Raw genomic sequence first — 47200 nt, forward strand, 5'->3', positions numbered from 1 at the left:
TAATGCTGATTATTTAAACTCTGTTGAGCTTATTTGCAATACAAAGGTAAAAATAATAATAAATCTATTCTGACAATTATCATTCCCTTATTACTGATGCCCTTATTCAGGACTTGTGTTTTGTTTAAAAAATTCAAAAAGTGAATACCTTACACAAGTCACTTACTACCTTATCCGATTCAGATGCTGGTTTATTTCTTGCAGTTGAAACCTTATACAATTCAGTCAAGAGTTTATCTAAGTCAGTTGACATTTTATCTGAGTCAGTGAAGGATTTATTTCACTCAGCTAATACTTTATTTAACTCAGTTAATACTTTATGGCACGATAAAATCTTAACTAACACCCATTATGCTTTAATTGCCCTGAATAAGACTTTATGGTACAATGGCAAAGAGAAGAAACAGTTTGGAAGTATGTGAATAGTATTGAAACGGATAAACGTAAAAAAAGTGTAGATACGTTTATCTACACTTTTAACACACTCAAATTAGTCGTCGTATTACTAATTTAAAACTCAATAAAAACTACCCCGGAAGACTCAATCAGACCGGGATAGTACCTAGGGGTAGGATTTGTGGTTGTTATTTATGGTAATGGCTTACTAAGCCTTTATTAATTTCACGTTTCTATTGGTGTAATACCTTAGTATTATTTAATGTACACCTTCTTGCTTATTACATGTCCTTGCGATATAATTCTCAAAAAATATATACCTGATACGGCATATGTAAGTGATGTATTATTAGTTTCGGCCACTTTATTTCCAGTGATATCGAATAATTCAGCCTTAAATGTATCTAACCCTTCAATGTTAATTATGCCATGTGATGGATTAGGATATACTTTTAATTTATTTTCGATTTCCTCTTGCAACCCTGTTACAGTATCATCATATATGCCTGTAAAAATTAAATTATCCTCTGACCAAAGATTACTTCGATAGTCGTGTTCCATCCAATATGTCATCAATTCTCCTTGATCATTTGTAAACATGGCTGTACAGCCTGAGTAAGACATAAAATTCTCAGTATTTACCAATCCATCGCTACAAATATCACCCTTTGAACATTCCCATGCTTCGCATTTTGTTATTGGTGTATCTTCTATACCGTCATCTCCACAACTTGTATATGAGGCACCAAAAACATGTGACAAGCCCAAATAATGGCCAACTTCATGTGTCAAAATATCATTGTTTGGAGTATAGGAGTGATTAATCATTTTATAATTATATACTATACCAGCCCATTTACCGCCTTGATCGTAACTTGGTAGATAGGACCAGCCACTACCCATATCATCTCCGTTGACATTATAAGTCAACCAAATTTGAAGATATCGTTGTGTACCACCAATGTTACTACCGGTATTAAAATTCTGATAGGACTTCAATGTACTGTTCGAGCCCGGATTATCACCTTTCCAGTCTTTTTTATTATAGGTAATGCCATTAAAGGCATCGCCATATTTATCTTTTTTAGCTAAATGAAATTTGTAGTTACATTGAGCTATAATGGGTTTAAATGTGCCTTGTACATTATCAACGTTACGATGCTGACCAGAAAAGTTTCCATTTAGCAAGTCAATGGCATACTGCGCATCTTGCAATGTAAATTTCGATTGTGGATCACTGGGATCAAACACATGAAAAACAACAGGTATGTGATAAGTACTCTGAGTCGATTTTAATTTTAATCGTTCACTCTTAGGTACAACATGTACATCGTTGCAACTGCAAACTATACGTGGATCAATATTTTGAGCCCTAGTACCCAGTGAAATAACAAATAATAATATTATCAGAAGTTCCCCCTTCATAATTCTTGATAACTAAGTTGTGGATTTGATGAATTAAATTGAGAGGCTAAAGTTTTAGCCTCTCAATTTATATTATTTACTCTACTTGACCAGCTTTTATAGAAAGCCCTTGTGTTTCCATACAATGTTCATAAATATTCATGACCAATCCATCATCAGAAATGCTTACATAGGTCCATGCATTTACATCAACGCCATAAAATTTGATACGAGTAGCTATATAGCCTGATTTACCAAATTGCTCTTCATGTACAATCGGAATAGCATAAGCATCACCATTTGATTCAAACCACTCGAAACTTTTCTCGTTAATAATTTCATCTTCCTCAAGGAAGTTGATATAATTAACGCCATCAATTACTTTATATGCAATCTTTGCAGCTTTTGGATCTAAGGTTAATTTATTATCCGGTCGTAACCAAATACCAGTCCAGAACCTTTGTACAGGCCAATCATCAGTAGCACTATACCAATAAAAATCAAAACCTTGCCATGTTAAATCACCATTAGTCATTGGGTTCAACTTAGCCCAACTACTAGTCGCATCCATCCATCCCCAGAAACCTCCTGTGAAGAAATTAAATATTGGATCAGGACTAAGACGTTCTAGTTTGCAATTAATGAAAGTATTGTTGATTGCTTTATCTATTTCGGTTAAAGTGAGATCAAAAGTATAAGTAACCGTACCAAATGGTATTTTGCTACAATCGATTAATAACAACTCATAATCCTGACTATCATTGCCTTTATTAAGTAGTACATCACCATTAATCTCTACAATAGAACCTTCAGGCAAATTAGAGTTACTAATTTCTGCCTTATATCTCACATCTGCAGGCAAAGAAATTGTTGATTCAAATTTAACCGTGTAATACTGTAATTTATCAAATTCACCAATAATCTGATTAGTAGCATTAGCTTCTGTGCTTACTTCCACATCGGCAAGAGTTATCATCTCATCTTCGGGTAGCTCCATTTCGCATGATACCATTAAAGAGGCAAATGATATCAAGAAAATATATTTAAAGAAATTTCTTTTAGTTATCATATCCTGGATTTTGCTGTAGGTTAGTATTGTTTTTAACATCAGTATCAGGTAAAGGCAAAATCAATCGCGTATTATTGAAATCAATGTTCTTTACTACTGAATTGCTTGATTCGTATCTGCTAAAGTTTTGTCCAAGCCTTAATAGGTCAAGCATTCTAACACCTTCTCCAATAAATTCTAAACGTTTTTCAAGCATTATCTCTTCTAAAGTAACCCCTTCAGGTAAGGCATCATCAAAGTAACGTTGCTTAACCAACGCGTAAGCATCAAAAGCTAAAGATGGTTGATTCGTACGTGCACACGCTTCAGCTTTGATTAAGGCAATCTCAGAGGCTCGCATTATATTAAAATCACCGAAACCGCTCTTGTACTTAATTTCAACATCTGCCGGATTATAAAAGAAATCGCGCAAATTAACATTAAAGTCCTTTGAGGCAAATTTACCATACATCGCCGCTCCAATCATTTCATTACCCTCATCATCAAGGGTAGATTTTGCCAATCGGGTAGCCAGATCATCACCTTCTACACCATTTGCTTTCCATGCTTCAGGATGATAAAAATAGTCTAGTCTTTTATCCGCAATACTAAACTCATTAATTACATCTTCGCTCACACGTAATATGTCACCAGCATCATCATTATTAATATCCCAATGTTTAGCGTGAACATTATGCCCCATATCATCATCCAATGTGATGCTCATTAATATGGTCTCATCCAACTTTCGAGAAATTCCGTACTCTAAATCAATAAAATTATCTACTGGTTGAACCAAGGCCAATACAAAATCACATGATTCAATCGCCTTATTCAAAGCTTCTGCTGCCGTTATAGATACAGTTTCAGATAACTGGTAGGTATTGGAAGAGCCAACTGGTCCCGCTAAATTCATGTAAAAACGAGCTAATAAACCATGAGCGTAGGCTTTAGAAAAAGTCAAACTAACCATTTCCTGCTCTATAACATCATGCTCTATAATCAAATTCTCAGCTGCGAACATTAAATCCTCATATATTTGACGATATACTTCCATTGTTGTTGCTCTGGCAGGACGTAGGTCATAATCATTAACCAAAACCAACGGTACACCGCTATGCTCCGTATCTCTATTCGTTTCATGTACCGGTCGAGAATAGTAACTTAATAAGTCTAAATAGGTTGCTGCCCTTGCAACCCTGGCTTGCGCCTCATAATCTGCTTTTTCAACCTTAGCTGCCTCCGAATTCGGATCTAAGGGATCGTTAAGACCTGTTAATTCATTATTGATAATTAAATTACAAGCATCAATAATACCATAACATGCAATCCATGAATTCCTGGACGCACTATTATCCGCTAAACCTTGATTGTAATCAAAAATCAAATTAAACTCCGAATAACCATCGCGTCTGTAATTCAAAATATCTGCACGTGCTTCTTGCATCGAAACATTATAGTAATTCACTCTATTAAACATAGTTTTTACATAAATAGAGTGTAGAGCAGCCTCACAAGATGGCTTGGTTGCCAGGATATTATCTCTGGACAATACACTTTCCGGATTTCTTTCCAAGAAATCATCAGAACATGCAAATAGTGATATAATCGATAAAAAATATAATATCTTTTTCATAATTCAATATTTAGAAGGTTACATTTACGCCTAATGTCACAGATGTAACTGGTGGGATATCCGACCATGTAGTCTGATTATCTAGATTTAATTCCGGATCATAGCCCTTAAATTTCGTCCAGGTAAATAGGTTTTCACCCATACCGTAAAAGCGTACATTAGATAAACCGATGGATTCTGAAATACGTTTAGGTAAAGTATAACCGATAACTAGATTTTTCAACTTTAAATAGTCTGCGCGCTCCAAGAATCTACTTGATCGCCACCAAGCAAGAGTTGGATCACCAACATTGTACATTGGCACTTCTGATTGCTGTCCTGGAGTATTCCAAGAATTCATATTGTCAACATGCATATTCCAACCGGGCTGTGCTCCATCGTTACTTAACACTCCCATCATGTCGTTATAAGCATAAGAGCCTACGTTGAAATAAAATAACATCGAGAAATCAAAGTTTTTATAGGTTAAGTCATTAACCCATGAACCGTAGAAGGTAGGTTCGGCATCGGCTCCATCTAAATCATTTTTAGCATCAAATTCACTGGCTTTATTCCAATCGTTAGTAACGGTTGTTTTTCCATTCCAGTTACCATTTTCATCTTCAATTTTCTGATACCAAAGCGGACTACCAGTAGTAGGATCTACACCTGCCCATTTACGCATTCTGTAATTAAACATTGAACCTCCGGTATCATAATAGGCTTGCCCATTATAGTTGTTTCCGTACCATTCTTCAATGTTGTTTTTATTGCTTGTCAGAGTAACAGATGTCTCCCATGAGAAATCGCTTCTACCAATAACTTGCGCTCCCAACATAAGCTCGATACCTTTGTTAGATATCTTACCCACATTTTCCATACGAGAAGTAAGACCAGTAGTATATGGTAACTGTCTCCACATTAATAAACGATCACTGGTTCGGTTATATAATTCGACGGTTCCCCAAAAACGGTTTAACATTTTAAACTCAACAGCTATGTTGGAATTGATATTACCTTCCCAACCTAAATTAAGATTTTCAACCTGATCTAATTCTGCACCAGCAGTATTATTATATTTACCATCTAGAGTGTATGTTGACTGCCAGGCATAATTACCAATTGCGTCATTACCACTCACACCATAACTACCTCTTAATTTCAATGAATTAATCCAATCAACGCTTGACATGAATTGTTCTTCGCTCAAACGCCAAGTAGCACCCACAGACCAGAAATTACCATAACGATTGTTGGGCCCAAAGCGACTTGAACCATCACGTCTGAAACTACCACTTACATAGTACTTATCCAATAAGCCATATTCCAATTGACCTAAGGCTGAAACTCTGGCATTTTCGAATTGGCGGGATTTCATATCCTCTTTTATTTTACCATCATCTAAGTTCTGGGCAATTTGCCACATTGGAAATTCCAAAGCCGTAGCATTTAAATCACGACGAACCCATTCTTCAGCTTCATAAACAGCCATGGCTTTAATATCGTGATTACCAAACTTCTTTTCAAAGGTAGCTTGTAAGAAACCAAATAATGTACGTTGGTTATTGCTTTCTCTGACATTCCTACCGTCTTCCAAAACTCCAGAACCGTTAACAGGATTGTAAAAATAATTTTCGTTTTGGCGGAAAAATTTTGCCGATCCCTTTGCTGTTAGTGTTAACTCTTCAATAGGTTTAATTGTAAGGTAAGGAGAAATGAGAAGATTTGTATTATCCGTTTCTTCAACATAAGTTTCTCTTTCAGCCTTCAAATTGCTTTCACTAGATGATGATTTAGTATCCCAATGATATAATTTATTACCATTTTTATCCAATACAAAATCGCCATATTGAGTACCATCAACAACTTCTTCTCCAGTTATTCCATATCGCTTATAGACAGGTACCGTAGGAGCATTAATATACGCTCTAAACATGCTTCTAACCGGGGTATACTTTTGATAACGACCATTTGTATTAATACCTATTTCAACATATTTGTTGATAGAAGTATTCATATTAAGGTTATAATCAATACGGGTATAATCGTTACCAATCTGAATACCTTCTTGATTAAAGAAAGTTAAGGATCCGTATAAATTATAATCGTCACCACCTTTTCCGAAGCTTAGGTGTAAATCATCAATATTCGAGGTTCTATAGGCTTCATCCACCCAATCCGTTGAATACAATTGGTTTACACCAGATCGTAATTTTCCATTATCATCAAACGGTTGCATACTCTGAATACGTTTACCACCTTCCATTTCATAATAAGGATTGTAAAGCATAGTACTCAACAAATTATCATGAGCATATTGCTCCGGTGTGCCTGTAATATCGTTCGGGCCTGACATATACTTGGCCTTGTTTCTTAAACCTTCCCAAACTTTTGACGAATATTGATCAGCGTTCATCAAATCCTGATTGTCACTTGATTTCCACCCCATGGTTCGCTTGTAGCTGAGATTAATCTTTGCTTTTCCTTTACCTTTTTTTGTAGTAATTACAATAACTCCATTGGCTGCACGAGACCCATAAAGTGCAGCGGCAGCGGCATCCTTCAATACAGTAGAAGTTTCAATATCACTAATGGCTGGAATTGGCGCATTAGGTACTCCATCCACCACATACAAAGGTGCAGCTGAAGCATTTGCAGATCCAACACCTCGAATTCTAATTGCAGCTGAAGAACCAGCGGCTCCACTAAATGAAGATACCTGAACACCAGCAACTCGACCTTGAAGTGCTGTTGAGATGTCGGTAGATGTGGTATTAGCCAGTTGTTCTGAACCTACAACCTCGGCACTACCCGTAAAAGTTTCTTTCTTAGCAGTACCATAGGCTACAACCATTACTGTTTCAAGGTTCTGTACATCCTCGGTTAAAGTAACATTCAGTACGTCACGCCCATCGATAGCAATGGTTTGCATTTGAAAACCAATGAATGAAAAAACAAGCTTAGTTGCATCTGAGGGCACATTTAATTCATAGTTACCATTTACATCAGTAATGGTACCTGTTGTTGTTCCTTCGATGAAAACATTTACCCCTGGTAGCGGTAATCCACTGCTATCAGTAATTACACCTTTAATAACCTTTTCCTGCTGAGTAAGTTCTTCACTTGCTACTTTAACTATGTTTTTCGATGGTTTAATAACCACATAGTCATCTACCACTTTAAATTCCATATTGGCATCCTTACAAATGAATTGATACAAGTCTTGTAATTCATTTGTGCCAGCTGGTACTTCAATAGTAGCATTCATATCCATCTCATCGTTACTTAAGATGGTTATAATACCGGTTTGACGTTCTACCTCTTGAAATAAATTTTTGTAGGTAGTTTCTGAAGTTTTGATGTTTACTTTCTGAGCCAGGCTAGTTGCCGCTACTTGAAATAATACACCAAACAATAAGATGAAGCTTATTCTCATAACTAACATCATTTTTCGCGGCGGTTGTTTAAAAAAACAGGAACCACGGCTTTGTCGTAAATTTTCCATAAATTTGTAAATCTTGAGTTTATTAATTACCGGATAACTGTTGCGTGTTACTCCGGTCGAACTTAGTAGTCGGAGGATGCGGGAACATCCTCCGATTTTTTTTTAGTACATTCCTTTAACTAGTATCGTTTTTCCATTCATTTCCACTTCTACTTTTGTTGTTTCTTCAATCATGCGCATAAAGAATTTAAAATCAGTCGATCTGCGCACTCCACCTGTAAAACGTTTTGTTCTTACTTCTTTGTTGGCAAAGAAAAATTCCACATCGTACCAGCGCGATAGTTTATTGGCCATATCATCCAAGGTCATTTCTTCAAATCTGAAAATGCCGTCTTTCCAAGCAGTATATAACTCAACATCCACCTCGTTGACAAACATTTGATTAGACTTTTTATCCAAGCGTGCTTGCTGTCCGGGTTGAATAATGGTTTCCTTACCGTTTCGTATTACAGAAACACTACCTTCTACTAAGGTTGTTTCCTGAAGCATATCATCAGGGTAGCTCATTACGTTAAATTGAGTACCATACACCTTAACTTTGGAATATTCCGTTTTTACAATAAAGGGTTTCGTTTTATTCTGTTTTACATCAAATAATCCCTCTCCTATCAGGTCCACTTGACGTATATCTCCAGTAAAAGCAACTGGGAATCTTAATTCTGATTCTGAGTTCAACCATACCTTGGTACCATCGGAAAGCACCAGTTGATATTCACCACCACGTGGTACCTTTATGGTATTGAACTCAATCTTATCTAAACCAATATTGTTGTGATAACTTAATACATCCAAACTATCAGTTCCAATGATCTTTCCGGTAGAACTCTGAATCATTGTTTTATTATCACCATCCAAAACTAAATACTCTCCACTTCCCGTTTCAAGTATTGCCTTTGAGGCACCAGGTTGTACTGTCAAGTTAGCCAATTCTGTTGCTTGGTCATCTTTTGTATTAAAAATAAATAGTATTACAAATGCTATTACCGCTGCAGCGGCAACTGTAGCCGATGCATAAGCAAACCAAGGTTGAATACTAAGCTTTTTAGAACTGATAGTATTATTAATTCGATGCCAGGCAACATCCTTTTTTATCGATTTATATACACTAATCTCTTTTGTTTTGAGATATAAGGATTTGTAGTGCATATAATTCGCTTTGTTTTGCTCCGAATCATCTAACCAATTCTTAAGCTCCTGATGCTCTGTGTTGCTTAGAGTGCCATTCAGCTCTTTTATTATGTATTGCTCTAAATTTTCCATTATTATGCTTCTTCACAAGGCATAACTCAGGACCTCTTAAAAAGGGTGTCTCTATTTTAAACTTTTTTTAATGTTTTTTCACACAAGAATACTAATGCATTCGACTTAAGTATTTTAAGTACTAATATTTTTATAAGAAAAAGAAGAAAAGAGTCAACAAAGTAATAATATCACCAAATGCAGGTGTTCATCAAGAAGTCGATGAGCACGTTTTAATTGGGACTTGACTGTGTTTATTGATATATCTAATTCGTCTGCTGCTTCCTGATATTTGAGGCCTGAAAGCACAACTAAATTAAACACATCAGCGCATGCAGGTGGGAGTCTATCAATCGCCGCTTGAACCAATTCAATCTTGTTTTTAACCTCTTCATCATCGTCAACCTGAATATATAAATCCTTTTCCCAGGAGAAATCCAAGTCCTCTAAATGTTCCGGTTTATTTTTTCTGATATACGAAAGACAAGCGTTTTTTACAGCCGTAAAAAGGTAAGCTCTTAAATTTTCAAGCACCTTATAATCATCACGATCCCATATTTTAACAAAGAGATCCTGAACAATATCCTCAACAACATCGACCGAATGAATATATTTGGCTCCATAAATACACATTGGCCGATAATAACGGTCAAATAAGGTTTGAAAACCAACCTTTTTGTTCGTGGATAAACTATGTACAATATTCTGATCTGTTATCACCCTCTACGTACTTATGAAATCCAAATATATAACAAAACTTAAAAAACTCAGCCCTGATGCGAATATTCGACACAAATATTCGACTATTGTTCAAGCCGAATTATTACTATCCAGCGTTAATAGCAAGGTTTAAATTATTGAAAGAAACATCGATAATTCCAACTTGCTTTGAGATAAACAAGCTGGTTGATTTAACCTCCTTTTCATCCGACATAACCTGAAAGTTAAATCTACACTCTTGTAAGCCTGTTGCATCATCCAAGGTCATATGTTTAACACATATCTGTTTCCTTTCAAAATACAAGAGTATTTTGGCAACTAAGCCTAATCCTTCTTCTGCTAATACTTCAATTCTGAATTGGTTTTCCATTTGCTTAGGTTTTAATCTTATTATAAAATTGATTACTTATCCATAACTAAAAAGGCCTTTCTCATTGAATGAGAAAGGCCTTTTTTAAAACATTAGCAATTTTCTCATCCCGTATTCGGAATAATGATAATAATGCTAATAATGATATTTAATGTTGTCTTCATAATCTCCATAATAAAAAAAGCCTTCCCGTTTGTGTGGGAAGGCTTTGTTATATTTTTTTATCCAATTAGTTCCCTGTCGACATTAACTAATGTCAATAATAATAGAAATAATAATGGATACAATATTCTTCATTTTGTTCTTTTGTTGACACAAACGTAGGTATAAATATTGCTTTAAACAATAGAATGTAATTATTTCTGATCCCTTTGTTTTTTGAGTAAAAGAAGTGTTACTTTTATGAAAGTAGCCTAAAACAACAATACAAGCTAAGCTGTTGTATCTCTAAAACATTGATATGTATAAATTCTTAATAAGCCTACTGTTCTTATCAGGTACTTTTGCACTTGGTGCTCAGGAATGGCATCACCAGATTGACAAAGTGAAAGAGCTTGCAAAGCAGGAAAACAAACATATTTTACTTGTATTTCAGGGTTCCGATTGGTGCGCCCCATGCATGAAGCTGGAAAGGGATGTGTGGGAAAGCGAAGAATTCAAAATTTTTGCAACAGAAAATTTAGTATTACTAAAAGCGGATTTCCCGAGAAAGAAGAAAAATGCTTTGAGTAAGGAACAGATAACTCATAATGAGCAATTAGCTGAACAATACAATACGCAAGGTTATTTCCCCTTGGTACTTGTATTAAATGACGATGGCAAAGTGCTTGGTTCAACGGCTTATAAAAAACTAAGTACAGAAGACTACATTCAATTATTAACTTCCTTTATCCAATAAGTTTTGCGAAACATCCTGCTACTTCTTTTTATCTTTATTTGCTCCAACTCACTTTTTGCAAAAGAGACTTACAAACGTACGCTTTTATTGATGGGAAGTCGTTTTGATATAACCCTTATTGCTAATGATTCAGTGCAGGCATCAAAATATATTGATATTGCTATAAACGAAATTTCGCGCATTGAATCGTTGATATCTTCATGGGATTCCAATTCTGAGACCTCCCTCATCAATGAAAATGCCGGTATCAAACCTGTGCCTGTTTCAAAGGAACTTATGGATTTAATTGAACGATGTATCACACTTTCACGATTGACAGATGGAGCTTTTGATATAACGTTTGCATCGATGGATAAAATCTGGTATTTCGATGGAAGCATGACTCGTCTGCCATCTCAGAAGGACATAGACGCTGCCATTCAAAAAATTGCTTATCAGGACATGCTTATCAACAAGGAAAACAATACAATTTTCTTAAAGAAGAAAGGTATGAAAATTGGTTTTGGTGGCATAGGCAAAGGGTATGCGGCCGACATGGCCAAAAAGAAATTAATAGATGAAGGTGTAACAGCTGGTATTATTAATGCCTCAGGTGATTTATGTACTTGGGGCAAACAAAAAAATGGTCAAGATTGGAAGGTGGCTATTACCAATCCTTTAAACAAAGCAAAAGCCTTTGCCTTAATACCTGTTGTTAACGGCGCTGTGGTAACATCTGGCTCATATGAGAAATTTGTTCAGTTTAATGGCAAGCGTTATTCACATATTATTGATCCTCGTACAGGTTATCCTTCTCAAGGTATAATTAGTGTCACCGTATTTGCTCCCCAGGCCGAATTAGCTGATGCCCTGGCTACTTCAATATTTGTAATGGGCATTGAAGTAGGCATTAATAGAATTAATCAACTTAAAAAGGTGGAATGTATCATTATTGATGAACTAGGAAAAGTACATACTTCAGATAACATAGATATTTCAAGTTATGAGTAGAAAAATAATCTTTGCATTGGGTATACTGTTTTTATTGAGCTCTTGTGTTGCAGTAAAGGGTTACCAAAAAGTAAGGCTCAGTGATCCTGATATGGCCTTGAGTGATAAAAAAGCCGATCGCAACATATCAAATATTCACGCCTATCGCGAAGGTTCATCCGGAGCTAATGGAGGCAAAACAGGTGGCGGTTGTGGTTGTAACTAATAGAAAATATAATGCATAGATTCATTCTTATTTTAGGTCTTCTCCTACCCTTTTCTGTACTTGCGCAAGAGATGGCAACAGATACAACAAAGGCTTATAAAAAAAGGGTATTGGAATCAACTGAGATTGATCTACTGGGAAGTTACTATGCTCAGGATGGCAACAACGGTGCTGTTACTGGTGGAATTGGAACCGAAGAATTGGAAGATCTGACCGCAGCCATAATAATTGCAATTCCTCTGAATGATGATGATGTTCTTACCATCGACGCTGGCATCTCTGACTATACCTCTGCTTCAACTGCTAATATCGATCCCTTTGTTACAGGAAGCGGCGCCTCTCATGCCGATATTTGGACCAATATTGTAGGTACTTACAGTCATAGTTCTGATAATAGAAACACGGTATGGTCGGCTAACATGAGTGTTTCCAGCGAGTACGATTATTTTTCCTTTGGTTTTGGAGGTAGTTTTACAAAACTAATGCATGAGAAAAACACAGAATTGAGTGTACATACCAATATTTATCTTGATACCTGGACTCTTATATATCCTCGTGAATTAAGGCCTTTTGATGTTGGTGGCAAGGGTTTAGATGATGATTTCTTTAAAGAAAATACCATTACAGGCAACCCTGATTATGCGCCGGTATTTAATGGATTGAATGAGAGAAAGCGAAACTCTTATGCCTTTGGGCTTAATTTATCACAAATATTATCTCCCCGACTTCAGGCCTTACTATCAATAGATGTGATTCAACAGCAAGGCTTATTGTCAACACCATTTCACCGAGTGTATTTCAAGGATGTGGCTCCCTCCTACATCAACAACATACATTTGGCCAATGATGTGGAAAAACTTCCTGATAGTAGAACGAAATTAGCCATTGGTGCACGTTTAAATTATTATATAAATGAGGTATTTATTTTACGAACCTTTTATCGTTATTATACCGATGACTGGGGAATAGCATCGCACACAGCCAGTTTGGAAGCACCCATTAAAATAGCCAATCGATGGACGCTTTATCCTTCCTATCGTTATTATGTGCAAAGTGCTGCTGATTATTTTGCTCCATACAAGGGACATCACTCAAGTGCTCAATTTTACACCTCAGATTTTGATGTCTCAAAATACGATGCCAATCAGTTTGGATTTGGACTAAGCTATACCGACATGTTTACAGATTTTCGAATATCGCGCTTCGGATTAAAAAGCATCGACCTAAAATATGTGAATTATCAACGTAGCACAGGCCTAAAGGCTGGCATTATTACAGGTGGACTTAAGTTTGTAATGGAGTAATACCGATTGTAATTTCAAAGCTTCGAAAAAGCTCACTTTAAAGAATAAATGGTATAAAACTTTGAGTTCACATGACATACAGCATTATTCATTGCTTTTGAATTAATTATCTTGCATTCCTTATTTTCAACAAATATCCATATTATGAAAAAAGCATATTTATTTACACTCACCTTACTACTAACTTGTACCATAAGTTTTGGTCAATATGACCAATATTTCACAGATGCCACCATGCGTCTTGATTTTAATCATGTAGGCAATGCCGATGAGGAACATATTGCCTTTGATCAAATGGTAAATGATGGCATATGGGCAGGTAGCAAAACCATATTAATAGATGAACTGCGTTTGGGAAAGTATTTCTTCGAAGTGAAAGATATAAAAACAGAAGAAGTCATTTATTCAAGAGGTTTTTCAAGCATCTATGGCGAATGGGAAACCACACCCGATGCAAAGAAGAATTGGGGAAGTTTTCACGAATCATTGCGCTTTCCATGGCCTAAGAACAAAGTAAACGTAAGCCTTTATAAACGGAATATTACAAACGGATTTGATCTAATTTGGAATTATGAGGTAGATCCCAAACATCATCGTGCCTTTGTTGCACCAGTCGAAAATCACTATAATAGTTTTGATGTAGTTGTTAATGGTGCACCTGAAAAACAGGTTGACATTGTTGTATTAGGCGAAGGCTATGCCAAAGAAGACATGGCTAAGTTCAAAAAAGATGCACAGCGTTTTGCTGAAGTATTGTTATCAACGGAGCCATTTGCAACACATAAAAACAAATTCTCGATACGTGCCGTTGAAACCCCAGCCCCTCATTCCGGTGTTAATCACCCCCATCAGGATATTCATACACGTTCGGCATTATCGGTTACCTACGGAGCCTTCAACTCGGAGCGTTATGCCTTAGGTTACGATAACAAAACCATTCGTGATGCATCGGCTGCTGTTCCTTATGAGTTTACTGCCATTTTAATGAACGACTCCATTTATGGTGGAGGCGGTATTTATAATTTATACATCACTGCTGCAGTTGATAATGCTTTTCAGGAGTATTTATTCGTACATGAATTTGGACACCACTTTGCCGATTTAGCCGACGAATATTACACATCGGCTTCGGTTTATGAAATGGATGGAAAACATTTGGAACCATGGGAATTGAATGTTACGGCCAATGCCGATGCAGAAACGATTAAATGGAAAGATATTGTTACACCTGATACACCTATTCCAACACCTTGGGAAAAGGAAAAGTACGATGAACACAGCATAGCTACTCAGAAAAAACGAGTAGAAATGCGTAAAGCCAAAGTTGATGAGAAGGTAATGGAAGATTTCTTTATCAAGAAACGAAGCTGGGATGATGAATTACTAGCTAACATGAAATACAGTGGTAAAGTTGGTGCTTTTGAAGGTGCACAATATAAATCTAAGGGTCTATATCGCAGCGCAGCTAACTGCATCATGTTCACCCGACACGATCATTTTTGCCCGGCCTGTCAGCGAGCTATTACATTAATTATTGATCAGTATACAAAGTAAAACATTAGGGATCCGATCTTTATAACAGATTTGCTATTAAAGATCGGATCCCTAAATTTCAAATACTCTAATAGTTATTTAAGTTTCTTCCAGGTAAAATATGATATAGCTAATAACAATAGTGCTACCAGTGCAGGAAATTGCTCTCCATCATTAATCATATAATGGGCAAAGAAGGCCAGTATGAAGTCAAAGAAAAACCCAGCATAGGCCCATTCTTTTAGTGACTTTGACTTATTGGTCCAGATGGCAATCAAACCCAATAATTTTGCGATAGCTAGTGGATAAATAATATAAGTTGGGTATCCTAAAGTAGTAAATACCTTGCTCACTTCGGCATGATTAAAAAAGTACATACCTGTTGACATTAGCATGAATGCAGTTATTATTCCAGTACTTACTAAATAAGCGATATTAAATTTCTTCATCTTTAAAAGTTTATAATAAGTACAAATCAAGAGTTTGCTTTGTTCAAAAATCCATTTGTAATCAAGAAACAGGCACTTAGCCCTCGGTACTATATAATGCGAATCGTTGGTTAAAAACAATATGAACACAGAGTCGCAAAGGCACAGAGTTTATTTCGTATGCATCTTGGAATTGAATTACACGACTAGTAGTACTAATAATCGTCAAATAACAATTTTATATTGCAAAGAGTTTCCAGAGGAAAATAGTTACGGATTTAAAACATTAAAACAAAGTAAAAAATAAATATCTCTGTGCTTCAGTGTCTTTGTGTTTGTTTTTAAACCTTGGCTGACATAAATACTATTAATGTGCTTATTTATAATGTTGTTGAAGACGAGTTAGATCATTGCGAATTATTGTTTTTAATTCAACAGGCATAACTATTTGTACCTTATCAATCATGGATATGACCCATTTGGCAAACAATTCAAGGTTATTATTCGAGAAGGTCATTTCGTGCCAGGTATCTCCCTTGGTTTCCTTCACTAAACCAAACCAATATTTTGAAGCAGAAATAATTCCAACGATATCCTGATGTACTTTAAGTTTTATGGTATGTAAATTATTATCCTGACTCATCTGTTCAAAATACTCTTCCAAAGATAAATGTTGCTTCTCGTCGAATTGTTCGTTTAAAATACTTAAGCTATTAATTCGATCTAATCTGAAATCGCGGTAGTCGTTACGTAATCGGCAATAGGCAATTAAATGCCACTTTTTGTCATAATTGCAAAGACTAATGGGTTCAACTAAACGTTTACTTTGTTGCTTATTGTACTTGGCCGTGTAGTCAATTTCAAGTACCTGTTGATTGGCCAAAGCACTCTGAATATCCAGCAAGAATAGATTGTCGTTTTTTTGCCCCCAGGTATCAGTACTAAAAACACTTACTTTGGCATGCAAATTTTCAAGATGCTCCTGTTCGCTCTCTTTTAATACAGATTTCACCTTAAATAAAGCACCTTCAAAAGCCTTACTTACCTTCTGATCCGACAGTTTAGCCACCAATTTATCGGCCAATAAAAAAGCACTTGCTTCTTCGCGTGTAAACATAACGGGTGGTAAATGAAATTCGGAATTGAGAAAATAACCTATACCCGCTTCTGCTCCTATGGGTATACCTGCTTCCTCCAAAGCACGTATATCGCGATATACAGTGCGTAAGCTAATTTCAAACCTATCTGCTATTTCCTGAGCCTTAACAATCTTCTTACTTTGTAATTGAATAAGAATGGCACTTAAACGATCAATTCTATTCACCTATAATAGTTTATTGATTTTGGATTGATATTTACTCTAAACTACAGTATTTATGAATTATGTCCTAATGCCAATGAAGAATAGATTAGATAGGGAACGGTTCTTTATTCACCTATTGCAAACAGAGAACCGTTCCTTGAATAATTATGACGCCACTTCAATTTGAATCTCGGTCACACACTTACTCTGATCCTCAAAATCGCAATGGTGATACACCTCGCGATTGGTCCATTTTAGTTCATAACCTTCTTTGCTCATTTTACCAAGCAAGTCATCATACACTTGTGCAAATTCACTCCAGGCACCAGTAAAGGTATGGCTTACACAGTTATATTCTTCCAGCTCAACAAACTTCACAAACTCGGTATCAGTTCCTTTTTTAGCAACTGGCACACAAACATTCAACTGAAATTCTGTTTCCATTTTGCCATCACAGCCTATGTAGTTCCATATTTGTGGTCCAACAGGCTCCAGTCCTTGCTTCTGTAATTCATTATAAATTTGCTCAGGCACAACTCCTACTGCTTCACCAATTTTTTCTAATGTTGTTTTAAAACTGTGTGCTGCTACCAATGTCTTTTCAATAATTTTTGTTTCCATATCGATTAAGTTTAAATTAATTTTCAGCAAAGAAAAAGGTAGCAAGTGACAACAGTATGTCAGTAGTAAAACAGAAAAGCATTTTTTATTTCAATAGTTCAGCGAAAAAATAAAACACAGAGACACTGAGGTACAAAGTTCTTTTCTTAAATTATTAACAGCATTCAACTTCAATTATTATATCTACATTTGTAATTGTGATTGCTGTGAACGAAAATACCAGGACTATGCATTTCTGTTTTAAACAATGGAGCAGAAAAGGCTATGCCATTTTTAACTCACTTGGCCGTGTGGTTCATATTAGTGCCCTTTCAACAAGTGTTTCACAAAGTATTGGGCAGCTGGTAGTCATTATTGATTCTATTATTCATCAAATACTGGAAGATGAGGAAGACGATGACATCATGCTTTCAAAGGAAGATTTATTAGTATTACAACCTGTAACTATTGACATAGTAGAATACTTACCTGAATTAATTAAAACGACATACAAACTGCCGTTATTGAGGATTATGCCTTGATAGCGGTTTTTTTTTAGAAAAATTATGGTGGATATATTATTAGATAAAGTTTTAAGCGGGGGACAAATAGGTGAGACAGAAGCCCTGCAGTTACTTAAAACAGAAGACAAGGAAAAACTTTACGAAGCCGCCAATACAATTCGTAAGCATTTCAAAGGAAACGAAATGGAAATGTGCTCCATACTGAATGCCAAGTCGGGAAAATGCACCCAGGATTGTAAATGGTGTTCGCAATCGATGTTTCACAATACCGATGTGGAAGAGTATGAATTAGTCGATTTAAAATTAGCGGAAAAGCAAGCTAGAGAGAATGCCGATCAGGGCGTGTATCGTTTTTCCTTAGTCACCAGTGGGCGCTCCATCTCCAACAGAAACCTAGACGAACTATGTGGTGTGTATAGGAACATTCAGAAAAATACAGACATTCACCTTTGCGCCTCAATGGGATTGCTTAATCGTTCGCAACTCGAAAAGTTAAAAGCATCGGGTGTTGAACACTACCATTGTAATATAGAAACAGCTCCTTCCTACTTTAAATCGGTGGTTACCTCACATACTATTGAGGAAAAATACCGAACCATACGCTTTGCCCAAGAATTGGGTATGGGTGTATGCTCAGGTGGTATCATTGGTATGGGCGAAACAATGAAACAACGCATTGAAATGGCCTTGACCTTACGAGATTTGAAAGTGGTATCGATACCAATCAACATATTAATGCCGGTTGAAGGTACTGGTATGTCAAATTATTCTCCATTAAGCGATGAAGAAGTATTAACGACTTTTGCCCTATTCCGTTTCATTAATCCCATGGCTAATATTCGTTTGGCAGGAGGTCGAAATTTGATTTCGCACATTCAGGATAAAGCGCTTAAATCGGGTGTAAGTGCTGCATTAGTTGGCGATTATTTAACCACCATTGGCACCAATATCCAACAAGACAAAGCCATCTTCGATAAGGCTGGTTTTTCATTGCTTAAGGATGAAAAGTGTTCTGCGGCTTCTCAACAATGACCTTTTTGACTTTCGCCTTAGTATCTAATGATACCAATTGTAAACTTTAAGCAAGATATTAAGCTCAAAAAAGGCTAGCTAATGAATGTAGTCGGCCTTTTTTTAACACGCTTCATCATCAACATTTTATGTACTAACTGATATTAACAAAAATATATTGATTTGGTAATACAACAAGCTGCCAATAACAAGTTTAAACTAATCATCACTTTTACTCAAGCGTAATGATAGATCGTTAGCTCTCAACTCCACCAAAGTTGATGTAAAACGCTTTACTTTCCATCGGTGATTAAAAAGCAATAGCTCCTTTGTACCAAAGGCAAGTGAGAGAAAAAGCTCATCATCATCCTTATCCGAACCAAAATGCACCTCATCAGATTCGTCATCTGCTTCCCAATTACCACTTTTAAGTTCTACCTTGTCGTATACTAAGCTATAGGCTCCTTCACCTTCTACCACATTGTCTGATAATTGACTCTCATGATTGGCCTGTACCTTCCCAAGTTCCGAAAATGTTAACTTTATCTGCGGATGCTCAAGTTCACGTTTGCTTAGCGAATGCTGAAATGCAACTTGCCACGATCCTTTTGCCAAAGCTTCATTTAGCAATTCCTTGTCTGTTATTTTGTCTGAATCTGATGAGCAGGCACCCAAACAGCTCAAACATAAAATAACTACCAATGTTCTTATTCCTTTCCTTTTCATAGCACGAAGTTTTACTTAAATATACTACCCGTACTTTGCCTTAATATTAAGCCTACATTAGCCGTGTATTAAGCATTGCATATACCTATTAAATAACATTCTACTATGATTTTATTAGTTCCGAAGCCAATATCACCAAGGCATCGGAGCATTTTAGTATTTCAAGCTACTTTCTTACCCCTATCGAACCCCTTGATTTTACTTTCCCGCGGAAGTTTTGACCAGCTCTCGCGGGATTTTTTTATTCCCTCGGATAAAATATGAACATTCTCGTGCAAGGTGTGATATCCCTCGTGCTTTTTTTTTGAATTCTCGTGCACTATTGGGCTGTTCTCTTATGATTTTATTTGCTTCTCGTACAATTTTGAGGGGTATTCGTGTAAAATATGGAAGTTCTCGTGGGTTTGGATATGAAAGTGTAATTCGTGCTTTTAATAAGAAGGCTCTGATTACAAATCTGCGCCGGCCTTTGAAGATTAATTTATAAGTGAAAAGCCTTACAATTCTGATAATACAGAATGACAAGGCTTATATTTTTATACAGGCTGGAGGCCTTGTTAAAGGTGACGTAGCCAGAGGCATACGCCGAACGATTTACATTATTTAGTGGCTACGCTTAACGGCGGACATTTCAGGTCGAATTAAGAGTTATTCTTCATAAGGGTAAAACACTTAAAAAAGGAAGGTTACTCCAAGATTTAGTCCCGGCATAGGGTGTTCTCACAAAGATTCTGACCAAACGTCAGGCTCTTTTTTTGCCCAAGCAACTTGGGGTATTAGGTCTACATACCTAGGGCTTATAAGCCCAAACACCATGGAAGCATAAGTACAATTAATCTGGATAGTATAGCCCAAAGTTTTTGGGTTGTGCTACTCAAGACAATTGGGTGTAAAAAAAGCCCCACTCCGAATAATGAGGCCTGATATTGCTGTTTGAATTTTCTACTTGTGCTTTTATAGTAGAGGCACTGATTACACATCAGCACCTGCATGGGCAATACCCCAAGCGCTTATAAACAATGACAATCCAGGCTGTAGGTCTGAAAAATTTATTAGCCCGAGTTAATTAGTTTGCCTTTACCATATCGATAAAAGCCAGAGTTATTTCAGTAGTTTGGTCTTTCCCTCTTTTTTTATATTCTGCCCATGGGCATCCTCCTGAAGTTATTATGTTTCCATCTTTTACTAGTCCATTTCCTGCATAAACACTCCCCGCAAAAGCACTTTTTGCGCTTTGGTCAGAATACAAAGCGTATTTTTTGCCTCTGAGTGCACCGGCTTCAGCAAGTAAATATACCGAAGCAACTTGAGCTGCAATTGGTTTATTGCTTTCAACAGCGATTTTTACAAAAGAAACAATCTCCTCTGTTGTATTATCTACTATCATACATGGAATTATAAATCCATCGTATTCATCAATCTTTACACTACTTAGCTTGAGATCGGGAGTCAGTGAAACAGCACCTTCATGAAGTCTGTCTCCTGAGACTGTTGCAGTATGTACTTCAAAACCTGATTCCTTAAGCATCTTACTCATCTTAAGTGCTTCATTTTCCAACATAAATTCTAGCTGTGAAGACTCTTCTTTTATTAAAATGAGCACCTTTTTGGTAGTTTGAGACAGAGAAATTGAGCTAGTTAAGAGTGTAATAAGTATCAATACAATTTTCATGATAAGTGTTTTAAATGAGAAACAATGGCAAAGATCAGTAACATAACCAATTATGTCATACATTGTTCACAATAAACTTAACTCTTATCAGGGTAGTTCGACTAAGTTGCAAACTTTGCCGAACGGAGAGCGACTCAGCAAACATAAAGGTAAACGAACATATCTTCAAATCAATTCATCTTTAATCACTAATCCATAATCAATCTTTGCTAATTCCATTCCCAAAAACTTATGCTTATCAACTAACCACTACGGACTACTGACTAACATCTCTTGACTTTAAAAAGCCCCATTCCGAAGAATGAGGCCAATCTAAAAAACTCCCCTGATATACAAGCCCATCACTTAGACATGTATCTTTTCATGCTCATCCTGCTATTTGCATCCTATTTTCATGGGATTGGCAAGTTTTACAAACCTGAATATTCCAATGAGGAAAATGCCACTGGGCATATTTGTATGCACCTTCAGATGATGTAAAATCACCTAACAAAAGTTCTTTCTCAATACTCGTTAATTGATCACAACCCAGAACGTGTATGCTACGTTCGCCTAATATGTCCTTTTTTAATTCTAAATAATAGCTCGCCATATTAATTAGTATGAAAGCCCTTGCTGAAGCAAGGGCTTAATAAATAGTAGAAGTTAGTCACACATGATACTACTTATTTAATATTCTTATTTATACTACTGTATTAGCTTTTGAATCATTGCCTCAAAGGCTTTGTCGGATGGCACTGGTGCAAAAGCATCGATAATAAGACCATCATCACTAATAATCATAAAGCGAGGTACGGTCATTAATTCGTATGCCTTCAAGCGTGGACGTGGTGTTATGTATTGCGTTGATGTTTTAGCATGTTCGGCCAGGTACTTCTTCCATGGTTTCTCTGATGAATCAATGCTAAGTGAGATAAATTCCATCTTATCACTTTGGTATTTATCGGCCAAGGCTTCGAAATGAGGTGACTCAGCCTTACAAGGTCCACACCAAGTGGCCCATACATCAATAACTAATATTTTACCTTTTAGATCATCTAAAGTAATCACTTTACCATCTATTGATGTCATTTCAAAGTTCTGAGCTTTCTGACCAGGGATCAGCTTATTGTATTTTCCAAAGGCTTGGTTGAGGATGCCTTTATACTTGTCTGTTCTCAACTGTGGCTCTTGCTCATTTTTTTGACTAAGCACATCCGCTATAGGCCCTTTGCGATTAAGCAGATAAATAAGCTCCTGTACTTTCAAGAAATCCAGTATCTCGGCATCCATTTTATCTTCTCCAAGTTGTTTTATACAAGCACTACTAACACTTAGGTAGGCACCAATATTTAAATAATCTTTATCATGACCACCAGCCAGGTAGCTGGTTATATCACTTTGAAATAGATTTGTAATACTATCGGCATATTGAGCCATCTCTTCCTGAGGTACTTTTTTGGCATAAGCGTCTCGATAACCGAAGGACATTAAAGTATTAGCTCCATCAAAAAGAATGCGACCATGTTCCATTTTTTTAAACTGAGCACTCACATTATTTAAGGCATCTAGTTTTTCCTGTTTGTTTTTAATATGCTTTGCAACACGCTTACCCAATTCAATGGCCGAAGGATCGCCTTCCATAATATCAGTTCCGTATAAGTAAGAACCCGCTTTGGGGAACGGACGCTCTTTTAAATAATCACAAGCTTCGGCACCAGTACCACTAAAAACAGCATCCAAAGGAGCATCCATGTCCAACGATAATTCCAAGTTGTCACCAGGAGAAAGATAAAGGGTATTTCTACCCAAATTAAAGTAGGCCGGCTCATCTAATTCAAAATTGAGCTCAAATTTATTTTGCTCATCAGTTTTAAATTGAATATTCTCTTTCAACAATTGTGCTTCTGGTGTTCCCTTTGACAGACTCACCTCCGATTGAAAGTTTCTTAATTCACCCTTAAGTTGAACTGTTTTGTTTTGTGCCATTGAGTTCACAATACCTAAACACAACAGGGCTATAATTAATGCTTTATTCATAATCTTAGATTTAATCAAGTAGTTCTTTTAGTTTCTTATCCAATGCCGCACCCCTTAAATGCATGGCAATTATTTTCCCGCTGCTATCAACCAAATAATTCGCAGGTACACCTTTAACACCATACATTTGCACTACCGGGCTTTTATAAGCTTTTAAGTCGCTAACATTCACCCATGGAATAGCTTCTTCCGTACTAGCTTTCTGCCACGATTTACGATTGTGATCGAGGGTAAAAGCAACAATTTCAAAGCCTTTGTCATGAAAATGTTTATGCGCTTCTTTCATATGCGGAATCTCTGCACGACAAGGACCACACCACGATGCCCAAAATTCAACCAATACAAACTTGTTCTGCGCTAAAACTTCTTTTAGGTGAAATTCTTTATCGTTTAAATCTTTGGCCGTAAAATCCTTCACCTGGTCCCCTACTGTTATTTCTACTTTATTGGCCTTTGCTTTCTCTGCCGATACAATGGTGTGTTTCAATAAAAGTAACTCATCTATAGCACCTGTTTCTTTCTCTAGCTGCGCCAAATCATTTTCCCAATTATCATAGCTGCGCATTTTTTTATACGCAAACAAACGCGCTACCGGATCGCTGTGCTTTGAATAAATAGCCTGATAAGTATCTTTTTCCAGTTGCTGATACTTATTTGCCAACTCTTTATAGTTTTGCATTTCTGCATCACTTGGATTTTCATCTCCTTCTGATTGAAGCATTGTCATGTAGCTCATTAACTCTGCCTTGGCCGCTTTTAATTCAGGATTAGACTTAACATCATCAATTATGATGGTGTGATATAAGCCACCTTGTAGCACCGCATCTTCTTTTTTATCAGCAAAGGCTATATCAATCGTACTGTCCTCTAAAATCATCTCAAATTTCCAACCTTTATAAATGCCTTCTTTGTCGTAAATTGAAAGATACACCAGACGTGGATTCTCTACATCGCCATTAATAGTGAATGCCCCATTACTTATAAGGGCTTGTTCAGTAAAATGCCCTCTGCCAGATGTTGTATCAGGCATGTATATTTTAATACTGTCTCCATTAAATTTCTCAAGGCCTGTTCCATTTATGGTAAATACTCCCGTATCTTGAAACTGACACGATATGGCGGTGAGGAGAATAGTGAGAAATAATAATTGCTTCATTTTAAAAGATATAATAAACTAAGCCTCTCAATGTTGAGAAGATTAATTGAGATGAATAAATAGTGTTGGAAAACAATTCCACCCCAGACCAATAAAATATCCGGAGTGGAATAATTCTTAGTATGTATTTTGCTTAACCGATCCTTCTGTTAATTTAATAACCTCTTGTGGCAATGGCCGTGCATACTTGCGACTATTAGGTTCCAAGGTATAATTAACAATAGAAGAATAATCAACTGAAGTTTCACCCAATTCATAGAAAGTACGAGTAAGCGTAATCGGGTCTATTAAACCTTCGGCATTTAAACGCTTCAAGTCCGACCAACGCGAAGAAGTAAAAGGTAATTCGCGTCTTCTTTCATCCGCCACCAATTGCACGGCTTCCTTAATGGTAGTGGGTGTTGCAAGTTCAGAATATTCTGCCGCTCTAAAACGATTTATTCGAACCATTTCAACATGCTCCATACAGGCAGCATAGTTGCCATCACGCGCTTCACACTCGGCCAAAATCAAGTACATTTCAGCAGCATCTGTTCCGGTCATTACGTTACCCCCAAATTTTTTATAAAGCTCATTATTTTCAGTCATACCAAACCAGCCACCTAAATAATCCTGAGTATAAAAATACAAGCGCATATCTTCCGGCTCATAAGCTGCCAAAAGATCCTTGCTGGGAACATAAGCCCAATCACCATGATGGAAAATTTTATATTGGCTTTTCCATCCTTCGTAAAAAGCAGGCGCATATGAACGTAGGAATGAAGTTGAAGGCACTTCGTATTCACCAACCGGAATAATTTGCACCTCGGTCTCCATATTCACCATTTCTGAATGCATTGACAAGGCGTCAGCAGCATACTTTTTGGCATTCACAAAATCATGCATGTATAAATAATACCTAGCTGCCAATGCAGCGGCCGATGCTTGACTCTCGCGAATAGTGTTAACTTTTTCTGTCTCAATCTTTAAACCTTCGCTAAGGTCAGCTTCTATTTGTTGAAATGTTTCTGCTAAAGAAGCTCTTACAGTTTGCTCCCCAAAGGCTGTGGAATTTTTAATGGGTAATCCCATCTCTCCAGCGTTTGAAGCATTTGGATACAAACAATATTTGATAGAAAGTGCTAAATACTTATTGGCTTTTATCAAATGAGCTTCAGCCTTCAGGTTATCTTTATCTTCAAGGGAACCTTCCAAATCGTGCACATTTGCAATAATAAAATTACTTTGCCAAATACTGTTAAATGCGTCGTTCCAATTTCTATCTTCAACTGAAGACAATTTATCTTGCCAGGCAAAATCCTGAACTTGCGCATAGCTTATCCATCCGCCAAGCGCATCATACACATTTAAATGGTAATTAAAATCATCAGACAGATAATCACAACGCACATCTTGAATTATTGTGGCATCATAATCCGTATTATTAAGCAGTAGATCAATATCTTTTGTCGTTAATATTTCTTGCTGACTGGCCTTGCTAGGTGGTTCATCCAGAAAATCCTCACACGAAGCAAAAACAAATGCTGATATAAGTAATATTGAAAATATCTTTTTCATAATTGTTTCTTATTAAAATGTTAGACTTAAACCAATTGTATAAGTAGTCTCTGGTCTGAAGTAGGAACTTCCCATTGGGTAATCCGGGTCAATACCTAATTCATTAGCTGTCCACAGCATACCCACATTATTGATATGTGTATAAACCCTGAAATTAGAGCATCCAAACTGCGAGGTGATTCTATGTGGTATGGTATACGATAACATCACTTCTTTGAATCGAATATAAGAAGCATCAGCCACTCTCGACTCCAGATATCTGGCATTGGTACTATACTGACCATAGGCATCAATTCTCTGTTCAGGTAATGGAAATTCACCAGTGGCCTCTTCATTACCAATTATTAGTTCATCCAGGTTTTTATGATAATTCATTGTTTCCAAGCGGTTACTATAACTGAAACCATCGACCAACATATGATGACCAAATTTGCCGGTAATCGTGGCCAGTAAACTAAAACCTTTATAAAAAAATTCATTGGTTAAAGAGCTTACATGAGGAGCTATGCGTGTTCCCTGAAACCAAGCTAAGTCAGTTGCTGTAATGCCTGTATTCGTCAGGTTTACTGTCGCATCATAAACTTCCCCGTTTTTAGCTCTTATGGTTGCAACCCCGTCCTCATTAAGGCCATTATACTTAATGGCCCAGGTAGGTAAGTATTCATATCCTTCAACAAATGATTTGCCTGACAAAAAATTGTATGGAATATATGCTTCTTTAACCTTATTAACCATACTGTTGTTATAAGCATAATTAAGAATTGGTTTCCATAGTACGGTATTAGCAATATTAATATTAGCATTCAGATTCAATTCAAAACCATTGTTTTCCATATCGGCCACATTAAAGGCCTGTAGCGTTGTACCATCAGTAGAAGGCACTGAAACCTCAGCTATTAAGTCTTCACTATTTTTGTCATAGTACTCAACTGAACCAAAGAGCTTATTATTGAACAACGCAAAATCTAAAGCAACATTTAATTGACTTACACGCTCCCATCGTAAGGATGAATTTCCAAGGTCAGTTAGACTAGCATAATCATAACCCGCTCCAGAATATGGGCTTGAACCTGATTTATACGATATAGTTGGCACCATGGAAGAGAACTGATTACTATTACCATTAACACCATAAGTCGAACGTAAGGTCAATCGGTTAAGCCATTCCTGACTTTCCATGAAAGCCTCTTTTGATAGTTGCCAGCTTCCACCCACTGACCAAAATGGCGAATAGCGGTATTTAGCTTCATCAACCACTAAGTTCGAGGCATCTGTTCTAACACTTGCACTAACGGTATATTTATCCTTATACGTGTATCCTAGATTCGAATACAATGAAAAATACCTACCTGCTCTTCCAGTTAAGGCTGGCTCATATATATGATCTCCTCCTGTAATGATATTACCAGTTGAATTCCTATAATAGGCACGTTGCAGGTTATTCATTTTATCAGGAACGGAGCTCATGTAATTCTTATGATTATAACCGAATAACCACTCACGGCTTGTTTCCGTGTCATTTCTATTTGTTTCAGTACCAGCAATGAAATTAAATGCATGGTCACCATAATTCTTGACAATACTTAACTGATTTCTTAACAAATATGAAACCACATTTGTATTACCTAGATAAACGATTTCACCCATAGGTAACTGGTAGTCTGTTTCAGGATTAATGGCATAGGGCAACCTATCGAAAATGGTCTGATAATCCGTTAGTGTAAATAAATTTACCTGATCGCGAGTGTAATAGGAACCTTCGGTATATCTGTTTTTTGTTTTGTAGGATGCATTCTGGTATTGGAAACCCACAGTATATTTTATTCCCTCTGCTATTTTAAAATTTAAGCCCGCATTAATTCGAGTACTTAAAGTTTTAGTTTCAAACTTTTGCGTTCGCATATTCTGAAGCGGATTGTAGGTCATGTCATCATAGGCCCACCCAGATGTGTACGAGTGAAGGTCATTCATTACTTTGGAATTGTATCCCCTATTGTACTCCACATGATTATAATTTCCGTTCTCATCTAGTAATGTTTCGTATGGTGACATAGCTTGAATATCACGCAAACCAACGCCACTACTTTTATCATTTCTGATTTGCTCCATTATTGCAAAATCGAACTCCAACCAATCTTTCACTTGCATAACATTACGAAAGTTAATCAGAACGTTATTATCGCTATCTGATTCTATCACATGTTTATTGTCATTAAACATTACCGACAAAGAATAACGGTTTCTTTCTCCCTGTCCACGCAAGGCTACATTATAATTCTGTGAGAAAGACTTACGCAACATGTGTTCCTTCACCTGTTCCTGATACGATTGATTCATGAGTTTTTGGAAATCCGGCGTATCTATTGTGTACACAGGTTGCCCGATACCTCCATTAGCCAGGTGGTCTTCCCATTGCTTTTCAAATAAATAACCTGCCTTTGTAAACGATTGATTAATATCTTCAAGGTTAATAATGCGTTTTCCCCATCCTTGATTCCAAAGCATCTGTTCATATTCTATTTGCGACTGCGAACTGGCAATTGGATTGGCATAGTTCAAATCCACTTCATCGCTAAATTTAGCGTATGCTTCAACACTTACTTGCATGCCTTTTTTACCACTTCCTTTTTTAGAAGTGATAACAATAACCCCATTGGCTGCACGAGCACCCCAAATTGAAGCTGCAGCAGCATCTTTCAATACAGTAATTTTTTCTACATCATTACGGTTAATCGATTCTAGACCGCCATCGATGGCAAAACCATCCACCACAATAAGCGGTTGACCATCTGCTGTTAAGGAACTCTGTCCACGGATGGTAAACTGAGTATTACCGTCAGCATCAAGAGTTGTCTGAACACCCGCTACCAATGATTCAAGGTTCCCACCAATGGTTTCATTGGGGCTATTGGCTACATTATCACTATTAAGCATAGAAAACGAACCAGTAGCTCTTTCCTTAGAAATAGTTTGATAACCAGTTACAACAACTTCATCCAAACCCATCATATCCGGAATAAGTACAATATTAATAATAGTTCTGCCCTCTACAGGTATTTCTTGCGTCACAAAACCTAAACTCGAAATCTCTAGCACTAATCCTTCTTCATCAGGCGCTTCCAACTCATAAGTGCCATCAACAGCAGAAACACAACCACTAGTAGTGCCTTTAAAGCAGACGGCAGCAAAGGGCAAGGGCTCGCCTTTTTCGTCAACCACAGTTCCTTTGATAAGAATCTTCTTTTCTTCGGGTTGTTGAACTACTACAATTGGCTTCTTTGCCGCTTTCTTTACAACGATATATTCATCAATTACTTCAAAATCCAGACCTTTGTCATTAAGTACAGAAAAATAAATATCAGATAATTCTAATTCATTATTTTCCAATACAACGAGCTCATCCATGTCAATCTGACGATTACTGTAGATGGTAATTAAGCCTGTTTGGATTTCAATTTCCTTAAATAACTCCTTGTAAGTCATCTCTGTCTGTTCAAAAGTTACCTTTTGAGCCAAAGTGACAGCCGACATATTAATGAGCACTGCAAATAAAAAGACAACACTTATTTTCATAATTAATAGTGTTCGTCGTGATAGAATTTGTAGATTACTTCCACGACACATTCGTGTAAATTTCATAGATTTGTATTTAGACGTTAATACTTTCCGGAGGTGCTGCTACACTTTTCCGGTTTGAATTGAACTCGAATCGGAGGATGCTGCTACATCCTTCGATTTTTTTTAATATTTTGCTTTCACCAATACCGTATTGTCGTTAATCGTTATTTCCGACTCGGCTGATTTTTCAATAAGTCCCATAAATAATTTAAAGTCTGTTTCTCTTTTCATGGCGCCTGATATTTTTCGACCCTTCACTTCATTGTTCGAAAAGAAGAAATCAACATCGTACCAGCGCGATAATTTATTGGCCACCTCTTCCAGAGGCATGTTCTCAAAGCGGAAAATACCATCTTTCCAGGCTGTGTATAAATCGGTGTCTACTTCTTTAATTTGCAAGTCGACTTGTCCTTGTGTTAGAATAGCTTGTTGTCCTGGCTGTACCATTACCTCTTCGTTATTATAAAGTACAGCAATACTTCCTTCAACCAAGGTGGTTTGTTCCACCTTTTCATCCTCGTAACTCATTACATTAAACTGTGTACCATATACTTTTATAGCAGAGTTATTAGTTGTTACAATAAAGGCTCGTGTTTCATCTCTTGTTACGTCAAAAAGCGCTTCTCCTACCAGTTTAACTTTTCGTTCCCCACCAACAAAAGCTACCGGATAGCTTAATTTTGTTTCAGCATTTAGCCAAACCCTGGTTCCATCGGCTAGTATCAGGTTGTACTCACCGCCGCGAGGTACCACAATGGTATTGTATTCAACTTCACTTGCCTCTTCTAAATTGTCGTAAACCAGTACATCCAATGAATCGCTCCCAATTATTTCACCCTTGGTATTTTTAATGAACTGTTTACTTTCAGCATCAAGCGATACGAAACTTCCATCGGCCAATTGCAAATGCGCTTTTGTACTTCCGGGTTGAATAACATGAGCTTGTTTAGTTATTTCTGTGTCAGTATTGGTAAATAATAAAACCGACAAACCTATGGCAAGTGGCAATATAATTGCCGCTGCATATTGAAATAGGCGCTTAAGCTTAATTGTTGATTTAGGCTCTAATCTGGTCTGTAAACGTTCCCATTGTCTTAGTATTCTTTCTTCTGACACCTCTATATCAGCCTCTTTGTTTCGTTCAAGGTGTTGATACAATAAACGATGAGACTCGTCGGCCACTAACCAAAGCTCCAATTCTTGAAGCTCTTCTTGGCTAGCAATACCATGGAGGCAGCGCCATAATACGATGTATTCTATATTAATTTTTGCCATTCTTTTTATTTCTTCTTCACATTAATGACGTTCCTTTTTTTATTATTGGTGACAATACTTTAAAAAAGATCGTAAAAAATAATTTTAGAAGAAAAGAATGAATAGAATCAAGTTCTAAAATGGAAGTTTAAGGAGCGGCTCTTTTTTTGTGATTACCAATAAAGAGCCGCTCCATTTATAGCAGCAATTAACGCGATACAATCGCGCAAGAGCGTTAGGAGTTAAGCTTCGCTTTTTTCTAGTTCTGCTATGCGGAACAATTCGTGGTTTCAATTTCTTTTTTTACTGTCTAAAAGTAATTTTCTTGATAACGTACAAACCTAAATGAACCTGATTCACTTTTTAAACTATAGTGCCCAAGCAAGATCCATCCTTTGAAGCATTATAGAGGAAAAAGAAACAGAACCTTAATACCATACTGCAAGAGTTCAGTACGAATTTTATTTTTAGCGCGCTTAAGCTGCGTATTAACCGTATTAATACTGATATCCAAGTCTTCGGCAATATCATTTGCCGTATGTCCAATCACATATTTTCGTTCAAAGATATCACGCATCTTTTCGGGCAAATCAGCCAGACATTTTTTAATACGATTGGTTAATTCTTCATTAATCTCCAATTCTCCTGCACTTTCCATATAGGCTTCAATCAGGAAAACCTCATGCTTGTCTCTTACATCAAAATGGCGTAAGTAACCAAGGCATTTATTCTTAATGGCTGTGTATAAGTAGGCTTTGATTGACTTAATTTCCAGCGCTTCTCTTTTCTCCCAAAGCGTGGCAAATACATCCTGAATTAAATCTTCACAAGCCTCCGCATCATACACATAACGCTGGGCAAACTTAGCTAGCAATGGGTAGTATTGATGAAATAAGGAGCGATATACGTCCTTATTGCTCTTACGCAATTCACTAATGATTATCTTATCATTTATAAAATCCATTCGTAACTATCTCTTGGCTTAGCCATGGTTTAATTTCAGCCTAAAGTAAACGGAAATCTTGGAATCTAAAAAATGATAGTTGTGAAATGGAAAGATCTAGCTGAGTCTTTTATGTAAATATTACGTGCATTACAATCGCTATTTAACAATTTACTTCGGTATAGTTCTAAGTTCTATTAGCTGTCCTTCGAACATCAATTGATACAGATTCGATACATCTTCGAGGCTTGTTCGTACTTGCTTCGGGTGGGCTTCGATCCTATAGAGCCGAACAATACCCGAAGAACACCCGATCAAAGGCCGATTATGCTACGATTATGGTTAAATGAAGACTCAAGGCAGATTCAATAACATATCCTGGTATTATGCTTTAATAAAATCTGACAATTCGAAATTAGCCTGTTTTGAAGCCTAAATTTTATGAAACGTAGATAGGATCGTTTGAAAACTGATCGTTAAAATTCGTTCGATAGTTGTCGAATGAAAATTTGATGTTTAAACATGGCATTAAGCTCGGGAATATACCACCAGTCCAATGCCATTAAATCTATATTATTTCCTCTTCAGTCCAAATAACACACCCACCACTCCTACTCTTCTTATTACCAATTCATAAAAGGCATAACTGCCAATAAAGGTAATGAGTGTAACTAAAAGTAATTTAGCTGAAACAGGGAAGTCCATAGGTAGTATCCACACACATCCCAGGTATAAAAATACCATATGAATAATGTATATTGGATAAGCAGCCTGACTGAGGTATTGTAATGTTTTACCTGGGCGATTCAAATACTTATATCCAAACCCAAATACGCTAAATACCCAAAGATTTGACTCAATTGACAATAAGTAATCGGGCGCTCCCATCAACTCATAAACAACCAAACGCGTCAGGTATAAACTAAATGCCATAACAAAAAATAACCATCGCCATTTACTTACCATTCGCCAGAATCCATCACCACTATAAATAAACAAGTAACCAAAAAGAAATGCCAGTAAACCTAGAAAAAAACCATGCCAGGTCATTGAGTACATTTCAAAATGTTCGGGAGCCATAATTTCAGCTTCCACAACAAAAGGCGACATCACTATTATTACTGTGAAAGGTGAACTAAAAAGCTGATTTAATTTCTGCCTTAGTTTACCATTTTGCTTATGCTTTAAATAATAAAATATGGGCAATAGTATTAGTACATAGGCAAATATATTGGCCAAAAACCATAAATGTGCCCGGTGTGCAAAATAGGATATATCCTGACTGTAATACATTTGTGTAAGCATAATATGAATCGGAACGATTGCCAGCATGCCAAAAACAAGCGGTAAGAGAATACGCCAACTTCGCTCGGCAATTAACTGCTTCCAGGTTCTCTTTTTCATAGCAAAACATACGCCCATACCGGAAACGAAAAACAATATGGGGATACGCCATACATTTAGCATAGCCATTGGAATCCATATACTTTCCATTGATTCACTGCTAGTAATAAAGCCAACAAGCGTGCCCCAGGGCTGAAATACTATGGCCACATGATAAATCAATAACAAAGCGATGGCTATTACTCTAAGCCAATCTATGTCGTATCTTCTTTCTGTTGAGTTCATAAAACTAAAGTTCAGTTTGTTATTTAAAAATTAACTCAATCTACTTCAACATATCAGCTATTATCGGTCGCACCTTTTCCAGACGGTCGTAATCCAACCTTAAACCTAAAGAACCAAGATCCTTATTAAGTTGTTCATAAATCGGCTTCACATCCGAAAATGGCCCAGCTACACTTTGGTACGGTGTAGCTCCGTAATTATTAGTTGCCTGCTTATTGGCTCCTTTATTTATTAGACTACTCACAATCTCTTTTCTGCCAAAAAATGCGGCGGTATGCAAAGCTGTTGATCCATCGGCACTTTTTATGCTCAAATCAGCGCCACCATTTATCAAGACATTGGCAACATCCGTTCTATTAAAAGTAATTGCAATGGATAAAGGCGTTGAACCATATTGATCTTTCACATTTAAATCACTCCCCACTTTAATGTGTTGTTTCATTGAATTAACATCCCCCATAAAGGCAGCGGCATGTATATCAACCTTTGGTTTTTGAATGTTTGTGTTTCCTTTTTGCGAATCACCACTTGTGTTTTTACAACTAGCATTTAACAACACCATAACTAAAGTAAAAATAATGGTGAAAGAGATTTTAGTCTTCATTTTTTGAGTTTTCATTGCTTTTAATTTGTGTTCAATAAATATGTATTTACAGAACAGGTTCATGATATATTTTCAACAATGTAAAGGTGGGTGTAATGCTGATGCACTACCAATCAAGCATAAAGCAAAGAACATAAAACTTGCAGCGACTGTAAAAACTATGACGCAGGTCTATCAACTATGACGCAAATGCGACTAATACCTTATCAAAATGATCATCAAAATAAAAACAAGCACTCCCGATTTTAAATGCAAATATTGTATCTTCAAACACCAGTATTAACAATCTTTTTTTACCTAAGCCTGATGGAAAACGAGTTTTTAAACCAGATTAAAGCACTCATTCTACAAAACATATCGAATGATAAATTTGGCGTAGCTGAATTGGCTTATGCTGCCGGAATGAGTAGATCAAATTTGCTTCGTAAAATTCAAAAGTACACAGGCGATTCGGTGAGTATTTATATACGTAAAATAAGGTTGGATGAGGCATCAAAATTACTAAGACAAGATGCTTATACTGTCTCAGAGGTTTCTTATCGGGTTGGTTTTAGTAGCGCGTCCTATTTTATTAAGTGTTTTCGCGAGCATTATGGTTATCCGCCAGGTGAAATGAATAATAAGGCGAGAGTTGAAAAGGACATACAATATGAACGAAAGTCAAAAGCATATAAAAAGGTAATCATTTTCAGTGCCGCTTTTCTAGTCCCATTAATCATTTGGATACTCGTTTATTCACCTTTTTCAGAACAGAAAAATGAAACTAAAAAATCAATAGCTGTACTGCCGTTTAAAAACGACAGTAATGATTCAACTAACGTTTATATCGTTAATGGCTTGATGGAGTCGATACTTGATAACCTTCAACAATTGGAAGGTTTAAAGGTAATTAGTCGCACTTCGGTTGAGAAATATCGCAACAGTAAGCTCAGTATTCCGGAAATAGCTGAAGAGCTTAATGTGAGTTATTTTATTGAAGGCAGCGGTCAAAAAATTGGTGATAATATTCGCTTAAGTGTTCAGTTAATTGAAGCCAGAGCTGACGATCATATTTGGAGTGAGCAATACAACCGACAGATCAATGATATTTTTGATATTCAAACAGAAGTAGCCAAACAAGTTGCTAATCAAATACAAGTTCACATCAGCCCCGAGGAAGAGGAGCGTATTTCGCAGCTACCAACAGATAACATTGAAGCTTATGAGCTATTTCTGCAAGGTATAGATTTACTGAACGAAGAAAGCAAAGAGGGACTTTATGCTGGTATTCCCTACCTTCATAAAGCCATTGAACTTGATTCTGAATTTGCACGTGCCCACGCAGCATTGGCATTGGCTTATTATTACGTTGATCTGTTTGAGGCAGGAACCGTCTTTTCGGATTCGCTTAATTATTATGCCGATAAAGCACTATTGCATAACCCCAAATTAGCTCAAGGCTTAACCGCCAAAGCACTCTATTACATTGATAATAACGAATACGGCCAGGCTGTTACATATCTGGAAAAAGCTCTGGAATACAATCCGAATTCAGCATTAGTTATCAACACCTTATCTGATTTATATGGAACTCATATACCAAACACTGAACTTTACCTGGAATATGCTCTTAAGGGCGTTAGCTTAGATATTGCATCCAATGACTCCAGTACGGCAAGTTATACCTATCTTCATTTGAGCAATGCCCTCATTCAAACAGGCTTCACCGATGAAGCCATTCGGGCCATCAATAAATCCTTGGCTAATAATCCCAATAATTTATTCTCCGAATATGTAAGGGCTTATATACTTTACGCCAAGCACAAAGATTTGAAACAAACCAAAGAACTTTTAATTGAGGCTCTGGAAAAAGATCCCAGCCGTTTTGACATTATGCAAGAAATTGGCAATGCTTGCTATTACATGCGCGATTGGGAAGAATCCTACTCCTACTTCAAGCAATTTATAGCTATTAAAGAGGCTTTACAGTTGGATGTATACGTACATAAAACAGCTGAAATCGGCCTGGTATATGAAAAAATGGGTTTTAATGATGAAGCCAATCAATTTATGTCTCAATTTAAAAGCTACCTGGAGACAGATGAATCAACTTATACACATCTAAACCTGGCTTTATATTACTCATACCTAAACAAGCCTGACAAAGCCTTTGAACACCTTCGACTATTTAGTAAAGAAGAAAATTTTCAATACTGGATAATACTCTTTATTCCGATGGATCCATTGGTAGATAATATCAAAGATGATCCAGAGTTTGACCAGCTTATGGAACAATTGGAAAACAACTTTTGGCAAAGCCACAATCGTATTAAAAAGCAACTGCTAGCAAAAGACCTATTGGATTTTTAAGCTATTTTTTTTTACAAGAGCCTCGTCAAGAGTGCTAGACATGCATCCATATAATAAGTTGACCTATGACAACTTAACACTATCGCCACATTAGTTCCTAGTTTCGCATAGCGGAACCATTTGTGATAATTATTTCAATTCGTGGGGGCTATCTTATCACTGTTTAAAACAATTTCTCTGATTGCTATGGTGAATTAAAGATACTTAGCTTGCAACTTGATTGGCAATGAATTCAGCGCATAAAAGATTATTACCAATAAAAATCACTTTTGGCATCAACATTTTATCGTTTTATACCTTATAGTATAACGAATATTCAGATTGATAAAAGTGATTAAAAATGATTGATTATAAGAATACCCTGCATATTGTTTACGGTAGTAGAACTGGTAATGCCAAAGCTGTTGCCGATTTAGCCAATAGATATGCCCTTACACTTGGTTTAAACACTGTCTTTATTGATATGCCAACCATTGATTACAATGAGTTGGGTAAAATAAATAATTTACTCGTATGCGTTAGTACGCATGGCGAAGGTGAACCTCCTGTTCAGGCCGAGAGTTTTTACGAGTATGTGCATCAAAGCAAGGATAAACTAAAATGTAACTATTCTGTATTAGGTTTGGGCGATAGCAGTTACCGTTATTACTGTCAAACAGGTGTGGATATTGATAAACGATTAGAAGAATTGGGTGGCCAACGTAAATTAGAGCTTGGCAAGTGTGATATTGATTTTGAAGATGCTGCAAAACAATGGGTAAAAAAGGCTATCGATATTTTTCAGATAGATTTAAAAGCGAGTCAACGACCTTCAGATAAGTTTATTTTTGAATTGGACCTTGAGGATGGAACAGAGAACGCCTACAAGGCCGAGTTGTTGGAGAAAAGAATGCTAACAGGAGCTGACTCCACTAAAAAAGTGCTGCACCTAAGTCTTTCCTTAAAGAATAGTAATATTGATTACGAACCGGGCGATGCCATTGGTGTATTTGGCGCCAACTCCAGATTATTTGTTGATGAGTTGTTGAATGAACTGGGTTTCGACAGAGCCTTTGCCGTAAAACAAAAAGATAATACTCGCCTATTAAAAGAGGTGCTTATTAACGATTATGAGTTAACGCTCCTCACCCCTATTGTTATTCAAAAATATGCCGATATTATTAATAACAATACATTAAACGAGTTAGTTGCGGATAACGCAAAGCTCGACAAATATGCCGAAACCAATGATGTGCTCGACTTGGTTCGCGATTTTAAAGGTGATATTTCAGAACTTCAATTTTTATCGATACTACGTAAATTGGCTCAACGTCTCTATTCGGCTGCATCCAGCAGAAGTAAAAATAACGATACTGTAGATATTACGGTTAAAATTATCGAAAATGAGGATAAGGGCCGAGTGCGCAATGGGGTGTGTTCTTCGTTTCTTTGGCACCGCCTTGATGTGGGCGATAAGGTACCCATTGCCCTTGAGACCATCGATAAATTTCGCTTACCTGAAGATGGTACTAAACCAATAATAATGATTGGTGCCGGAACAGGTATTGCACCATTTCGTAGTTTCTTGCAAACTCGTCAAACTCAAACCGGGAAAAACTGGCTAATTTTTGGAGAACGAAATAAAGCCAGTGATTTCTTGTATCAGAATGATTTAAATAGCTTTATTGAGTCAGGTACTCTGACTAAGCTGAGCACTGCTTTCTCACGCGATCAGGCAGAAAAATTTTACGTTAGTGATGTATTAAAAAAAGAAGGCGAAGAATTACAAAACTGGCTTAAAGCGGGCGCTATCATATACGTTTGCGGAAGCAAGGATAAATTAGCAAAATCTGTTCGTCATACTTTAAAACAAATATTAGCCGAGGGTGGCAATAATAGTTTTAAAGCCCTAAAAATCAATAATCAATATTTGGAAGAAGTTTATTGATATCCTACCCCTAAGTCCCCTTAAGGGGACTTAGGGGGACTTAGGGGTAGAATATTTGACAAGTTCATTTCGTATATTTATCCATTCACCAACTCCACCTTTTCAACCGGTTTTAACTGATCAATCCAGGTGGCTTCTTCATCGTAATGCATCAAAAATGGTTTATACGATTGTTTGTAATCGCGATGACGAATGTATTGTATGTTGAAATATTTTTCACCGTTTAAGGGATTTTCCTGAACACCTAGTATTTGCGCTTTTCCCATAGCTGCCGACATAGATGGCGCTGTAACCGTTTTAGCTAAACTAGAGGTCTTACGAATAGCTTTTGTATAAATATCATAGGCTTTTGCCAATGGCACCTGAAAGTATTGATATGGCCCTGTCTCTCGTTCGATAAACATGTAATATGGTATCATGCCCATACTTACCTGCTTGTCCCACATCTCAGCCCAAATATCGGCCGATGCATTAATGTTGTTGAGCAATGGTGATTGCGTTCGTATCTCCGCCCCTGTTGCTCGTATATTTTTCACCGCTTGTCGTACAGCATCCGTCTCCATTTCCTGATAATGGTTGAAATGTGCCATTATTGACAAGTGTAAACCTCCGTCAACAATTCGCTTGAAGAGATCCAACATCTCCTGTGCTTCGTCATTATACTCTGGTAAAAACACAAAAGGCCACCATGTTAATGATTTGGTACCAAAACGAATGGTTTTTAAGTTCGGAATATCAGCCTCAAATATTTTATCGATGTACTTACTTATTGTACGCGGACTCATAATCATTGGATCGCCACCAGTAAATAGCAACTCGTGCAGGTGCTCATGTTGCTTGAAATAATCGCATACACGATCAATTTCTTTCATCGAAAACTGCAAGTCAAGATCTTTCACAAATTGTGGCCACCTAAAACAAAAAGTACAATTGGCATGACATGTTTGTCCCTGTGTTGGAAAAAACAAAGCTATGTCGCGATATTTGTGTTGTACGCCTGGTAAGGGTTCACCATTAAGCGAAGGAATATTAGACTCTTGCTGTGCAGGATGAGGATTCAAACTCAAACGAATCTTATTCGCTATTTTTGTTATCTCATTTTCAGGCAAACCCGTTTCAACCGCTTCTTTAATCTCATTATAATCTTCCTGCTTAAGCATATGCTTATTCGGAAAAGTTAGTATATAACATGGGTCAGTTTCATAATTGGCCCAATCAATTAAATAATCAATTACATAATTATTGGCTTTAAATGGAAGTACCCTCGAAACAATTTCTATTTCATGCTTCACCTCCTCGGGAAGCATCTTCATATATTCTATCTGTCTAAAGTTCTTTACGTTGTAACTTACTATTTTCATTCTAAAAATTTGTGTTTATTCCCTATACAATAGAAACAGTGGTTTGCTTTATTTGTTGAGTAAGGCTACAATAATTATCTCATTTATACGCCAAATCCAGTCCTTATTAATATCAAGAATGCTCTACTTTTATTTTTACGCATTATTTTTATCATAAGAATAGATACTATTAGACTGAATTTACTGACATTTAGCGATCCTCAAAGTTTTATTTACTAAAACATTGCAAAATTTAGAGTACTATGTTTATTTTACAACATTATATTAATAGGTACTAATTATATACGATATCAAACCTTATTTTAATTAAATTATGAAGAATCAAAAATTCAGTTTACTATTTTTTACAATCGGCCTTTTATTATTTACATTGACCAGCTGCGAAAAGAATGATGAAGCAAATCCTATTACAGCCTCAATTGTAGGCGAGTGGAAGAAAGTTGATATTGACATTCAAACGCATGTAAATGGAATGAATATTATTGATTTCTATACGACTTATGGTGGACTTACCAAAGAAGAAGCCGAAGACGCACTTGAAATTCTATTGGGAACTATGGATTTTCCATTAAATTTAATATTAAGAGAAGACGATACTTATAATGCCTCAATGCAGCTCATAGCGCCGTATGACGGAAGGTATGTATTAGACGTTAATAATCGAACACTTACCTTAGATTCAGGAAAAGAATATGAATCGATTTTTGAGGTATTATTACTAAATGAAACTGATATGATATTAAAGCATGTTGAAACCAGTAATTTAGATGATAGTTTTCCTGAAATGGGGAAAAAGGTAGTTACTATGACTATTGATTTAAAACGTGTGCAGTAATTTCGTTCAAAAAATTAGCATAATAAGATTTAAAAAGCACCATCTTGTTCTGATAAATGGTGCTTTTTCTTTCTGTTCATTTTATCATTCTAAAGAGTTTTTAAAAAAGCCTCCTTACCCGGATAATTGAATTTACGGCGAGCCACAGCAGGAGGAAATAAAAAATAAACTACTTCGGCACTCGAACACAGCTCACCTTTGGAGTTTTTAACTTCCACGTACATAGTAGCCGTCTTTCCATCATTTACTTTCACCTCCGACTCGATTCTAACATCACCATGACTTAAGAATAAGGATTTATGATAATCCACAGTCATCTTTTGAGTTACGCCAGCCGTATCCAATAAAGCATAAACTGTCCAACTGGCAATTTCATCCATTATGGTTGATTGAATACCGCCATGAACCACATTATGATAGCCTTCAAAGGTTTTAGTTGGAGTCCACTCTGCATAAACCTTACTACCGTCGGTATAAAACTCCATTAATAAACCTGCCTTATTATCTGGAGAACAGCCAAAACAATGGTATTCATCTCCTTTTGCTGCGATGAAAGGGTTATTGATTTTTGTGAGATTTTCCATTTAAATGTTTTTGTAGTCTAATTGTTCTCGTCCGAATGCTCGCTGTTCGTGGTACTTGGCAACTCAACCTTCACCACTTTAAATTGATCATATACCAAAGTAGCATAAGGCGGAATAACATCTCCTGCACCTTTTGCACCATAGGCCAATGAATCAGGTAAAACTGCAATAATCTCATCGCCTTGTCGCAAATAAGAAACTACTTCGGTGAAGCCTTTAATTAGGCGTGTTGAATCAGCTGTAAAGGAAAAAAGTGAATCAGGCTCCTCAAAGCTATTCCACACAACTGAATCGCCAACTTTTAGGCTTAACAAAGTACCAACCTTAGCTCCGGATACAACCTTAGGCCCATCCCCCTTTTTCAAATATAAATACTTTAAACCACTAGCTGTTTGAATGGTGTCACCTAAATCTGAACTTCCCTCCGCTCCTTGTTTAAACTGGCATGACGTAGCGAATAGAGAAAGACATACAGCAATCATTAGTGTAACTTTCATAGAAATGTAATTTTAGTTTTTCTAAACCGAAAGTAGGACTAATAATGATCTTGTAAAAATTAAAGTTTAAATAATTATAGAAACAAATTTATTGCAGAAACCTTTTGGTGTATTCACTTATCGTTTTATGAAGAATCCCACACTCATAGATATGTATTGATTTTAAGCTTATTATTGTATTTTTATAGAATTAAAGACGGACTTCTTTTATTCAATCCTTATCAATATGCATTTAAATTCGTTCATATTATTCATTATCGGGCTTACAATAACTTTCAATGTTTTTGGACAATCAGTTCCATCAAAATTTAATAATCCAATATTATCGGGATATCATCCAGATCCTTCAATATGTAGGGTGAATGATGACTATTACTTGGTCAACTCTTCGTTTGTTTGGTATCCGGGTCTACCAATCTATCACAGTAAGGATTTAGTTAATTGGAAATTAATCGCCAATGCTATTGATCGTCCTGACATGGTAAGTTTTGACGGGCTACCAGATAAGTTAGGTCTGTTTGCACCTACAATTCGTCATCACGATGGTAAGTTTTACATCATTAATACCTGTGTAGCTTGCAAAATGAACTTTTATATTACAGCGACTAATCCTGCTGGTCCATGGTCCGATCCCATTTGGTTACCTGATGCACCTGGAATTGATCCGTCTCTTTTTTGGGATGATGATGAAAAGTGTTATTATACAGGCATGACAGATGTTGAGAAAGAAGATTGGCCAACACAAAAAGTAGTGTATAATCAAGAATTAGATTTAGAACAGAATAAGCTGGTTGGTGAACGTCACTATTTGACCTATGGTCATGCTAACAATGCTTCATATACTGAAGGTCCTCACCTTTATAAAATTAATGGTAAGTATTTATTATTGGTGTCAGAAGGTGGTACCGGAATGTACCATGCCCTGTCCGTTCATCATTCCGATTCGATCAACGGACCCTACATTAGCGATTATATCAATCCGGTATTAAGCCATCGTCACTTGGGAGAAGATTACCCTCTACATGCAATAGGACATGGCGATCTGATTGAAACACAAAAAGGTGAATGGTGGTGCGTAATGTTGGGGAAACGACGTATTGATCAGGTAACAACACTTGCCAGAGAGACATTTCTTGCCAAAGTCGAGTTTGAAGGCCATACGCCAATTTTTAATCCAGGCCAAGGTAAAGTTCTTTTGGAGCAAGACAGACCTAACTTACCATGGACACCAATAAGAAAGGAATCGGATAAAGATCAATTTAATAACGATCAATTAGATATGGAATGGTGCACCATTCGTACAACAAAAGATTCATTTTATAGCTTAAAAGACGGAAATCTAAAGCTGAACTTACGAAAGCAAGTTATGGATAGTCTCGTTAATTCATCGTTACTTCTTAAGCGTATCAAACATCACAAATTTGAAGCGAATACCAAAATGAGTTTCGATACCAATAAGAGCAATGAAATAGCAGGCTTAACAATTTATCGAACCAACGAAAATTATTATCAACTAATAAAAAGTAAAAATTCCCTTATCCTCATTAAATCCTTCAAAGGTAAACAGTCAGAGATAGCGCGCATACCCTATAAAAATAAAGAAGTATACCTTCATGTTGAAGCAAACGATCTTGAAGTACAATTTAGCTATGGAAGATCTGAACATTCATTAAACCCAATCGGATCAAAGCAAAGTATGCTTGTGATTGCCGATGATCAAGGCAATGCACAATTTAACGGACCAGGCATAGGTGTTTATGCAAGCAGTAATGGTATGCAATCGAAAAACAGCGCTTTATTTGATTGGTTTTACTACAAGGGTAAAAATTAATGGATGAAACTAAATTTCATCAATAATTCCCTTAATATCCTTTATCTCATTACTTGCTTGTTTTACCAACAAATATGTTGCAACTGGAATGGCCACTATCAAAAACACAATAATGTAAATATAAAACCAATGAGGTAAGGTCGCTTTAAATGTAGGCAGCATAATAACAAAACCAGCGATGTAAGATACAACTGAAACAATTGTTACAACAGAGACCTGGTTTTTTCGAAACTTATAAAACGACTTGATCTTGTTTCGGTAAACTTCGCTAAGCTCATCTATATCTATGTTTTTTAATCGATTGTAACTATAAGCTTCCACGGTAACACGTACAAAAATTGAAGAAAACATAATGGCCAAACCTGTACTTACCATATTGCCCAAAGGTGTAACAATCCATAAACCAGCAATTATAGCAGTAAGTGTAACTAACACCAGAATAGTAGCCATTTGCTTTCGCGACGATTTCTTTTTCTGTTCGAGCGCTTTATTAATTATTTCCTCTACGCTAGAAGCGGGACTTTTTTGCTGTTGCTGCCAGAGATTTTGTATATCGTTAAACTCGTTCATTTTCTAGTAGTTTTTTTAGTTTGTCTCTTGTTCGATGTATCCGTACTCGTAGGTTAGCCCTCGACAAGCCAAGGATTTCAGCCACCTCCTCGTTCTCTATGCCCTCAAGAAGTAATAACATCAGGTTTTTCTCCTCAAGCTTCATATAATCCAAGGCTCTGTAAACTTTAGCAAGCATTTCTTGTGCGTCTTTCGATTCTTCCGGTGAATAGCTTATCTCCGGCAAAGTATCTGCTGGTATTGCTTGCTTACGTTTATCCTTTAAGCGTTTCATACAGGTATTAAAGGCTATCCTATAAATCCAGGCTGAAATTGCTTTCGGATCTTTTAGGGTATCAAACTTGTTCCAAACACATATAAACACTTCTTGAGCTGCATCCTTAGCCCATTCATCTCTGCCCGAAGCATGCGCAGCACACAAACGGAAAACCTTTGGATAAAATTCGCTATATATCTTTTCAAATTCTAATTGACCAGGCATGCTTACTTTAAAAATGATTTAACTTGGGATATAAGCCATTCTTCTTGATCAAACATAATAAAATGACCTGAATTTTCGACATAAGCCATCGTTTTATCCGATAATTCCGCGTATTGATCTTCCATTATCTGTTGTGTTTGTTCCATACTCATTGGCACAGCAGCTAAAACAAGAGCAGGTACCGTTATTTTTGAAAGTTCTTTTCTGATATCCACCTTTAAAATATCGGTATATCCATGAACATAAGTCTTACGATCGGCCTCTTGCATCCAATCTGCAATAAGCGTTTTCTTTTCCTCATTTTTAGTCATAAATGAAGCCATTTGTATAGCCATCCCACTAAATTGTTCGTCATTCATGGCTAATATGCTCTTACTATAAGGCGAATCTGAACTAATGTTCTCAAGTGGTACACCAGGCATCATAACCGCTGCCATAGCTGATAATGCATCCACCAAAATGAGCCTTGAGCAAATATCACTGTTATTAATTGCTAGCTGCATAGCAAACAAACCTCCCACACTATGGCCTATAATAATTGGTTTCTCTTCAAAATTGTTACTTATGTATTTTTCGAGAAGATCAGTCACTGTTTGATACCACATTGTATCAGGAGCGGCTACACCATTAAAGCCTGGGTATGTAATTAAATGACATTCATGCTCATTTGCAAGTGGTGTTACAATATCAGTCCAAACCTCTCCCGGGCAAGTATAACCAGGGAGAAATACAATGGGACTTCCTTTTCCTATAATTTCAACTTTGATATCCAGCTCTTGAGCGAATAATTGTACAGATGCTAAAATAAATAAACAACTTAGGGTAATTTTGGTAATCGTTTTCATTTTTCTAAAGTTTAATGATTCTTATTACCCTAAGGATTCCAAATTTGAATAAGCGTTACAAAAAAAATGAACTTTTTTTATAATCTGGTTAAAAAGCAATGCAAAGCTCATAACATTACACTCTCACAATCACACCTATCTATCACATATTGTCACCATTAAACTATTAAGTAGCTTTTGTGGTCATCCACAGCAATATTACTTCAAAATTATTAATGCGAATTCGAAATGATAGCGATTACCAATCAACCTATAGAAACAATAAGCATATCTCATTTTTTTTGCGACAGTGTTATTACCTTTGATAACATGTTAAAAATCGACATTCTATCAAGCTTTGATTATACTAATCAAAATCATGTGGTGTTTCTTTTGTTGGCTGCTATTATCACTGTGCTAATCTTCCTAATTAGCAGATATAAACTAAGGGAATATTATAAGTTACGCCAGGTAAAGAAACGTTTTGAGCGCGGTAATAAATTAGAGTTACAAGCAAAGAAATTCCTGAAAAGTAAGGGATATACGATAGTTGATTATCAAAGCTCCTACGAACATCGATACAAGGTTAATGGTGAACTGCAAACAGCCGAAATTCAACCTGATTACATCGTTAAGAAAAACGGAAAGAAGTACATTGTTGAAGTAAAAAGTGGTAATACCGCTATCAATGCATCAAACCGTAATACGCGCCGACAATTATTAGAATACGATTATGTAGTGGAAAATGATGGTGTGTTTTTATTGGATATGGAGAACCGAACGCTTAAACTCATTCAGTTTAAATCAAAGGCTGAAAGGCGCTCCAACAAACAACTAAAAACAGTTATTGTAATCGCACTAATAGCAATAGCCATTCCCTATTGGCAGGTAAAAGTTGTATTAAGCTTATTGTTAATCATGCTTCTTTTCTTTAAAAGCAAATATTAAGTCAGAGCTCTGTTCCTCCTGTAATTTTACAAGAAAAATATCCATCTACTATTGAGATACTTACACAAGCAAAATAAAGTTTTATGCATTTTTTAGTAGGGTAAATAGTATCTGCTTCGGTATGGAAGTAAACAACATTATTTATCCATTACTAAAAAATACACATCATGAAAAATTTATTAAAATCATTATTTAGCACCTTGTTTTTATTGTCATTTGTTATTCTTTCCAATGCACAGGAAGCAGGTAACGGTCCTATTTTAAGTGAAGAGCAAAAAACAATGGTAGCCGAGCATAAGGCTGAAAAAGAAGCCAATCATGAAGCTTTCAAAGCTACCTTGAGCGAAGAACAATTGGCTATTTTGAAAAATAAGGAACTAAGTAAACAAGAAAAACGAAAAGCATTTAGCCAATCGCTTTCTGAAGACCAAAAAGCAATGCGTCATGCCAATAAAGAAAGTGTGATGGCCAATCGGGAGTCTTTACGCAGTACACTAACAGATGAGCAAAAAGAGGCAATTAAAGCCCACCGTGAAGAAAATCGTGAAGAATTCAGAGCATCCTTATCCGATGAACAGAAAGAGCTGATTGCAGCAGCTAAGTCAGAGAAAGAAGCGAATCGTGATGCTGGAGTTGCTAAATTTACACGGACGATTTTTTAGAGATATTAAGACCAAAATAATATCTTAGAAAAATGAGTACACAGAAAAAGTATTACAGTA

General features: G+C 36.5%; 41 protein-coding genes. 14 read left to right on the forward strand and 27 right to left on the reverse strand.

Annotated features, from left to right (window positions below):
• Positions 1 to 140: 140 nt before the first annotated feature.
• Positions 141 to 422, forward strand: a complete 282-nt coding sequence (locus ACRD7B_RS00780; RefSeq protein ID WP_430822528.1) for a hypothetical protein — start codon at positions 141 to 143, stop codon at positions 420 to 422.
• A 229-nt stretch (positions 423 to 651) separates the two neighbouring features.
• Here ACRD7B_RS00780 and ACRD7B_RS00785 read toward each other — a convergent pair whose 3' ends face one another.
• The 7 genes from ACRD7B_RS00785 to ACRD7B_RS00815 all read right to left on the reverse strand — a co-directional run bounded on the left by ACRD7B_RS00785 (position 652) and on the right by ACRD7B_RS00815 (position 10297).
• A complete protein-coding gene (locus ACRD7B_RS00785) occupies positions 652 to 1821 on the reverse strand; it encodes a M43 family zinc metalloprotease (protein WP_430822529.1) in 1170 nt (389 codons plus the stop codon).
• 76 nt (positions 1822 to 1897) lie between these two features.
• On the reverse strand, positions 1898 to 2869 hold the full coding sequence (locus tag ACRD7B_RS00790; RefSeq protein ID WP_430822530.1) for a hypothetical protein: 972 nt from the start codon (positions 2867 to 2869) through the stop codon (positions 1898 to 1900).
• Positions 2859 to 4484 carry a RagB/SusD family nutrient uptake outer membrane protein gene (locus ACRD7B_RS00795; protein WP_430822531.1) on the reverse strand — a complete coding sequence of 542 codons (1626 nt, stop codon included), beginning with the start codon at positions 4482 to 4484 and terminating at the stop codon, positions 2859 to 2861. The genes ACRD7B_RS00790 and ACRD7B_RS00795 overlap by 11 nt, the downstream gene beginning before the upstream one ends.
• A 10-nt stretch (positions 4485 to 4494) precedes the next feature.
• Complete coding sequence (locus ACRD7B_RS00800) at positions 4495 to 7899, reverse strand: SusC/RagA family TonB-linked outer membrane protein (protein ID WP_430822533.1); 3405 nt, start codon at positions 7897 to 7899, stop codon at positions 4495 to 4497.
• A 171-nt stretch (positions 7900 to 8070) separates the two neighbouring features.
• Positions 8071 to 9228 carry a FecR family protein gene (locus ACRD7B_RS00805; protein WP_430822534.1) on the reverse strand — a complete coding sequence of 386 codons (1158 nt, stop codon included), beginning with the start codon at positions 9226 to 9228 and terminating at the stop codon, positions 8071 to 8073.
• Positions 9229 to 9381: 153 nt separating this feature from the next.
• Positions 9382 to 9927 (reverse strand): RNA polymerase sigma factor, encoded by a 546-nt coding sequence (locus ACRD7B_RS00810; RefSeq protein WP_430822535.1) that lies wholly within the window; start codon positions 9925 to 9927, stop codon positions 9382 to 9384.
• 106 nt (positions 9928 to 10033) lie between these two features.
• A complete protein-coding gene (locus ACRD7B_RS00815) occupies positions 10034 to 10297 on the reverse strand; it encodes a hypothetical protein (RefSeq protein WP_430822536.1) in 264 nt (87 codons plus the stop codon).
• Between the two features lie 460 nt (positions 10298 to 10757).
• On the opposite strand from ACRD7B_RS00815, the gene ACRD7B_RS00820 reads away from it, so the two are divergent.
• From ACRD7B_RS00820 to ACRD7B_RS00840, 5 genes are all read left to right on the forward strand, one after another.
• Positions 10758 to 11195 (forward strand): thioredoxin family protein, encoded by a 438-nt coding sequence (locus ACRD7B_RS00820; RefSeq protein ID WP_430822537.1) that lies wholly within the window; start codon positions 10758 to 10760, stop codon positions 11193 to 11195.
• Positions 11196 to 11198: 3 nt separating this feature from the next.
• Positions 11199 to 12185 carry an FAD:protein FMN transferase gene (locus ACRD7B_RS00825; protein ID WP_430822538.1) on the forward strand — a complete coding sequence of 329 codons (987 nt, stop codon included), beginning with the start codon at positions 11199 to 11201 and terminating at the stop codon, positions 12183 to 12185.
• Complete coding sequence (locus ACRD7B_RS00830) at positions 12178 to 12390, forward strand: DUF4266 domain-containing protein (RefSeq protein WP_430822539.1); 213 nt, start codon at positions 12178 to 12180, stop codon at positions 12388 to 12390. The genes ACRD7B_RS00825 and ACRD7B_RS00830 overlap by 8 nt, the downstream gene beginning before the upstream one ends.
• An 11-nt stretch (positions 12391 to 12401) precedes the next feature.
• On the forward strand, positions 12402 to 13694 hold the full coding sequence (locus tag ACRD7B_RS00835) for a DUF3570 domain-containing protein (RefSeq protein ID WP_430822540.1): 1293 nt from the start codon (positions 12402 to 12404) through the stop codon (positions 13692 to 13694).
• Positions 13695 to 13838: 144 nt separating this feature from the next.
• Positions 13839 to 15248: a M64 family metallopeptidase gene (locus ACRD7B_RS00840; protein WP_430822541.1), complete on the forward strand. Its 1410-nt coding sequence runs from the start codon at positions 13839 to 13841 to the stop codon at positions 15246 to 15248.
• Between the two features lie 74 nt (positions 15249 to 15322).
• On the opposite strand, the gene ACRD7B_RS00845 is transcribed toward ACRD7B_RS00840, so the two are convergent.
• The 3 genes from ACRD7B_RS00845 to ACRD7B_RS00855 form a co-directional block, all read right to left on the reverse strand.
• A complete protein-coding gene (locus ACRD7B_RS00845) occupies positions 15323 to 15676 on the reverse strand; it encodes a DoxX family protein (protein WP_430822542.1) in 354 nt (117 codons plus the stop codon).
• A 355-nt stretch (positions 15677 to 16031) separates the two neighbouring features.
• Entirely contained in the window at positions 16032 to 16979 is a 948-nt protein-coding gene (locus ACRD7B_RS00850; RefSeq protein WP_430822543.1) for a helix-turn-helix transcriptional regulator, read from the reverse strand.
• A 144-nt stretch (positions 16980 to 17123) separates the two neighbouring features.
• The gene (locus ACRD7B_RS00855) at positions 17124 to 17579 is read right to left on the reverse strand and encodes a GyrI-like domain-containing protein (RefSeq protein ID WP_430822544.1); all 456 of its coding nucleotides are present in this window, start codon (positions 17577 to 17579) and stop codon (positions 17124 to 17126) included.
• Positions 17580 to 17806: 227 nt separating this feature from the next.
• On the opposite strand from ACRD7B_RS00855, the gene ACRD7B_RS00860 reads away from it, so the two are divergent.
• Positions 17807 to 18100, forward strand: a complete 294-nt coding sequence (locus tag ACRD7B_RS00860; protein WP_430822545.1) for a hypothetical protein — start codon at positions 17807 to 17809, stop codon at positions 18098 to 18100.
• A 24-nt stretch (positions 18101 to 18124) separates the two neighbouring features.
• On the forward strand, positions 18125 to 19114 hold the full coding sequence (gene bioB, locus ACRD7B_RS00865) for a biotin synthase BioB (RefSeq protein ID WP_430822546.1): 990 nt from the start codon (positions 18125 to 18127) through the stop codon (positions 19112 to 19114).
• A gap of 198 nt (positions 19115 to 19312) precedes the next feature.
• Here the strand turns inward: bioB and ACRD7B_RS00870 are convergent, their stop codons facing one another.
• The 11 genes from ACRD7B_RS00870 to ACRD7B_RS00920 all read right to left on the reverse strand — a co-directional run bounded on the left by ACRD7B_RS00870 (position 19313) and on the right by ACRD7B_RS00920 (position 34271).
• Positions 19313 to 19819: a hypothetical protein gene (locus ACRD7B_RS00870; protein WP_430822547.1), complete on the reverse strand. Its 507-nt coding sequence runs from the start codon at positions 19817 to 19819 to the stop codon at positions 19313 to 19315.
• Positions 19820 to 20885: 1066 nt separating this feature from the next.
• Positions 20886 to 21491 carry a DJ-1/PfpI family protein gene (locus ACRD7B_RS00875; RefSeq protein ID WP_430822548.1) on the reverse strand — a complete coding sequence of 202 codons (606 nt, stop codon included), beginning with the start codon at positions 21489 to 21491 and terminating at the stop codon, positions 20886 to 20888.
• A gap of 367 nt (positions 21492 to 21858) precedes the next feature.
• Positions 21859 to 22083, reverse strand: a complete 225-nt coding sequence (locus ACRD7B_RS00880; protein WP_430822549.1) for a hypothetical protein — start codon at positions 22081 to 22083, stop codon at positions 21859 to 21861.
• 95 nt (positions 22084 to 22178) lie between these two features.
• Positions 22179 to 23510 carry a TlpA family protein disulfide reductase gene (locus tag ACRD7B_RS00885; protein ID WP_430822550.1) on the reverse strand — a complete coding sequence of 444 codons (1332 nt, stop codon included), beginning with the start codon at positions 23508 to 23510 and terminating at the stop codon, positions 22179 to 22181.
• Positions 23511 to 23520: 10 nt separating this feature from the next.
• The gene (locus ACRD7B_RS00890; RefSeq protein WP_430822551.1) at positions 23521 to 24666 is read right to left on the reverse strand and encodes a redoxin domain-containing protein; all 1146 of its coding nucleotides are present in this window, start codon (positions 24664 to 24666) and stop codon (positions 23521 to 23523) included.
• A 117-nt stretch (positions 24667 to 24783) separates the two neighbouring features.
• Positions 24784 to 26223 carry a RagB/SusD family nutrient uptake outer membrane protein gene (locus ACRD7B_RS00895; RefSeq protein WP_430822552.1) on the reverse strand — a complete coding sequence of 480 codons (1440 nt, stop codon included), beginning with the start codon at positions 26221 to 26223 and terminating at the stop codon, positions 24784 to 24786.
• 12 nt (positions 26224 to 26235) lie between these two features.
• Complete coding sequence (locus tag ACRD7B_RS00900; RefSeq protein WP_430822553.1) at positions 26236 to 29862, reverse strand: SusC/RagA family TonB-linked outer membrane protein; 3627 nt, start codon at positions 29860 to 29862, stop codon at positions 26236 to 26238.
• Positions 29863 to 29964: 102 nt separating this feature from the next.
• Complete coding sequence (locus ACRD7B_RS00905) at positions 29965 to 31116, reverse strand: FecR family protein (RefSeq protein ID WP_430822554.1); 1152 nt, start codon at positions 31114 to 31116, stop codon at positions 29965 to 29967.
• 382 nt (positions 31117 to 31498) lie between these two features.
• The gene (locus ACRD7B_RS00910; RefSeq protein WP_430822555.1) at positions 31499 to 32059 is read right to left on the reverse strand and encodes an RNA polymerase sigma-70 factor; all 561 of its coding nucleotides are present in this window, start codon (positions 32057 to 32059) and stop codon (positions 31499 to 31501) included.
• Between the two features lie 552 nt (positions 32060 to 32611).
• Positions 32612 to 33667 carry an acyltransferase family protein gene (locus tag ACRD7B_RS00915; RefSeq protein ID WP_430822556.1) on the reverse strand — a complete coding sequence of 352 codons (1056 nt, stop codon included), beginning with the start codon at positions 33665 to 33667 and terminating at the stop codon, positions 32612 to 32614.
• Positions 33668 to 33707: 40 nt separating this feature from the next.
• On the reverse strand, positions 33708 to 34271 hold the full coding sequence (locus tag ACRD7B_RS00920) for an ankyrin repeat domain-containing protein (protein ID WP_430822557.1): 564 nt from the start codon (positions 34269 to 34271) through the stop codon (positions 33708 to 33710).
• Between the two features lie 306 nt (positions 34272 to 34577).
• On the opposite strand from ACRD7B_RS00920, the gene ACRD7B_RS00925 reads away from it, so the two are divergent.
• Complete coding sequence (locus ACRD7B_RS00925) at positions 34578 to 36620, forward strand: helix-turn-helix domain-containing protein (protein WP_430822559.1); 2043 nt, start codon at positions 34578 to 34580, stop codon at positions 36618 to 36620.
• A gap of 340 nt (positions 36621 to 36960) precedes the next feature.
• Positions 36961 to 38547, forward strand: coding sequence for a diflavin oxidoreductase (locus tag ACRD7B_RS00930; RefSeq protein WP_430822560.1), 1587 nt, complete (start codon positions 36961 to 36963; stop codon positions 38545 to 38547).
• Between the two features lie 77 nt (positions 38548 to 38624).
• On the opposite strand, the gene ACRD7B_RS00935 is transcribed toward ACRD7B_RS00930, so the two are convergent.
• A complete protein-coding gene (locus ACRD7B_RS00935; protein ID WP_430822561.1) occupies positions 38625 to 39908 on the reverse strand; it encodes a KamA family radical SAM protein in 1284 nt (427 codons plus the stop codon).
• 313 nt (positions 39909 to 40221) lie between these two features.
• Here ACRD7B_RS00935 and ACRD7B_RS00940 point away from each other — a divergent pair, with 313 nt between their 5' ends.
• The gene (locus ACRD7B_RS00940; RefSeq protein WP_430822562.1) at positions 40222 to 40743 is read left to right on the forward strand and encodes a hypothetical protein; all 522 of its coding nucleotides are present in this window, start codon (positions 40222 to 40224) and stop codon (positions 40741 to 40743) included.
• An 89-nt stretch (positions 40744 to 40832) separates the two neighbouring features.
• Here ACRD7B_RS00940 and ACRD7B_RS00945 read toward each other — a convergent pair whose 3' ends face one another.
• Complete coding sequence (locus ACRD7B_RS00945; protein WP_430822563.1) at positions 40833 to 41327, reverse strand: PaaI family thioesterase; 495 nt, start codon at positions 41325 to 41327, stop codon at positions 40833 to 40835.
• 17 nt (positions 41328 to 41344) lie between these two features.
• Complete coding sequence (locus ACRD7B_RS00950) at positions 41345 to 41824, reverse strand: FKBP-type peptidyl-prolyl cis-trans isomerase (protein ID WP_430822564.1); 480 nt, start codon at positions 41822 to 41824, stop codon at positions 41345 to 41347.
• Positions 41825 to 42050: 226 nt separating this feature from the next.
• On the opposite strand from ACRD7B_RS00950, the gene ACRD7B_RS00955 reads away from it, so the two are divergent.
• Entirely contained in the window at positions 42051 to 43655 is a 1605-nt protein-coding gene (locus ACRD7B_RS00955; RefSeq protein ID WP_430822565.1) for a glycoside hydrolase family 43 protein, read from the forward strand.
• A 9-nt stretch (positions 43656 to 43664) separates the two neighbouring features.
• Here the strand turns inward: ACRD7B_RS00955 and ACRD7B_RS00960 are convergent, their stop codons facing one another.
• The 3 genes from ACRD7B_RS00960 to ACRD7B_RS00970 are packed head-to-tail and all read right to left on the reverse strand — an operon-like array spanning position 43665 to position 45551.
• On the reverse strand, positions 43665 to 44225 hold the full coding sequence (locus ACRD7B_RS00960) for a hypothetical protein (RefSeq protein ID WP_430822566.1): 561 nt from the start codon (positions 44223 to 44225) through the stop codon (positions 43665 to 43667).
• Positions 44212 to 44706, reverse strand: a complete 495-nt coding sequence (locus ACRD7B_RS00965; RefSeq protein ID WP_430822567.1) for an RNA polymerase sigma factor — start codon at positions 44704 to 44706, stop codon at positions 44212 to 44214. Before ACRD7B_RS00965 ends, ACRD7B_RS00960 begins: the two co-directional genes overlap by 14 nt.
• Positions 44707 to 44708: 2 nt before the next feature.
• Positions 44709 to 45551 carry an alpha/beta fold hydrolase gene (locus ACRD7B_RS00970; RefSeq protein ID WP_430822568.1) on the reverse strand — a complete coding sequence of 281 codons (843 nt, stop codon included), beginning with the start codon at positions 45549 to 45551 and terminating at the stop codon, positions 44709 to 44711.
• A 228-nt stretch (positions 45552 to 45779) separates the two neighbouring features.
• On the opposite strand from ACRD7B_RS00970, the gene ACRD7B_RS00975 reads away from it, so the two are divergent.
• The gene (locus tag ACRD7B_RS00975) at positions 45780 to 46478 is read left to right on the forward strand and encodes a hypothetical protein (protein WP_430822569.1); all 699 of its coding nucleotides are present in this window, start codon (positions 45780 to 45782) and stop codon (positions 46476 to 46478) included.
• Between the two features lie 167 nt (positions 46479 to 46645).
• Positions 46646 to 47140 carry a hypothetical protein gene (locus ACRD7B_RS00980; RefSeq protein WP_430822570.1) on the forward strand — a complete coding sequence of 165 codons (495 nt, stop codon included), beginning with the start codon at positions 46646 to 46648 and terminating at the stop codon, positions 47138 to 47140.
• Positions 47141 to 47200: the final 60 nt, after the last annotated feature.

Origin of the sequence: Carboxylicivirga fragile (assembly GCF_050589805.1) — a bacterium.
In the GTDB taxonomy this organism is placed as follows: Bacteria; Bacteroidota; Bacteroidia; order Bacteroidales; family Marinilabiliaceae; genus Carboxylicivirga; species Carboxylicivirga fragile.

What these genes read in the sequence shown, in the direction of transcription:
- ACRD7B_RS00885 (WP_430822550.1), bottom strand. Translation starts at nt 23,510, where the DNA reads ATGAATAAAGCATTAATTATAGCCCTGTTGTGTTTAGGTATTGTGAAC.
- ACRD7B_RS00785 (WP_430822529.1), bottom strand. Translation starts at nt 1,821, where the DNA reads ATGAAGGGGGAACTTCTGATAATATTATTATTTGTTATTTCACTGGGT.
- ACRD7B_RS00795 (WP_430822531.1), bottom strand. Translation starts at nt 4,484, where the DNA reads ATGAAAAAGATATTATATTTTTTATCGATTATATCACTATTTGCATGT.
- ACRD7B_RS00900 (WP_430822553.1), bottom strand. Translation starts at nt 29,862, where the DNA reads ATGAAATTTACACGAATGTGTCGTGGAAGTAATCTACAAATTCTATCA.
- ACRD7B_RS00920 (WP_430822557.1), bottom strand. Translation starts at nt 34,271, where the DNA reads ATGAAGACTAAAATCTCTTTCACCATTATTTTTACTTTAGTTATGGTG.
- ACRD7B_RS00950 (WP_430822564.1), bottom strand. Translation starts at nt 41,824, where the DNA reads ATGAAAGTTACACTAATGATTGCTGTATGTCTTTCTCTATTCGCTACG.
- ACRD7B_RS00935 (WP_430822561.1), bottom strand. Translation starts at nt 39,908, where the DNA reads ATGAAAATAGTAAGTTACAACGTAAAGAACTTTAGACAGATAGAATAT.
- ACRD7B_RS00930 (WP_430822560.1), top strand. Translation starts at nt 36,961, where the DNA reads ATGATTGATTATAAGAATACCCTGCATATTGTTTACGGTAGTAGAACT.
- ACRD7B_RS00915 (WP_430822556.1), bottom strand. Translation starts at nt 33,667, where the DNA reads ATGAACTCAACAGAAAGAAGATACGACATAGATTGGCTTAGAGTAATA.
- ACRD7B_RS00815 (WP_430822536.1), bottom strand. Translation starts at nt 10,297, where the DNA reads ATGGAAAACCAATTCAGAATTGAAGTATTAGCAGAAGAAGGATTAGGC.
- ACRD7B_RS00790 (WP_430822530.1), bottom strand. Translation starts at nt 2,869, where the DNA reads ATGATAACTAAAAGAAATTTCTTTAAATATATTTTCTTGATATCATTT.
- ACRD7B_RS00805 (WP_430822534.1), bottom strand. Translation starts at nt 9,228, where the DNA reads ATGGAAAATTTAGAGCAATACATAATAAAAGAGCTGAATGGCACTCTA.
- ACRD7B_RS00955 (WP_430822565.1), top strand. Translation starts at nt 42,051, where the DNA reads ATGCATTTAAATTCGTTCATATTATTCATTATCGGGCTTACAATAACT.
- ACRD7B_RS00870 (WP_430822547.1), bottom strand. Translation starts at nt 19,819, where the DNA reads ATGAAAAGGAAAGGAATAAGAACATTGGTAGTTATTTTATGTTTGAGC.
- ACRD7B_RS00830 (WP_430822539.1), top strand. Translation starts at nt 12,178, where the DNA reads ATGAGTAGAAAAATAATCTTTGCATTGGGTATACTGTTTTTATTGAGC.
- ACRD7B_RS00940 (WP_430822562.1), top strand. Translation starts at nt 40,222, where the DNA reads ATGAAGAATCAAAAATTCAGTTTACTATTTTTTACAATCGGCCTTTTA.
- ACRD7B_RS00835 (WP_430822540.1), top strand. Translation starts at nt 12,402, where the DNA reads ATGCATAGATTCATTCTTATTTTAGGTCTTCTCCTACCCTTTTCTGTA.
- ACRD7B_RS00980 (WP_430822570.1), top strand. Translation starts at nt 46,646, where the DNA reads ATGAAAAATTTATTAAAATCATTATTTAGCACCTTGTTTTTATTGTCA.
- ACRD7B_RS00840 (WP_430822541.1), top strand. Translation starts at nt 13,839, where the DNA reads ATGAAAAAAGCATATTTATTTACACTCACCTTACTACTAACTTGTACC.
- ACRD7B_RS00960 (WP_430822566.1), bottom strand. Translation starts at nt 44,225, where the DNA reads ATGAACGAGTTTAACGATATACAAAATCTCTGGCAGCAACAGCAAAAA.
- ACRD7B_RS00890 (WP_430822551.1), bottom strand. Translation starts at nt 24,666, where the DNA reads ATGAAGCAATTATTATTTCTCACTATTCTCCTCACCGCCATATCGTGT.
- ACRD7B_RS00880 (WP_430822549.1), bottom strand. Translation starts at nt 22,083, where the DNA reads ATGGCGAGCTATTATTTAGAATTAAAAAAGGACATATTAGGCGAACGT.
- bioB (WP_430822546.1), top strand. Translation starts at nt 18,125, where the DNA reads ATGGTGGATATATTATTAGATAAAGTTTTAAGCGGGGGACAAATAGGT.
- ACRD7B_RS00905 (WP_430822554.1), bottom strand. Translation starts at nt 31,116, where the DNA reads ATGGCAAAAATTAATATAGAATACATCGTATTATGGCGCTGCCTCCAT.
- ACRD7B_RS00965 (WP_430822567.1), bottom strand. Translation starts at nt 44,706, where the DNA reads ATGCCTGGTCAATTAGAATTTGAAAAGATATATAGCGAATTTTATCCA.
- ACRD7B_RS00800 (WP_430822533.1), bottom strand. Translation starts at nt 7,899, where the DNA reads ATGAGAATAAGCTTCATCTTATTGTTTGGTGTATTATTTCAAGTAGCG.
- ACRD7B_RS00945 (WP_430822563.1), bottom strand. Translation starts at nt 41,327, where the DNA reads ATGGAAAATCTCACAAAAATCAATAACCCTTTCATCGCAGCAAAAGGA.
- ACRD7B_RS00975 (WP_430822569.1), top strand. Translation starts at nt 45,780, where the DNA reads ATGATAGCGATTACCAATCAACCTATAGAAACAATAAGCATATCTCAT.
- ACRD7B_RS00875 (WP_430822548.1), bottom strand. Translation starts at nt 21,491, where the DNA reads ATGAAAATTGTATTGATACTTATTACACTCTTAACTAGCTCAATTTCT.
- ACRD7B_RS00845 (WP_430822542.1), bottom strand. Translation starts at nt 15,676, where the DNA reads ATGAAGAAATTTAATATCGCTTATTTAGTAAGTACTGGAATAATAACT.
- ACRD7B_RS00970 (WP_430822568.1), bottom strand. Translation starts at nt 45,551, where the DNA reads ATGAAAACGATTACCAAAATTACCCTAAGTTGTTTATTTATTTTAGCA.
- ACRD7B_RS00895 (WP_430822552.1), bottom strand. Translation starts at nt 26,223, where the DNA reads ATGAAAAAGATATTTTCAATATTACTTATATCAGCATTTGTTTTTGCT.
- ACRD7B_RS00925 (WP_430822559.1), top strand. Translation starts at nt 34,578, where the DNA reads ATGGAAAACGAGTTTTTAAACCAGATTAAAGCACTCATTCTACAAAAC.
- ACRD7B_RS00820 (WP_430822537.1), top strand. Translation starts at nt 10,758, where the DNA reads ATGTATAAATTCTTAATAAGCCTACTGTTCTTATCAGGTACTTTTGCA.
- ACRD7B_RS00855 (WP_430822544.1), bottom strand. Translation starts at nt 17,579, where the DNA reads ATGGAAACAAAAATTATTGAAAAGACATTGGTAGCAGCACACAGTTTT.
- ACRD7B_RS00910 (WP_430822555.1), bottom strand. Translation starts at nt 32,059, where the DNA reads ATGGATTTTATAAATGATAAGATAATCATTAGTGAATTGCGTAAGAGC.
- ACRD7B_RS00860 (WP_430822545.1), top strand. Translation starts at nt 17,807, where the DNA reads ATGCATTTCTGTTTTAAACAATGGAGCAGAAAAGGCTATGCCATTTTT.